We start from the raw sequence: 43,812 nt of genomic DNA, 5'->3' as shown, positions 1-43,812 counted from the left end.
CCCCCCGACCCCGGCCGCCGAAGGAACGCGCCCCCCAGCCTCGGCCCCGCAAGGCGCTCCCCGCCGTCCCCCAGCCCGGCTACGCCGCCCCGGCCCTCCTCCAACAGGCCACCGACCTCCTCACCGGCCTGCGCCGCCACGACCCCCGCCTCCTGCTCTCCGCGACGGACACCGCCCACCTGGCCCCCGGAGTCGCCGCCTGGCTCGAACGCGAGGTCACCCCCACCGCCGTACGCCACGCCCTCACCGACAACCTTCCCGACGAACCCCTCCACCGCCCCGCGGCCCTCCTCGCCCACCGCCTCACCGACGGACTCCCACCCCTGCCCCCGTACCGGCCCCGGCCGACCCCTTGCCCGTGCGCCACGGCCTCCGCAACTGCGACGGCTGCGACCACGCCTTCCGCGCCCCAGAAACCGAAACCCACTGCCCCAACTGCCGTACAACAGGCCCCCATCGCCTCTAACCTCGAATGCGGCCCCTTCCTCACCCACCGCCCTCAGGACCCACGTGCTGCCTTCCTTCACCGCCACGGATTTCCTCCCCCTTGGCCGCTACTCGGTCTCTGCCGCAGAAGCGGAATCCCTGCTGGTCAAGGCACCGGAGTTCGAGAATTCCAAAACCCGGACCAGGCTGTGGACCGGACTGCGCGGCTACCTCGAAGGGTTCCTCGCCCTGGAGGACGCGTACGCGAGCGTCCTCGACGGCCTTCCGCTCATCCACAGGCTGTGGCTCGGTGGCAGCTTCGTCAGCGCGAAGCTCGACCCCCGCAACATCGACGCGACCCTATTGATCGACGTCCGGGCCGAGCGGGCGATACGCGGCAGGCCAGGCTCCAAGTGGCTGACCACGGCGTTCAAAAGCCGGGACAGCATCAGGCGGGAGTTCGGGGTCTCGCCGGTCCGGGTCGGTTACCTACCGGTCAGCCGTGTCTTCCGGCCTGAGCTCATGTCCACCGAGGAACGGACATACTTCATGGAAAGAGGGGTGTGGGACGACTGGTGGCAGCGCTGTCGACTGCCTGATCAGGCGGACCGCTCCCCGTCCGAGGCCAGTGCCGCCCCGGCACGCGGATATCTGGAGGTGCGACTGTGACGACCGGCGACAGCTGGCGCGAACGCAGGCGCGAGCTCCTCAGAAACAACCCGACCGCCGCAGCCGCCGCACGACAGCGGCTGTGGGAGATGGGAACAGAGCACCGGGACGACGACGAGGTCGAGGCCGACCACCGGGCGAGCCGACTCGCCGCGGTACGGGAGTACGAGCCCCACGCCCGCCTCGACGAAGAGCTGCGGCTCCGGCTCACCGGTCCTCACACGGAGCGCGGCGCGTTGCGCTTCCAGTGGGGGGACGCCCTCCTCGATCCGGTGGAGAAGGCCGTGTCCGCCGCCGCGGGCACCCCGGTCCGCCTGGAACTCACCGGCCTCTCGGCGGGCAGCACCGTGATCCACGCACGCCCCGTCGCCACGGCGCACGCGACGGACGCACCGATCGTGGACGGTCTCTCTGCGGCCGGTATCGGTGTGCAGACCTTCTGCCGACTCCTTCACGTCCTGGAGTCCGAGGAGGACGTCCGTGACTGGCCGCGGCTCTTCGACTCCGTCGACGCCGTGGCACGCGCGCTGGACGAGTTCGCTCTGTCCTTGGACGTGGCCTGGTACGACACCTACGGTCACGTCCTCAGGGCCCGCCTCGGTGAACGCGGCCGGCACCACGCCGAACGTCTCCGCCGCACCCGGTCACGGGATCAGGAGATCACCCTCTCCGGCCGCATCACGGAACTGCGGGAGAGCGGCTGGGCCAAGGTCAAGACGGGTACGGCCGGGAACGCCCCCTCCTACGACGTCCACTTCGAGGACCCCGAGGTCCTGCTCCGTATGCGCCCGGGACTCGGGGACAACGTCCACTTCCGGGTCCGGTTCAGACAGCGCCTGGACGCCGTCGGCATCACGCGGGCCACGGAGTACACGTACCTGGGACGAGCTGCGGAGTAGGAGCCGCTGGATCCCTGGTCGGCCGCCCGCCTGTCATACCGGCCGCACCTCGAACTCGGTGACCGGCCGCAGCAGCAAGCCGTTCCCCCGCGTTTCCAGGTTCCCCCTCACCACCACCTGCCAGCGGTGACGCCAGGCACTCATGGCTTGCTCGACGTGTTCCCTGCTGAGCTGCACTCGCACCTGACGCGGGCGGCCCCATCCCTCGTGGGCGAACGAACCGTAGACCGTGGCTTCACGGTGCTGCCCCTTCTCCGCCCGCAGGCGGGTCACCATCCCTACGAGTACGACGCCCAGCTCCCGGTCAAGCCGCTTCCGCAGGTCCTTGGCCCCCTCCTCCAGGACCATGACATGGCGTGGAGTGATCGCCACCGGCGGCGAGGCCTGCGTCACCGGCAGGTCGGGAGCCCAGGCGAAGGACAGGGAGTACCCACGCCGCTCCTCCCCGGCGATCCTGACCAGGGCCTCGCAGAGATTGGCCGAAAGTCCTGCCTCGATGAATCGTGCGAAATCGGCCAGACTGTCCCGTTCGAGAGACTCGTCTGCCGCAACCCTCGCGCAGGTAACACCCGCGAACAGGACCCGGGAGACCTGGCGTGCGTAAGGCTCGGATGCTCGTGCACCCGGCCCACCCGGGAACGGATCGGCATCGAAGAGCGCGGCCTGCCGGACCGCCTCCTGCAGGCGCCGGGCCCGCTGGTGCGGCAGGGGCGTGTGAGCCGCGACGACGTAACTGCCGACCCGGGTCTGGTCCAGCCGGACGGACGCCACATGGTCCTTCACCGCCTGCGGTTTCTGCGCGGGCTGCACAACCTGCGGAGTCAGTGCCGAGGACGCGGCGGCGGTGTGCAGCTCCCTCAGACCGTTGAGTGCCGACACCAGGTCCAGCAGCGGAGCCGTACCGGACGGTCCGGGCGGCGTCAGGCGCAGGAACTGCCAGTCCGACGGCGGCAGGCGCATCTCCCGCAGGATGTCCCCCGGACGACGCGCCTCGACCACGGCGAGGGTCTCCAGGATGTCGGCGATCCGGCCCGGATAGTCCCGGCGCCGCTCGGCCGGCACGAGGACCTCGTACGGCGCGTCGGGCTCGGTCTCGACGTACCGCTCCCACAATTCGGCGCCTGAAAACGCGCGCTCCGTCCGCCAGCCCTTGCCGCTCAGATATCGGCGGAGGGTTTCCGGGGCCAGGGTCTGGGCCTCCTCGAACTCCGCGTCCGTGATCACGTTCACGACACCCCCACCATGGCCCGGAAGTTCGGGGAGAACAGGTCGTGCAGGGTGTCGGCGGTCAGCAGATTGCCCCGCGGGACGTGGACCCTGCGCGTGCCCGTGCCGCCCGCGACGGGCTTCTGGTCGTGCAGACACGCCCAGTAGGCGGCGTTGCGCAGCAGCAGCCGTTCCGGCGTCGCATCGGACCACGAGAAGGGGTCGGCGGGTGCCAGGACGACGAACAGGAAGCGCGGGATGTCGTAGTCGTTGCCGGCCAGTTCGTTGTAGTACCGCGTCTTGAGGTCGAAGGCGATGTGATCGTCGTGCAGTTCCGGTGAGGAGGTGCACTTCACCTGTGCTTCGATGACCGGGTACCGGCGTCCGCCCGACCGGCGGGGGTGACCCAGTTGCCAGTCCACGCCGACCCGGTCGCGGTCGCGCTGGGCCGCGTCGATGTTCGCCGCCGCGGCCAGCATGCGGATGAACTGCTCCCCGAAGTGACCTCGGTGACTGTTGTCGCCGAACCCCGGGGAGAACTCCTCCCACTCGTCAGCACGCAGCGGCACTCCGTAGGACCCTTTCGGTACCTGATGTGGGATCCCACCGGTTCTGCTGTCCGTCATCAGCCCCCCGCGTGCCCTCCGCGCCCCTTACCGCCCGACGGCCGTACGCGCCTCGTACCCTCCGGCGAGCGGAGAGTAACGAGCGTCACATTCGACGCCAAGAACAGTGATCACGTTTCGGCCGGAAGCGGTCGGGGGCCCTGTTTCACGTCACTGCCGGTTGTCAGCGGTCCGGCCTAGTCTGTGCCCGTGACCCAGGAATCCCTCGCCGTCTCCGGCACCGGCCCGGACCCCGCCGACCCGGTGCTCGCCGCGCCCACCCCGCAGCAGCTGCGCGACCGGCTCGCCGAGCTGGTGGTGCGGGACCTGCTGGGACCGGACGGGGACGAGCCCGAGGAACTGACCGGCAACCCGATGGACCACTACATCATCGGGCGGCTGGCGCCCGGGGGCCGCCGCGAGGAGCACGGCGGCGTGCGGCCGGTCGGCAAGGAGATCGTGCCGGACACGCTCGACGAGCCCGGCATGACGCCCGAGCTGGAGCCGGAGGCCGGTGACCCGGAGCCGTCCGCGCCCAACGTGCCCAGCCTGCACCCCTCCACGCTGGGGCTGACCCTGCGCGTGGAGGACGGAGTGCAGGAACTCACCGTCGACTGCTCCTGGGCACAATACGAGCGGGGCGAGTCGAAGATCGAGGGCAATCCCCGCCGGGTGTTCCACCGGGTGCCCTGCTCGGGCCGGGTCACGGTGAAACTGGTGGAGGGGAAGCTGTCGGCACAGCCGGTGCACGCACGCGACTTCCCGCACGTCGTCGTGCGCGGCCGGGCCCGGCGGCACGAGGGCTCGTGGCTGGTGTCCCTCTTCCTCGTCAACGGCCAGGAGGACCGGCCCGGTTCGGCCCACTGGATGTTCCAGGCCTCCATGACGGTCACGGGAGCGTCCGGCACCGCCCCCTTCCTCCCCCGGCGGAACGCGGACCCGGCCGGCGGTGACGAGGACGAGCGGCGTTCGCTCGCCATGACGTACCGGTTCCACCCCGAGTTCGCGGTGGGGCACGGGACGGGCGTGCACGCCGAGGCGGACCCGGACGACCCGCGGCGCGCGGTGCGCGTCTCCACCACGGCTACGCCGACGTACGAGGTGCCCCACACGGACGTGCCCGATCCGCACCGGGACGAGCGCGATCACGACCTGCCGGAGCTCACCGACCTCGTGCTGGACATGCGCGAACTGAGCGAACTGGAGCCGGAGCCGCTGCGTGCCGCGCTCCTTCCGCTGGTCGACGGCTACCGCTCCTGGATCGTGCGGCAGCTCGCGTCGGTGGACGATCCGGCCTCCGGGCTCGACGTCTACCGCTCCGAGGCCGAGGCGAACATGTGGCGGGCCGGGCGGGCGGCCGACCGCATCCAGGCCGGCATCGACCTGCTGCGGGACGACCCCGAGGCGCTCGCGGCGTTCCGGTTCACCAACCGCGCCATGGCACATCAGCGGGTACACACGATCGCGGCGGCCGACCGCCGACGTTCACCGGCGCAGTCGCTTCAGGAGGCGGTCCAGCGGGCCGACCTCCCGGAGAACCGCAGCTGGCGCCCGTTCCAGCTGGCGTTCCTGCTGCTCAACCTGCCCTCGCTCGCCGACCCTACGCACCCGGAGCGGGCGGACGACCAGGGCGCGCTGGCCGACCTGCTGTGGTTCCCCACCGGCGGCGGCAAGACCGAGGCGTACCTGGGCCTGACCGCGTTCACCCTGGCCATCCGGCGCCGCAAGCCCCACCTGGGTGGGCTGGACGCCGAGCACGGGGTGGCCGTGATCATGCGGTACACGCTGCGGCTGCTCACCATCCAGCAGTTCCAGCGCGCCACCGCGCTGATCTGCGCCTGCGAGGTGATCCGCCGTGAGACGCCGGACCGCTGGGGGCGCAACCCGTTCCGCATCGGGCTGTGGGTGGGCGGCCGGGTCACCCCCAACACCACCGACCAGGCGGCGGACTGGGCCAAGGAGCGCAAGCGGGACAAGGGGTTCGGCGGCTTCGGACGGATGGGGTCGCCGCACCAGCTGACCAGCTGCCCCTGGTGCGGATCCAAGATGGAAGCCGGCCGCGACATCGGCGTCGACACCACGCTGCGGCGCACCTTCATCACCTGCCCGGACGCCTACGAGTGCCCCTTCGGCGGAAGCGTCTTCGGACTACCCGCCGACGAGCAGGGGCTGCCCGTCCTCGTGGTCGACGAGGAGATCTACCGCTTCCCGCCCGCACTCGTCATCGCCACGGTCGACAAGTTCGCCCAGCTGCCCTGGAAGGGCGACACCCAGGCCCTGTTCGGGCAGGTGTCCCGGCGGTGCACCCGGCACGGGTACGTCACCCCCTCCGCCGTGGACACGGACTGGGAGTCGTCCAGCCATCCGGCCTCCGGAAACCACCCCTCGGCCTCCACCGTCGACGCCCCGCGGGTACGGCCGCCGGACCTGATCGTCCAGGACGAGCTGCACCTCATCTCGGGCCCGCTCGGCTCCCTCACCGGCCTGTACGAGACGGTGGTGGACCGGCTCTCCACCTGGGAGCCCGAACCCGGCCACAGCGTGCGCCCCAAGGTGATCGCGTCCACGGCCACCGTCCGCCGCGCCGACCGGCAGATCCACGATCTCTTCGCCCGCCGGACGGCCGTCTTCCCCCCGTCCGGGCTGAGCGCGGACGACACCTTCTTCGCCCGGCGCCGCCGCACCGACGAGACACCCGGCCGCCGCTACATGGGCATCTGCGCGCCGGGCGTGCGGACCAAGTCCGTCGCCATCAGGGTGTTCGTCGCCCAGCTCGCCGCCGCGCAGCACCTGTACGAGACATACGGCGCGAGCGAACTCACCGACCCCTACATGACGTCGGTCGGCTACTTCAACAGCCTGCGCGACCTCGGCGGTATGCGGCGGCTGGTGGAGGACGACGTGGCGGCCAGGCTGCTGCGCACCGACGAGCGGGGACTGTCCGTGCGGCGCATCGGGGAGCCGGCCGAGCTGACCAGCCGGATGGCCTCCGAGGCCATCCCCGACATCCTGGAGAAGCTGGACGTCGGATTCGGCCGGCGCGCCAAGGGATCGCCCCGGCCCATCGACGTGCTGCTCGCCACCAACATGATTGCCGTCGGCGTGGACGTCGCACGCCTGGGCGTGATGATCGTCAACAACCAGCCCAAGTCGACCGCCGAGTACATCCAGGCCACCAGCCGCGTCGGCCGCCGGGCCCCCGGCCTGGTCTTCACCCTGCTCAACTGGGCGCGGCCACGGGACCTCTCGCACTACGAGACGTTCGAGTCCTTCCACGCGACGCTCTACCAGCACGTCGAGGCGCTGTCCGTGACCCCCTTCGCCGACCGGGCCGTGGACCGAGGGCTCACCGGGGTCCTGGCGGCACTGGTCCGCAACCTCAAGCCGGACTACAACGCCAACCGCGGGGCCCAGTACGTGGACCGCCGCGGCGAAGTGGTCAGCCACGCCGTCCGCTCGTTGGAGCTGCGGGCCCGGGACGTCACCGCGGACCGGCACGTGGTGGACGAGGTGCGCGCCCGGCTCGACGCACGCCTGGACCACTGGGAGCAGAAGCGGCGGGCACCGGGCGCCGTGCTCGGCTACCGCGCCGCCAGACGCCAGGGCGATGTCGCTCCCCTGCTGATCGAACCCGACAGCGGCCCGTGGCGGCTCATGACCTGCCCGACCTCGCTGCGTGAGGTGGAACCACCGGTCCGTCTGATCTTCTCCGGCGAGACGGTGGACGGGGCGGCCGGAGACGAACCGCCCTACATGCCGCGACAGCAGCCGGCCGACGACGCCACCGACCGCGACCGTGACGAGGACCCCTGGGAGAACTCATGACCAGCCCCGCACCCCAGGCGCTCCGCGTCGGCGAGCTGCGCCCCAGCCAGCTGCTGCACACCTACGGCATCGGGGCCGTCACCGACCTGCCCAACCTGTCCACCATGGTCATGGGACTGGACGACTGGGATCCGGTCCGCGCACGCGTCCTGACCGAGGACCGGCTGCTCGCCGCCGTCCGCCGCCGCCTGGGCAACCAGGTGGCCGCCCTGCGCACCCCTCCGCACCTCCCGGAGAACCCGTCCGACCCCTACGGCGACTGGACCAGGACGGGCGTTCCGGTCAGCCTGTTCCCCCGCTGGCTGCGGTGCTCGCGTGAACGCTGCAACCAGCTCGCCCCCGCCTCCAGCGGCCTCTTCCAGCTCCGGCCCAACCTGTACCGCCCGGAGAAGACCAAGTACGTCCACGCCAACTGCGGTGGTGGCGGCAAGGGGCAGCCGACCGCGCTTCCCGCCCGCTTTCTCGTCGCCTGCCCGGACGGACACATGGACGACTTCCCGTGGGTCTACTTCGTCCACGGCGGAGCCACTCCCTGCGAGGGGGGCACCCTGACCCTGACCGTGGCCGGCACCACCGGTGAGGCCGCCAACGTCTTCGTCCGCTGCACCTGCGACAAGGTCCGCTCCATGGCCGACGCCCTGGGCCATGCCGGCGAGCGGAACCTCCCGGCGTGCCGTGGCCACCACCCGCACCTCGGCACCTTCACCCCGGACTGCGACCAGCACGCCCGCACCATCTCGCTCGGCGCCACCAACAGCTGGTTCGCCTCCCAGCTGCGGGTGTTCAGCATCCCCCGGGCCGAGGAACCGCTCACGCAGGCGGTCAAGGAACACTGGAGCCTGCTGTCCCCGCTCGCCGCGGTTCCGGCCGACGCCGCCAAGATGCTGCTGCCCACCCAGGCCTGCTGGCCGGAGCTGGAGCAGTACGGGGCGGACGCGGTGTGGACCGCGATCACCCGGGAAGCGCAGTCACTCTCCGGTGAACAGAGCGAGGAGGACGACGAGTTCGACCTCACCACCCCCGAGTGGCGGGCCTTCACCCAGCCACGCGACCACACACTGCCCGACTTCACGACCGTACGGGAACGGCGGGTCCCGGCCGGGACCGCGGACTGGCTCGACAGCGTCGTCCTGGTGCACCGGCTGCGCGAGGTGTCGGCCCTGACCGGCTTCACCCGGATCGAGGCTCCGGAATGGCTGCCGGCCGAGGAGACCCAGGCATCGGCCGGAGCCTCGCTCAGCAGGACGGACCCGACGTGGGTCCCCTGTGCCGAACTGCGCGGGGAGGGGGTGTTCCTGGCCCTCAACGAGGCACGTCTGTCCGCCTGGGAACGGCAGGAGACCGTACTCGCCCGCGAGCGGGTGCTCCAGGCGGCCCACCTGGACTGGTGCCTGGCCCGGGGGATGGAGCCGCGCTGGCCGGGCATCCGCTACGTCCTGCTGCATACCCTCGCGCACGTCCTCATCCGCCAGTTCGCCCTGGAGTGCGGCTACGGGGCCTCCGGCATAGCGGAACGCGTCTACGCCCGCTCCGGCCCCGACCCCATGTCCGGCATTTTGCTGTACACCGCCGCGCCGGACAGCGAAGGCACCCTGGGCGGACTGGTCTCCCTCGGCCGCAGCGAGCGACTCGGACCGGCCCTCGACCGGGCCCTGGACGAGGCCAGACTGTGCAGTTCCGACCCGATGTGCGCCGAGCACGATCCGCGGGACCACGGCCGTCTGCACGGCGCCGCCTGCCATGCGTGCCTGTTCGCGGCGGAGACGTCCTGCGAGCGGGGGAACCACTACCTGGACCGGGCCCTGCTCGTTGAGACCCTGGCGGGCGACATGTGCGCGTTCAGGCCGTGAGCGGTCCCCGGGACGCAGGGGGCGGCGGTGATCGGGGTCCCCACGACGCCGCGGGCCGGCCGCAGGCGAGGGTGCCCTCCGCTCGTGACGGCGGTGCGGGGCACCGCCTGCCCCGCCTTCTCGCCGCCCTGTGTGCCCGCCTTCCGGACGATCTCCTCACCGCATGGGAAGAGCTTCTGTCCGGTGCGACGGGTCCCGAAGACCCACGCGTCATGCATTACGCCGCCGGTCAACCCGCGGCGGGCCTGGCCGAGCAACTGAAGGCGATCGTCCAGGTCTGGCGTGCGGAATGTCCCGGCCTGCCCGGCGCGGCGCTCGCCCTGGCAGTCACCGCCGTCAGGTCGTCACCACGGCCGCTGCCCGCCCAGCCCGTGGTGAGCGGGCCCATCAGTGCCGCCATGCCGGGGCGCCTGACCCGCGGAATCGCGCTGGAGGTCATCCACTCGGCCTCCACTTCACTTTTGATCGCCAGTTTCGCGGTCTACGGAGCGGACGATGTCGTCGCGGCGATAGCCGGGGCGGCCCGACGCGGGGTTCAGGTCGACCTGCTCCTGGAGGAGTCCACCCACGCCGCGACGGCCTTCGTCGCTCTCCCCGCCGACGTACGTGTCTGGCACCGGAGCGGCGGAGCAGGAGTGCTGCACGCGAAGCTGCTGGCCGCGGACCGGCACACCGCCCTGCTGGGCAGCGCGAATCTGACCGATCGCGGGCTGTCGGACAACATCGAGGTGGGCGTGGTCCTCCATGACCCGGCGGTGGTGGAACCCCTGGTCGATCACTTCCGTTGGCTCATCAGCCCGGGGGCCGGAGTGATGCGCCGCGCCCGGTAGGTGTCCCCGGACCACAGGGCGGCGGGTGCCCGGCGCATCGCGCCGGGCAGGGCCCGGTTATCGTGGCGATCACGACCGGAAAAGGTCAACTGCCGTGCGGCACAAGGGGAAACGACGTGGACCAGCAGGACTTCGGCATGGACGCTCCGATACCGATCGACACCGCCAAGCCGCATCCCGCGCGGATGTACGACTGGTTCCTCGGCGGCAAGGACAACTACCCGGTGGACGAGGAGCTGGGCAGGCAGCTCGTGGCGTTCGCGCCGCCCATTCCGGTCATGGCGCGGATGAACCGGGCGTTCATGCACCGTGCCACCCGCTGGGTGGCCGGCCAGGGCGTGCGCCAGTTCCTCGACATCGGGACCGGCATCCCGACGGAGCCGAACCTGCACCAGGTGGCCCAGGGGATCGCCGCCGACGCGCGGATCGTGTACTGCGACAACGACCCGATCGTCCTGGTCCACGCCGAGGCGCTGCTGCGGGGCACCCCCGAGGGGGCCGTCGACTACGTGCAGGCGGACGCCCGTGACACCGCCGCGATCGTCGAGCGCGCGCGCAGGACGCTGGACTTCGAGCGGCCGGTCGCGCTCTCCCTGATCGCGCTGCTGCACTTCATCGGCGACGAGGACGGGGCGTACGAGCTGGTGGAACGGCTCAAGGAGGCGCTGGCGCCGGGCAGTTACCTGGTCATGTCCCACCTCACGCCCGACTTCCACCCGGAGGAGGCGTCGAAGAAGGTGATCGACCTGTACCGGGCGGGCGGGCTCACCATGGACATGCGCAGCCGGGACCGGTTCGCCCGGTTCTTCGAAGGGCTGGAGGTCGTCGCCCCCGGCATCGTGGCGGCCGAGGAGTGGCACCCGGAGCTCGGGGAGCCGGTCCCGGGCCAGGAGGGCGTCCACAGCGGGGCGTACGTGGCGGTGGCCCGCAAGGCGTGAGCCCCGCCGGGCGCCGGGAGGGGGACCGCCCCCGGACCGGCCGTGCGCGGCCGGTCCGGGGGCGGTCGGTGGGCGTCCTCAGCCCTTCCGGTGCTTGTGGCTCTTCTTGCAGTCGTCCTTCCGGGCCGCCTCCCTCAGCGTGTCCCGCAGGGCGTAGAAGGCCGGCTTGCGGTCGAAGTCGTCGGTCATGACGTTCGCGAAGCCCTCGCCCTCGAAGAACACCGGCACCCACGAGTACTTGTCGGTGAAGCCCCAGATGGTGAACGAGTCGCAGCCCTCGACGGCCAGGCACGCTTCCAGGGTCCGCCGGTAGTAGTCGGCCTGCTGCCGCTCCTGCGCCTTGGTGGGCGCGCCGCCCTCGGGGACGTCCATGCGGACGTCCAGCTCGGTGACGGCCGTCTCCAGGCCGAGCGCGTCGAACCGGCGCAGGTTGTCCTCCAGGTCGTCCGGGAAGCCGTACCGCGTGCTCAGGTGGCCCTGTACGGAGAAGCCGTGGACGGGGACGCCCTGGGCGAGCAGGTCCTGTATGAGGGCGTAGTAGGCGTCGCTCTTCGCGTTGACGCTCTCGACGTTGTAGTCGTTGAAGAACAGCTTCGCCTTCGGGTCGATCTCGTGGACCCATCGGAAGACGTCCGCGACGATGCCCGGACCCAGCTCACGGATCCAGATGTTGTCCCGGGTGCGCAGGTCGCCCTGGTCGTCGAAGATCTCGTTGGCGACGTCCCACTGCTGGATCTTCCCGGCGTAGCGGCCGACGACGGTGGTGACGTGCTCGCGCAGGATGGTGCGCAGCTCCTCCTTCGAGAAGTCGCCCTCCTCCAGCCACGCGGGGTTCTGGCTGTGCCACAGCAGGGTGTGGCCGCGTACGACCTGCTTGTTGCGCTTGGCGAACTCGACGATCGCGTCGGCCTGGGCGAAGTCGTAGCGGTCCCGCTCGGGGTGGATGTAGTCCCACTTCATCTGGTTCTCGGGGGAGACCGAGCTGAACTGGCGCCCCAGGATCTTCCGGTACTCCCTGTCGTAGGTGAACGGGTCCGGGTAGTCCTGCTCCAGGTGGTGGCCGCCGCCTGCCACGGCGGTCCCCACGACGAAGCCCTCGGGAGCGGCCGAGCGCAGCCGGTCGGGCGCGGCGTGGGAGTGCGGCGCGGCCTTCTCTCCGCCCGCCGGGCCGGCGGTGGCCGTGCCCGTCATGAGCGGCAAGGTCAGGGCGGTGGTGGCGAGGGCCACGGTGGCGAAACGAATGGATCTCATGCGGGGAGTCTCATTCCGTCGTCGTTCGTTCTCGAATGTTTCGAAACCGAAGCCGAAACATTAGGGACGGGCGGACGCTAAGGTCTGGCCGAGCGGCGCGTCAATACCCGTGCGAAGGTCCGCACGCCGACGCGCCTCGCCCCGGTACGAACCGGGACGAGGCGCGGATGAATCGCATGCGCTCTGAACGGCGAACTGTTCGAACGGATCGGTACGCGGCGCGGACCACCGCGCCGGGCGGAGCCCAGTGCCACTTCATGCGCGAGGGCTCCGACACCGGGCACGGCAGCGATGTCACCGGATCGGCCGAGCCGTCTACGACGGGAACCAGGACAGGCCCGTCAGTCCACGGCCCCCGCCTCGCCGGCCGGCGCGAAGATCTCCGCCGCCGACGTCGCGGTGAGGGCCCTCGTGAACCACAGGTCCAGTACGTCAGGGTCACCACACCCGACGATCCGCTCCCGGTCCTCCTCGCCGACCTCGACGCTCCGATGAGCCAGCAGACGCAGAAGAGCCTTCGCCTCACCCTCCGCCCGGAGCTGCTGGGCAGTCTGCGACTGGAAGAACGAGAGGTCGACGGCCATGAGATGCCTCCAGAGATCCGCGGCCTGCGTCGTGCCGAGGCCTTGTTCCATGAGTTCGATGAAGGTGCCTGCGGTGTTCTCGTCGTCGGCCGACAGGCCTTTCAGTGCCTTCGCCAGCGCGTTCAGTATGGCATCGGCTTCCGGCTCGCAGCGGCGCAGCGCCGCCGACAGAATCGTCAGCGGGATGTCACGGGCGGCCTCGTCGGGGCTGTCGATCACCGGCACGTCGTCGGGCCCCAGGACCAGGGGTCGCAGGGTGAGCGAGGGCCACTGGCGCGGGCCGATGTCGAACTGCCGGGCCGCCCAGGCGGCCGTCTTCCGGTCCGGGCACACGACGAGGAGGACCGGCGGGACGCCGTACTTCGCGTACACGTGGGACAAGTAATAGGCCCAGCTGGCCGGCTTGTGCGGGCTGGGCTTGCTCTGCGACTCGACGGCCAGGACGAAACTGCCGTCCTCGGTGTCCATACGCAGCAACGTGTCCACCCGCCGCTCCAGCGGCCGGGTCTCCGTCAGGTCGGTGGAGAGCTCCGAGGCGGACACGAGTGGGGGGAAGGCGACGCCGAGGTTCCTGGCGACGCGTGCGAAGAGGCCCGGTTCTTGCTGGAAGATCCGGTGCAGGGCCTCATGGGATGAGCTGACCATGAGGCGAAGCTATGGGCGGATCGGCATGTGCCGTACGCACATGCACCACCGTTCCCACGATCGAGCGATCGATGCGGCGGCGGAGTTGACGCCCGCACAAGCGAAAGGGCCCGCACGACCGAAGTCGTGCGGGCCCTCTCAGGTGCTCGCGGCAGGAGCTACCAGGTCAGATCAGCAAGCTCACTTGTTGATCTTGGTGACCTGGCCGGCGCCCACGGTCCGGCCACCCTCACGGATGGCGAACTTCAGGCCCTCCTCCATGGCGACGGGCTGGATGAGCTCCACCTTCATCTCGGTGTTGTCACCCGGCATGACCATCTCGGTGCCCTCGGGGAGGGTCACGACGCCGGTCACGTCCGTCGTACGGAAGTAGAACTGCGGGCGGTAGTTGTTGAAGAAGGGGGTGTGACGGCCACCCTCGTCCTTCGACAGGATGTAGGCCTGGGCCTCGAACTCGGTGTGCGGGGTGACCGAACCGGGCTTGATGATGACCTGGCCGCGCTCGACGTCCTCGCGCTTGATGCCGCGGAGCAGCAGACCGACGTTCTCACCGGCCTGGCCCTCGTCGAGCAGCTTGCGGAACATCTCGATGCCGGTGACCGTGGTGGTGGTCTTCTCGGTCTTGATGCCGATGATGTCGACGGTCTCGTTGACCTTGAGGACACCACGCTCGATGCGGCCGGTGACGACCGTACCGCGACCGGTGATGGTGAAGACGTCCTCGATCGGCATCAGGAACGGCTTGTCGACGTCACGCTCGGGCTGCGGGATGGACTCGTCCACGGCCTTCATGAGCTCGAGGACGGAGTTGCCCCACTCCTTGTCGCCCTCGAGGGCCTTCAGGGCGGAGACCTTGACGACCGGAACGTCGTCGCCCGGGAACTCGTACTCGGAGAGCAGCTCACGGACCTCGAGCTCGACGAGCTCCAGGATCTCCTCGTCGTCCACCATGTCGGCCTTGTTCAGGGCGACGACGATGTAGGGGACGCCGACCTGGCGGGCCAGGAGCACGTGCTCCTTGGTCTGCGGCATCGGGCCGTCGGTGGCGGCGACCACGAGGATGGCGCCGTCCATCTGCGCCGCACCCGTGATCATGTTCTTGATGTAGTCCGCGTGACCGGGGCAGTCGACGTGGGCGTAGTGACGCGTCTCGGTCTGGTACTCGACGTGCGCGATGGAGATGGTGATACCGCGCTGGCGCTCTTCGGGAGCCTTGTCGATCTGGTCGAAGGCCGAGGCCTCGTTCAGGTCCGGGTACGCGTCGTGCAGCACCTTGGTAATGGCGGCCGTGAGGGTCGTCTTACCGTGGTCGATGTGACCGATGGTGCCGATGTTGACGTGCGGCTTAGTCCGCTCGAACTTCGCCTTCGCCACGGGGGTCCTCCTGAGAGTGGTTCTGGTACGCCTTACTCATCGGCGCCAGGTGATCTTTGCTGGGAAACCCGGACCCGGGGCATTCCGCCGGGTTGGCGGCGGAATGCCCCTTGCAGGCTCCGGGGTCAAGCCTAAAGCGTGTGAACGGGGTCCGTTAAACGGAGTCCGTTACTCGCCCTTGGCCTTCGCGATGATCTCCTCGGCGACGTTCCGCGGAACCTCGGCGTAGGAGTCGAACTGCATGGAGTAGCTGGCGCGGCCGGACGTCTTGCTGCGCAGGTCGCCGACGTAGCCGAACATCTCCGAGAGGGGCACGAGACCCTTCACGACGCGGGCACCGGCCCGCTCCTCCATGGCCTGGATCTGGCCACGGCGGGAGTTGATGTCGCCGATGACCTCACCCATGTAGTCCTCGGGCGTGGTGACCTCGACGGCCATCATCGGCTCCAGGAGCACGGGCGAAGCCTTGCGCGCGGCCTCCTTGAAGGCCTGCGAACCGGCGATCTTGAACGCGAGTTCGGAGGAGTCGACCTCGTGGTAGCCACCGTCGATGAGCGTGACGCGGACGCCCGTCATCTCGTAGCCGGCCAGGATGCCGAACTGCATGGCCTCCTGCGCACCGGCGTCCACCGAAGGGATGTACTCCTTCGGGATGCGGCCACCGGTGACCTTGTTCACGAACTCGTAACTGGCGTCGCCGCCCTCGATCGGCTCGATCGCGATCTGCACCTTGGCGAACTGACCGGTACCACCGGTCTGCTTCTTGTGGGTGTAGTCCACGCGCTCGACGGCCTTGCGGATCGTCTCGCGGTAGGCGACCTGGGGCTTGCCGACGTTGGCCTCGACCTTGAACTCACGGCGCATACGGTCGACCAGCACCTCGAGGTGCAGCTCGCCCATACCACCGATGATGGTCTGGCCCGTCTCCTCGTCCGAGTGGACCTGGAAGGACGGGTCCTCCTCGGCCAGACGCTGGATCGCGACGCCCAGCTTCTCCTGGTCGCCCTTCGACTTGGGCTCGATGGCGACCTGGATGACCGGCGCCGGGAAGTCCATGGACTCCAGGATGACCGGGTTCTTGTCGTCGGACAGCGTCTCACCGGTGGTGGTCTGCTTCAGGCCCATGACGGCGACGATGTCGCCGGCGCCCACCGACTCGATCTCCTCACGCTTGTTGGCGTGCATGCGGTAGATCTTGCCGATGCGCTCCTTCTTGCCCTTGACGGAGTTCAGCACGGCGGTGCCGGACTCCAGGCGGCCCGAGTAGACCCGGACGAAGGTGAGCTTGCCGAGGTGCGGGTCGCTCATGATCTTGAACGCGAGCGCGGCCAGCGGCTCGTCCTCGGACGGCTTGCGCTTGACGACGGTCTCGGCGTCCTTCGGGTCGTGACCCTCGATGGCCTCGACGTCGAGCGGGGTCGGCAGGTAGCGCACGACCGCGTCGAGCAGGGGCTGGACGCCCTTGTTCTTGAACGCGGTGCCGCAGAACACCGGGGTGACCGTGGTGTCGCTGGACTTGCCGGAGGCGATGGTGATGCGACGGATCGCGGCGTACAGCTGCTCCTCGGTGGGCTCCTGGCCCTCCAGGTACAGCTCCATGATCTCTTCGTCGTTCTCGGCGACGGCCTCGACCAGCTTGCCGCGCCACTCCTCGGCGGCCTCGGTGTGCGTGGCCGGGATGTCGACGACGTCGTACATCTCGCCCTTGGCCGCCTCGGCGGACCACACGAGCGCCTTCATGCGGACCAGGTCCACGACGCCCTGGAAGTCGGCCTCGGCACCGATCGGGAGCTGCATGACGAGCGGCTGGGCGCCCAGACGGTCCGAGATCATGTCCACGCAGCGGTGGAACTCGGCGCCGGTACGGTCCAGCTTGTTGACGAAGCAGATGCGCGGGACGCCGTAACGGTCGGCCTGACGCCACACCGTCTCGGACTGGGGCTCGACACCGGCGACACCGTCGAACACGGTCACGGCACCGTCGAGCACACGCAGGGAACGCTCCACCTCGACGGTGAAGTCGACGTGCCCGGGGGTGTCGATGATGTTGATCGTGTAGTCGTTGTCCTCGAGCGGCCAGTGACAGGTGGTGGCAGCGGACGTGATCGTGATGCCACGCTCCTGCTCCTGCTCCATCCAGTCCATGGTGGCGGCGCCGTCGTGGACCTCACCGATCTTGTACGACACACCGGTGTAGAACAGGATCCGCTCGGTGGTGGTCGTCTTGCCCGCGTCGATGTGGGCCATGATCCCGATGTTGCGGACCTTGGCCAGGTCAAGTGAAGTGGTAGCCATAAGGCTTCAGTCTTCTCTCGGTCTCGATGTGGGTAGCGACTACCAGCGGTAGTGCGCGAAGGCCTTGTTGGACTCGGCCATCTTGTGCGTGTCCTCGCGCTTCTTCACAGCGGCGCCGAGGCCGTTGGAGGCGTCGAGAAGCTCGTTGAGCAGACGCTCGGTCATGGTCTTCTCGCGACGGGCGCGGGAGTAACCGACCAGCCAGCGCAGCGCGAGCGTGTTGGCGCGACCGGGCTTGACCTCGATCGGAACCTGGTACGTCGCACCACCGACACGGCGGGACTTGACCTCGAGGGTCGGCTTGATGTTCTCCAGCGCGCGCTTCAGCGTGATGATCGGGTCGTTGCCCGTCTTCTCACGCAGACCCTCCATGGCGCCGTAGACGATGCGCTCGGCGGTGGAGCGCTTGCCGTTCAGCAGCACCTTGTTGATCAGGGAGGTCACCAGAGGAGAACCGTAGACCGGGTCGATGATGACCGGGCGCTTCGGGGCGGGGCCCTTACGAGGCATTCTTACTTCTCCTTCTTGGCGCCGTAACGGCTGCGAGCCTGCTTGCGGTTCTTGACACCCTGGGTGTCGAGCGAACCGCGGATGATCTTGTAGCGAACACCCGGCAGGTCCTTCACACGGCCGCCGCGCACGAGCACGATGGAGTGCTCCTGCAGGTTGTGTCCCTCACCCGGAATGTAAGCGGTGACCTCGATGCCACTGGTCAGACGCACACGCGCGACCTTACGCAGGGCCGAGTTCGGCTTCTTCGGGGTGGTCGTGAACACACGCGTGCAGACGCCACGACGCTGAGGGGAACCCTCGAGTGCGGGCGTCTTGTTCTTCTCGACCTTGTCCTGCCGGCCCTTGCGGACCAGCTGCTGGATCGTAGGCACTACTTCTCCGGTTTCTGTGTGCCGAATGGTGAAGCTAACCTGGAACGTCACCGACCCACGCGGTCGGGTGTGTCGAATCCCGCGACCTTCCGCCGAACGACGGAAGGAACGTGTGGATTGCGGTGGCCGTTCATCGGCCCCCGGTGCGGTGTGATGGCACGCACGAAGACCAGGGCACACCCCAGGCACAAGGTCTGAGCGTACCTATCGCATTCGCTGCGGTCAAAACAAATGGGCCCGAACCGCGCCGCCGCGCGGAACACGCCGGTCCTCGGTTGTCAACCGGTGGCCAGCGCGAGCGCGAACGACAGGAGCATCAGGACCGTCCACGCCCCGTTCGCCAGCCAGCCGAGCGCCAGACCGGTCAGCGCCATTCCGTCGCCCTCCTCCCCCGTGCGCCTGATCTCGGCCCGCGCCGCGTGCCCCAGGATCACCGCCGGGATGCCGGTGATCCCGAAGGTGACCAGGCAGAGCCCGCCGCAGACGGCGGAGGCGACCGCCTTGCCGTTCACCCGCGCCCGGGGCGCCGGCAGGAACACCGCCGGCACGGCGTGCGCGGCATGCGGTACGGGTCCCTGCGGCAGGTCGGCCACCAGCAGCGCCAGCTCCCCCACCGTACGGGCGGCGTACGCCCGCGCGACCCTCTGGTCGAACTCGGGCTTCTCCAGCCGCCCCTCCCCGTATCCCGCCCTGAGGACGTCCACGGCCCGCTCCCGGTCGGCGTGCGAGGCGCGCATCGACGGGGCGGCCTGACCGCCCCACGGCTGCCCTCCCCACGGCTGCGGCACACCGTGCCCCTGCTGCCAGGGCTGCCCCTGCGAGTACGGCGAATACGACACCGAGCACCATCTCCCCCGTCACACCGGGTCCCTCCATGATGCGCCAGGACGGCCGTTCGGGCACGGGTTCGGCGGCACACGGCCGGTATACGACGCCGAGGGGCGGCCACCCCGTACGGAGTGACCGCCCCTCAGTGCTTCTGACCTACGCCTTACTGGTTGTACGGACCGTAGTCGTAGTCCTCCAGCGGAACGGCCTGGCCGGAGCCCGTGCCGAAGGGCGAGTAGTCGATGTCGTCGTAGCCGACGGCCGAGTACATCGCGGCCTTGGCCTCCTCGGTCGGCTCGACCCGGATGTTGCGGTAGCGGGACAGACCCGTACCGGCCGGGATGAGCTTACCGATGATGACGTTCTCCTTGAGGCCGATGAGGCTGTCGGACTTGGCGTTGATCGCCGCGTCCGTCAGGACTCGGGTCGTCTCCTGGAAGGAGGCGGCCGACAGCCAGGACTCCGTCGCCAGCGAGGCCTTGGTGATACCCATCAGCTGCGGACGACCGGAGGCCGGGTGACCGCCCTCCTGGACCACACGACGGTTCTCGGTCTCGAACTTGGAGCGCTCGACCAGCTCGCCGGGCAGCAGCTCGGCGTCGCCCGACTCGATGATCGTCACGCGGCGCAGCATCTGCCGGATGATGATCTCGATGTGCTTGTCGTGGATCGACACGCCCTGCGAGTTGTAGACCTTCTGGACCTCGCCGACCAGGTGGACCTGGACGGCACGCTGACCCAGGATGCGCAGCACGTCGTGCGGGTTGGTGGCACCCACGGTGAGCTGCTGGCCCACCTCGACGTGCTCGCCCTCGGAGACCAGGACCTTGGCGCGCTTGGAGATCGGGAACGCCGTCTCGTCGCTGCCGTCGTCCGGGGTGACGACGAGCTTCTTGGTCTTCTCGGTCTCCTCGATCCGCACGCGGCCGGAGGCCTCGGAGATCGGGGCGACACCCTTCGGCGTACGGGCCTCGAAGAGCTCGACGACACGCGGCAGACCCTGGGTGATGTCGTCACCGGCCACACCACCGGTGTGGAAGGTACGCATCGTCAGCTGGGTGCCGGGCTCACCGATGGACTGGGCGGCGATGATGCCGACCGCCTCACCGATGTCGACCAGCTTGCCGGTGGCCAGCGAACGGCCGTAGCACATCGCGCAGGTGCCGACGGCGGACTCGCAGGTCAGGACCGAACGGGTCTTGACCTCCTCGACGCCGCGGGAGACGAGCTCCTCGATGAGGACGTCGCCCAGGTCGGTGCCGGCCGGGGCCAGCACCTGTCCGTCGACCACGATGTCCTCGGCGAGGCAGCGCGCGTACACGGACGTCTCGACGTCGCCCTCCTTGCGGAGCACGCCCTCCGCGTCCCGGCTCGCGATCTTCAGACGCAGACCGCGGTCGGTGCCGCAGTCCTCCTCGCGGATGATGACGTCCTGGGAGACGTCGACCAGACGACGGGTGAGGTAACCCGAGTCGGCGGTACGCAGAGCGGTGTCCGCCAGACCCTTACGGGCGCCGTGCGTGGAGATGAAGTACTCCAGCACGGACAGACCCTCACGGAACGAGGCCTTGATGGGCCGCGGGATCGTCTCGTTCTTCGCGTTCGACACCAGACCACGCATACCGGCGATCTGACGCATCTGCATCATGTTGCCTCGTGCGCCCGAGTTCACCATCATGAAGATCGGGTTGGTCTTCGGGAAGTTGTCGTTCATCGCCTCGGCGACCTCGTTGGTCGCCTTGGTCCAGATCGCGATGAGCTCCTGCGTGCGCTCGTCCTTGGTGATCAGACCGCGCTCGTACTGCTTCTGGACCTTCTCGTCCTGCGCCTCGTAGCCGCGGACGATCTCCTTCTTCGCCTCGGGGACGACGACGTCGGAGATGGCCACGGTGACGCCGGAACGGGTGGCCCAGAAGAAGCCGGACGCCTTCAGGTTGTCGAGCGTCGCCGCCACGATGACCTTCGGGTAGCGCTCGGCGAGGTCGTTGACGATCTCGGAGAGCTGCTTCTTGCCGACCTCGTAGTCGACGAACGGGTAGTCCTCGGGCAGCAGCTCGTTGAAGAGCGCGCGGCCCAGGGTGGTGTTCAGCCGGAAGCTGTCACCCTGCTGCCACTCGGGCTCGCCCTCCTCGCGCGCCGGCGGGGTCCAGCCGCGCGGCGGGATGGTGCCGACCGGGAAGCGGACGTCGATCCTCGACTGGAGCGACAGCTCGCCCGCGTCGAAGGCCATGATCGCCTCCGCGACCGAGGCGAAGGAACGGCCCTCGCCCTTGAGGTCGCGCATCTCGCCGTCGGTGGTGAGGAAGAACAGACCGAGGACCATGTCCTGGGTCGGCATCGTCACCGGACGGCCGTCGGCCGGCTTGAGGATGTTGTTCGAGGACAGCATCAGGATGCGGGCCTCGGCCTGCGCCTCCGCGGACAGCGGCAGGTGCACGGCCATCTGGTCACCGTCGAAGTCCGCGTTGAACGCGGTGCACACGAGCGGGTGGATCTGGATGGCCTTGCCCTCGACCAGCTGCGGCTCGAAGGCCTGGATGCCGAGGCGGTGCAGCGTGGGCGCACGGTTCAGCAGAACCGGGTGCTCCGCGATGACCTCTTCCAGCACGTCGTACACGACCGTGCGGCCGCGCTCGACCATGCGCTTGGCGCTCTTGATGTTCTGCGCGTGGTTCAGGTCGACCAGGCGCTTCATCACGAACGGCTTGAAGAGCTCCAGCGCCATCGCCTTCGGCAGACCGCACTGGTGCAGCTTGAGCTGCGGGCCGACGACGATCACGGAACGCGCCGAGTAGTCGACTCGCTTGCCGAGCAGGTTCTGACGGAAGCGGCCCTGCTTGCCCTTGAGCATGTCGGACAGCGACTTCAGCGGACGGTTGCCGGGGCCCGTGACCGGGCGGCCGCGACGGCCGTTGTCGAAGAGCGCGTCGACGGCCTCCTGGAGCATGCGCTTCTCGTTGTTCACGATGATCTCGGGCGCGCCGAGGTCGAGAAGCCGCTTCAGGCGGTTGTTGCGGTTGATGACACGGCGGTACAGGTCGTTCAGGTCGGAGGTCGCGAAGCGGCCACCGTCCAGTTGCACCATCGGACGCAGGTCCGGCGGGATGACCGGCACGCAGTCGAGCACCATGCCCTTGGGGCTGTTGCTGGTCTGCAGGAACGCGGAGACGACCTTGAGGCGCTTGAGCGCACGGGTCTTCTTCTGGCCCTTGCCGGTGCGGATGATCTCGCGGAGACGCTCGGCCTCCTCGTCGAGGTCGAAGGACTCCAGGCGCTTCTGCAGCGCCGCGGCGCCCATCGAGCCGTCGAAGTACGTGCCGAAGCGGTCGCGCAGCTCGCGGTAGAGCAGCTCGTCGCCCTCGAGGTCCTGGACCTTGAGGTTCTTGAACCGGGTCCACACCTCGTCGAGGCGGTCGATCTCGCGCTGCGCGCGGTCGCGCAGCTGCTTCATCTCGCGCTCGGCGCCCTCGCGCACCTTGCGGCGCACGTCGGCCTTGGCGCCCTCGGCCTCCAGCTCGGCCAGGTCGGTCTCGAGCTTCTTGGCGCGGGCCTCGAGGTCGGCGTCGCGGCGGTTCTCGACCTGCTGGCGCTCGACGGAGACGTGGGCCTCCAGCGAGGGCAGGTCGCGGGTGCGGCGCTCCTCGTCGACGTACGTGATCATGTACGCCGCGAAGTAGATGACCTTCTCCAGGTCCTTCGGGGCGAGGTCGAGCAGGTAGCCCAGGCGCGACGGGACGCCCTTGAAGTACCAGATGTGCGTGACGGGCGCGGCCAGCTCGATGTGGCCCATCCGCTCACGGCGCACCTTGGCGCGCGTGACCTCGACGCCACAGCGCTCACAGATGATGCCCTTGAAGCGGACGCGCTTGTACTTGCCGCAGTAGCACTCCCAGTCCCGGGTCGGACCGAAGATCTTCTCGCAGAAGAGTCCGTCCTTTTCGGGCTTGAGCGTGCGGTAGTTGATCGTCTCGGGCTTCTTGACCTCGCCGTGGCTCCACTGACGGATGTCGTCAGCGGTGGCCAGGCCGATCCGGAGCTCGTCGAAGAAGTTGACGTCGAGCACTATGCGTCAATCCCTCTCAGGGTTGTAAGTCTTGGGGTCTGAAACGGGGGTCCTGGGGCGGGCGGCCCGGAGTTCACCGGGCCGCCCCACTCCCGTCAGACCTCTTCGACGCTGCTCGGCTCGCGCCGGGACAGGTCGATGCCGAGCTCCTCCGCAGCGCGGAAGACGTCCTCGTCGGTGTCACGCATCTCGATGGACATGCCGTCGCTGGACAGCACCTCCACGTTCAGGCACAGGGACTGCATCTCCTTGATGAGGACCTTGAAGGACTCGGGGATGCCGGGCTCGGGGATGTTCTCGCCCTTGACGATCGCCTCGTAGACCTTCACGCGGCCGGTGACGTCGTCGGACTTGATGGTCAGCAGCTCCTGGAGCGCGTAGGCGGCGCCGTACGCCTCGAGTGCCCACACCTCCATCTCGCCGAACCGCTGGCCACCGAACTGAGCCTTACCACCCAGCGGCTGCTGGGTGATCATGGAGTACGGACCGGTCGAACGCGCGTGCAGCTTGTCGTCGACCAGGTGGTGCAGCTTCAGGATGTACATGTAGCCGACCGAGATCGGCTCCGGGAACGGCTCGCCCGAGCGGCCGTCGTACAGCCGCGCCTTGCCGGACGGGAGCACCATGCGCTCGCCGTCGCGGTTCGGGATGGTGTGCTGGAGCAGGCCCGCGAGCTCGTCCTCACGCGCACCGTCGAAGACCGGGGTGGCGACGTTGGTGCCGGGCTCGACCTTGTCGGCGCCGATGGCCTGGAGCCGCTCGGCCCACTCCTCCGCGAGGCCGGAGACGTCCCAGCCGCGGCTGGCGAGCCAGCCGAGGTGGATCTCCAGGACCTGTCCCGGGTTCATCCGGGACGGGACGCCCAGCGGGTTGAGGATGATGTCGACCGGCGTGCCGTCCTCCAGGAACGGCATGTCCTCGATCGGGTTGATCTTGGAGATGACGCCCTTGTTGCCGTGGCGGCCGGCGAGCTTGTCACCGTCGGTGATCTTGCGCTTCTGCGCGACGTAGACGCGCACCAGCTGGTTGACGCCGGGGGGAAGCTCGTCGCCCTCCTCGCGGTCGAAGACGCGCACGCCGATGACCTTGCCGGTCTCGCCGTGCGGCACCTTCAGCGAGGTGTCACGGACCTCACGGGCCTTCTCGCCGAAGATCGCGCGGAGCAGGCGCTCCTCGGGGGTCAGCTCGGTCTCGCCCTTGGGCGTGACCTTGCCGACGAGGATGTCGCCGGCGATGACCTCGGCGCCGATGCGGATGATGCCGCGCTCGTCGAGGTCGGCGAGGACCTCCTCGGAGACGTTCGGGATGTCCCGGGTGATCTCCTCGGGGCCCAGCTTGGTGTCACGGGCGTCGACCTCGTGCTCCTCGATGTGGATCGAGGAGAGGACGTCGTCCTGCACGAGGCGCTGCGACAGGATGATCGCGTCCTCGTAGTTGTGGCCCTCCCACGGCATGAACGCGACCAGCAGGTTCTTGCCGAGCGCCATCTCGCCGTTCTCGGTGGCCGGGCCGTCGGCGAGGACCTGGCCGGTGATGATCCGGTCGCCCTCGTTGACGATGACCTTCTGGTTGACCGAGGTGCCCTGGTTGGAGCGCGAGAACTTGGCCAGGCGGTACGTGATGTACGTGCCGTCGTCGTTGGCGGTGGTGATGTAGTCCGCGGAGACCTCCTGGACCACACCGTCCTTCTCGGCCTTGACCACGTCGCCGGCGTCGACGGCGGAGCGGTACTCCATGCCGGTGCCGACGAGCGGGGACTCGCTCTTGATCAGCGGCACGGCCTGGCGCATCATGTTCGCGCCCATGAGGGCACGGTTGGCGTCGTCGTGCTCGAGGAACGGGATCATGGCGGTCGCGACCGACACCATCTGGCGCGGCGAGACGTCCATGTAGTCGACGTCGTCACCGGGGACGTAGTCGACCTCGCCGCCACGACGGCGGACCAGGATCCGGTTCTCGACGAACCGCATCTCGTCGCTCAGCGGGGCGTTGGCCTGCGCGATGACGAAGCGGTCCTCCTCGTCGGCGGTCAGGTAGTCGACCTCGTCGGTGACCTGGCCCTCGACGACCTTGCGGTACGGCGTCTCGATGAAGCCGAACGGGTTGATCCGGCCGTACGAGGCGAGCGAGCCGATCAGACCGATGTTCGGGCCTTCCGGCGTCTCGATCGGGCACATGCGGCCGTAGTGCGACGGGTGCACGTCACGGACCTCGAAGCCGGCCCGCTCACGGGAGAGACCACCCGGGCCGAGGGCGTTCAGACGACGCTTGTGCGTCAGCCCCGACAGCGGGTTGTTCTGGTCCATGAACTGCGACAGCTGGCTGGTGCCGAAGAACTCCTTGATGGAGGCGACGACCGGCCGGATGTTGATCAGGGTCTGCGGCGTGATCGCCTCGACGTCCTGGGTGGTCATGCGCTCGCGCACGACGCGCTCCATACGGGCGAGACCCGTACGGACCTGGTTCTGGATCAGCTCGCCGACGTTGCGGATGCGGCGGTTGCCGAAGTGGTCGATGTCGTCGGTCTCGACCATGATCGAGCGACCGGACTCGCCGACCGTCTCGGTCTCACCGGCGTGCAGCTTCACCAGGTACTTGATGGTGGCGATGATGTCGTCGGTGGTGAGCACGCCGGCGTCCAGCGGCTCGTCCCCGCCGAGCTTCTTGTTCACCTTGTAGCGGCCGACCTTGGCGAGGTCGTAGCGCTTGGGGTTGAAGTAGAGGTTCTCGAGCAGCGTCTGCGCGGCCTCACGCGTGGGGGGCTCGCCCGGACGCAGCTTGCGGTAGATGTCGAGCAGCGCGTCGTCCTGGCCCTGGGTGTGGTCCTTCTCCAGGGTGGCGCGCATGGACTCGTACTCGCCGAACTCCTCGAGAATCTGCTCGGTGGTCCAGCCGAGCGCCTTCAGGAGGACGGTGACGGACTGCTTGCGCTTGCGGTCGATGCGGACACCGACCATGTCGCGCTTGTCGATCTCCATCTCCAGCCAGGCGCCCCGGGAAGGGATGATCTTGGCGGAGAAGATGTCCTTGTCGGACGTCTTGTCGATGGAGGAGTCGAAGTAGACGCCGGGCGAACGGACCAGCTGCGACACCACGACACGCTCGGTGCCGTTGATGACGAACGTGCCCTTGTTCGTCATGAGCGGGAAGTCGCCCATGAAGACGGTCTGGGACTTGATCTCGCCGGTCTCGTTGTTGGTGAACTCGGCGGTGACGAAGAGCGGGGCCGCGTACGTGAAGTCGCGCTCCTTGCACTCGTCGATGGAGTTCTTCGGCGGCTCGAAGCGGTGGTCGCGGAAGGTCAGCGACATCGACCCGGAGAAGTCCTCGATCGGGGAGATCTCTTCGAAGATCTCCTCCAGACCGGACTTGGTGGGGACGTCGTGCCCGTTCTCGAGAGCCTCCTCGACCCGACTCTGCCAGGCGGTGTTCCCGAGCAGCCAGTCGAAGCTCTCGGTCTGCAGCGCGAGCAGGTTCGGAACCTCGAGAGGCTCCTTGATCTTTGCAAAGGAGATGCGCAGCGGGGCGGTGCTGGCACCGTTGTTCGTATTCGCGGTCGAGGCGTTGCGCGAGGCGGCCAAGAGGGGGTCCTTCCGAGGGCTCGGACTCACTACGCGCGTACCGGCCCCCCACCGTGCAGAGAGACGGACATCCCAGGTCGGAGATGATCCAGTCGTCGATGCTCGAGCGAGGGCATGCCCCTGGTGACGGGCAGGGGACAGCTAACAGGCAGCGCAAAGGGTCAGTGTAGCCATTTGCCACACTGATGTCCAATGCCGGTTTACGAACCCGGTGGAGGCCCTCGTTCTTCTCAACTCCTGCGACAAGGCGCTGCCCTCAACGCACGTTGATACTGCCCTCTTTGCCGTCGATCCATGCCTCGGATTCGGATCCTTGCGACGACGCGTCCTGAGAATTGCGCGCCGCGTGCGGTTCGTCAAGGCCCCTCTTGCCGGAGCCGCCTGCCACCAGGCACATCCTCGCGGCCCCCGGGAGGCACGACGAAGATCACCCTACCCCCCGCCGTCCCGGGGGCAAGGCAGCCGCCGCCGGGCCCCTCATACGCCGAGGAGCGACCACCCGGATGGATGATCGCTCCTCAGCGCTTGAGCGTTACACGTCCCGCGGGACGCGCAGCGGGTCCTGACGGGCCCGGAAGGTCTTACTTGACCTCGACGGAGGCGCCGGCGCCCTTGAGGGACTCGGCGGCCTTCTCGGCGGCGTCCTTGGCGACCTTCTCGAGGACGGGCTTCGGGGCGCCGTCCACGAGGTCCTTGGCCTCCTTCAGACCCAGGGAGGTCAGCTCACGCACGACCTTGATGACCTGGATCTTCTTGTCGCCGGCACCGGTGAGGATGACGTCGAACTCGTCCTTCTCCTCGGCGGCCTCGGCCGGGGCGGCCGGACCGGCCGGGCCCGCGACGGCCACGGCGGCGGCGGCGGTGACGTCGAACTTCTCCTCGAAGGCCTTCACGAACTCGGAGAGCTCGATGAGGGTCATCTCCTCGAACTGGGCGAGCAGGTCTTCCTGGCTGAGCTTCGCCATGATGGCGGTCCTTCCACTAAATCGGCAGGTGCCGGATGTACGGGGTGTGGCGGGCGTACGTCGGGCCCGCGTCGACCCTCACCTCGTGCGGTTCACGCGGCGAGGATCGGAAAGCGAGCCGAATTACTCGGCACCGCCCTGCTCGTCCTGCTTGGCACGGAGCGCGTCCACGGTGCGGACGAGCTTCGAGGGGAGCGCCTGGAAGAGCTGAGCAGTCTGCGTCTGCTTGCCCTTGAAGGCGCCCGCCAGCTTGGCGAGCAGAACCTCGCGGGACTCGAGGTCCGCGAGCTTCTTGATCTCGTCGGCGGACATCGCCTTGCCGTCAAGGACACCGCCCTTGATGACGAGATTCGGGTTGTCCTTGGCGAAGTCACGAAGACCCTTCGCCGACTCCACCGGGTCACCGGTGACGAAGGCGACCGCCGTCGGGCCAGCGAAGAGCTGGTCGTCGAGCGTGATCCCGGCCTCGTTGGCCGCAATCTTGGTCAGCGTGTTCTTCACCACGGCGTACTGGGCGTTCTCACCGAGCGAACGACGCAGCGTCTTGAGCTGCGCCACGGTGAGACCGCGGTACTCGGTCAGCACGGCGGCGTTGGAGCTGCGGAACTTGTCCGTCAGCTCGGCAACCGCGGCAGCCTTGTCGGGCCTCGCCATAGAGCCTCGGCCTCCTTCCGGGTGATTCGGACCGCGCGGACCCGAAGGAGGACTGGGGAAAACGAAACGCCCCGGCGCAGGCGCACGGGGCGTAGCTCAACCGGTCGCTCGCGTCCTTACGACGGCGGGCTCCGGGAACTCTTCCACTGACACCTGCGCGGGTCGTCCGCAGTTCAGCGGATCCTTCGGCCACCGTGAACTCTGACGAGCGCACGGCAACGACCAGCGGTCTTTGGCTTCCGTGGAAGAGTACGCGAACGGATCGGCGTCAAGCAAATCGGCCGATCATGGGCATCGGGAGCGCCGGGGCCTCAGGCGCTGAGGCCGGCCCCGGAGTCCGCCCCGAGGCCCTCCAGCTCCTTCAGCATCTCGACGAAGTCGAAGGTGTCCCGTGCCGGCGGCGTCTCGACCTCGGCCCTGGCCCCGTAGTCCGAGTAGTCGCTCGTCAGGTTGATCGTCCCCTGGGGCGTCCTCATCCCGATGACCATCTTGACCGGGTAGTCGTCCTCGTTGACCCAGACCTGGGTGTCGTACCCCTTCATGCCCGACTTCTCGGCGTCGGCGAGCAGCTCCTGGCGCTCCGCCTCGGAGAGCAGGCCGAAGGACTCGTCGGCGTCGGCCATTTCCTCGAAGCTCAGCGTGCCCTCGTAGTGCTGCGTCCGGACGCCGTCGATCTCCTCCGGCCCGACGTGCTTCAGACTCGGCGACTCGAGCAGCAGGGCGATCTGCTGTGCCGGGTCCTGGTTCAGGTTCTCCAGGCCGCCGGCCATCCGCTTCCGCAGTTCCGCGTCGCCGGCCTCCTCGGCCATGGCGGCGAAGTCCATCCTCATCCAGCGCTTGCCGTCCATCTCGGCGGCCTGCTCCGCGCCCGCGTCCATGTAGACGACGTCGTCCACCATGATCATGCGGACCTTCTCGGGAACGTCCGGGTCGTCCGCCATGACGCCGGAGGTCTTCATGGTGACGTCCATGACACCGGGGTCCCAGCCCTGCACGCCGGAGAGCTCCATGCTCCCGCTCCCCGCCATCGTCATGGTCATCCGGACCTTGGCGGACTTGGCCTCCGAGGTGTTCTCGAAGGCGGCCTGGAGGACCTTCGTCATCTCGTTCCGCGTCTGCCGGCCCTCGGCCCCCGCCGGGGCGCCGTCCTGGCAACCCGCGACGCCCACGACGACGGCCGCGGCCGTCAGACAGACACCCGCGCGCCTCCATGCGGTCATGCCCATGAGTCCCACCCCCGGTTGTTTCGCTGCGCTACGCCTGTGAGGTCGAGGGAACGGTAACCCACGCCCCCGACACCGCCGACGGAAAAAAGCCCGTCCCCGCGCCTCGGACGAGGTGCGGGGACGGGCTCTCACGGCGTGCACGGGCCGGTCATCCGGCCCACCCGGCTCAGACGGCGGCCGGGTCCTCCTCGACGAGGAGGTTGCGGGTGCGGTTCGGGTCGAGCGGAATGCCGGGGCCCATCGTGGTGCTGATGGCGGCCTTCTTGATGTAGCGACCCTTGGCGGCGGACGGCTTCAGACGGAGGATCTCCTCCAGCGCGGCGCCGTAGTTCTCCACCAGCTTGGTGTCGTCGAAGGACGACTTGCCGATGATGAAGTGCAGGTTCGAGTGCTTGTCGACGCGGAACTCGATCTTGCCGCCCTTGATGTCGTTGACGGCCTTGGTGACGTCCGGAGTCACGGTGCCGGTCTTCGGGTTCGGCATCAGACCACGGGGACCGAGCACGCGGCCGAGGCGGCCGACCTTGCCCATGAGGTCCGGGGTGGCGACGACGGCGTCGAAGTCCAGACGGCCCTTCGACACCTCGTCGATCAGCTCGTCGGCGCCGACGATGTCGGCGCCCGCGGCACGCGCGGCCTCGGCACGGTCACCGGTCGCGAAGACCAGGACCCGGGCGGTCTTGCCGGTGCCGTGCGGGAGGTTCACGGTGCCACGGACCATCTGGTCGGCCTTGCGCGGGTCGACACCCAGGCGGAAGGCGACCTCGACGGTGCCGTCGAACTTGGTCGTGGACGTCTCCTTGGCGAGACGGACGGCCTCGAGCGGGGCGTACAGCTTCTCCCGGTCGATCTTGGCGTCCGCAGCGCGGAGAGACTTGCTGCGCTTGCTCACTGAAAGCTCCTGTGGAATCTGAGGAGTCGTGGTCCGGGCCGAGCAGGCCCTGCCACTACTGCTTGGCTTACGGGGGTGGAGGTCAGCCCTCGACCGTGACGCCCATGGAACGGGCGGTGCCGGCGATGATCTTCTCGGCGGCGTCCAGGTCGTTGGCGTTGAGGTCGGGCATCTTGGTGGTGGCGATCTCACGGACCTGGTCACGCGTGATCTTCGCGACCTTGGTCTTGTGCGGCTCGCCGGAGCCCTTCTCCACGCCCGCGGCCTTGAGGATCATCTTCGCGGCCGGCGGGGTCTTGGTGATGAAGGTGAAGGAGCGGTCCTCGTAGACCGTGATCTCCACCGGGATGACCCAGCCGCGCTGCGACTCGGTCGCGGCGTTGTAGGCCTTGCAGAACTCCATGATGTTCACGCCGTGCTGACCCAGCGCGGGGCCGACCGGCGGAGCCGGGTTCGCGGCACCGGCCTGGATCTGGAGCTTGATGAGCCCCGTGACCTTCTTCTTCTTGGGAGGCATGGCTCTCCGGGTCCTTTCGATTCGGGTCCTGCCCGCGCCATGGGGACAACCCGGACGCAGGCATACCGCACAACGATAACGGGTATAGATGCGCGGCTGAAAACCGAGCAGGTCAGGCGCGCGTGCGACCGCTCGCCTGACCTGTTCGGACGCTGTGTGCCAGAAGGGCTAGTTCTTCTGGATCTGGTCGAAGGAGAGCTCGACCGGCGTCTCGCGGCCGAAGATCTCCACCAGGCCCTTGACCTTCTTGGAGTCGGGGTTGATCTCGTTGATGGTCGCCTGGAGCGTGGCGAACGGGCCGTCGGTGACGGTGACCGAGTCGCCGACCTCGAAGTCCAGCACCTGGACCTCGACCTTGCGCTGCGGGGCCGGCTTGCCCTCGGCCTCGGCGGCCTCGCGGGCGGCCTTCTCCTCGGCCTCCGGGGCGAGCATCTTGACGATCTCGTCCAGCGTCAGCGGGTACGGGTCGTAGGCGTTGCCCACGAAGCCGGTGACACCGGGGGTGTTGCGGACGACGCCCCAGGACTCGTTCGTCAGGTCCATGCGGACCAGGACGTAACCCGGGAGCTTGTTCTGCTTGATCGTCTTGCGGTCGCCGTTCTTGATCTGGACGACCTCTTCCTGCGGCACCTCGGCCTGGAAGATGTAGTCCTCGACGTTCAGCGAGACGGCGCGCTGCTCCAGGTTGGTCTTCACCCGGTTCTCGTAGCCCGCGTACGTGTGGATGACGTACCACTCGCCGGGCAGCGTCCGCAGTTCCTCGCGGAGCTTCTCGACCGGGTCGCGGTCGTCCTCCTCGGCAGCGGCCTCGGACTCGTCCTCCGGCTCCGCCGCCTCGTCGCCCTCGACGAGCGAGGTCGCGTCGTCCGCGGTCTCACCCGGCTCGGCGACGGCAGTCCCGGCCTCGTCCAGGTCCTCGTCCGCGCCCTCGACGGTGTCGAGTTCGTCGTCGACGGACTCACCGGGCTCGATGGCGTCGTTCAGGTTCTGGTCAGGCACGGTGACTGCTTCTTCTTCCTGGATACAAGGGTTGACCTCACCCTGCCGCCTGAGAGCGGAAGGGTTCCAACCCGATGGGTTGAGGTTCACGGACGCTCGACCGCCGACGCGGCGTCATCCCTCTGGCAAGCCCTGCCACGACGCCCTTACGGGCGCAAAGAGCCTATCACGGAGCACCGCCCCTTCCGGAATGCGCGAAAAGGGCGCCCGGGATCCCGGCGCCCCTGTCGAGAGCTCAGCCGAAGACGTACTTGGCGGCGTGACTGAGACCATAGTCGATCAGGGTGACCAGACCGATCATCACGACGACGAAGACGATCACGGCGGTCGTGTACGACGTCAGCTGGTTGCGGGTGGGCCAGACGACCTTGCGGAGTTCCGCGATGATCTGACGGTAGAAGAGCGCGAGACGCTTCAGCGGCCCCTTCTTGGCCCGCTTGCCGCCCTTGCGGGTCTTCTTGGAGTCCGGCGCCTCGTCCTGGGCATCAGGCATGTCGATGGAGCCCACGGCGTCCGTCACTCGTCCTCACCTGATTCCGGGTCGTGGCCGTGCCGCGCCCGGTCAGAGCCCGCACGGCGGTGCATTGCTGTACGTACATGCGCACACATCCTGGCGAAGGTGTGTGTAGCAGGGCCGGAGGGACTTGAACCCCCAACCGCTGGTTTTGGAGACCAGTGCTCTACCAATTGAGCTACGACCCTTTGTGTGTCCCCCAACGTACCGCATCCGACCGGGTGCTTGGTGTGCACCGGCTGAGCGCGGGCCGCTGAAGGCCAACGAGGTGAGAGTGTACGTGTTCCCGGGCCGGGCGTCGAACGAAAAGCACCCGGGAAGCACCACCCCGGCGGAAGATCGTCCCGCCGTGCCGTCGCGGCGGCGTCGATCCGGACTGGTGTCCAGGGGTTTGCCCGGTGTTGTTCAGTACGTGAAACCCCCGTGCCGCGTGGGTTTCCGGTCTGGAACGATGGGTCCATGAGCGCTGCAACCCCTCCCACCGAGCGCCGGGTCTCCGCCCGAGTCGGCGCGATCTCCGAGTCCGCCACCCTCGCCGTGGACGCCAAGGCCAAGGCCCTCAAGGCCGCCGGGCGTCCGGTGATCGGCTTCGGCGCCGGTGAGCCCGACTTCCCGACGCCGGACTACATCGTCGAGGCCGCGATCGAGGCCTGCAAGAACCCGAAGTACCACCGGTACACGCCGGCCGGCGGTCTGCCGGAGCTGAAGTCCGCGATCGCCGCCAAGACTCTGCGCGACTCCGGCTACGAGGTGGACCCCTCCCAGATCCTGGTCACCAATGGCGGCAAGCAGGCCATCTACGAGGCCTTCGCCGCGATCCTCGACCCGGGCGACGAGGTCATCGTCCCGGCGCCGTACTGGACCACGTACCCGGAGTCGATCCGGCTGGCCGGCGGTGTCCCGGTCGAGGTGGTCACCGACGAGACGACCGGCTACCGCGTGAGCGTGGAACAGCTGGAGGCGGCCCGCACCGAGCGGACGAAGGTCGTCCTCTTCGTCTCCCCGTCGAACCCGACCGGCGCGGTCTACGGCGAGGCCGAGACCGAGGCGATCGGCACGTGGGCCGTCGAGCACGGCCTGTGGGTGCTCACCGACGAGATCTACGAGCACCTGGTCTACGGCGACGCCGTGTCCGTGTCCCTGCCCGCGCTCCTGCCCGAGCTGCGCGACAAGTGCGTCGTGGTCAACGGTGTGGCGAAGACGTACGCGATGACGGGCTGGCGGGTCGGCTGGATCATCGGCCCGAAGGACGTGGTGAAGGCCGCGACCAACCTGCAGTCGCACGCCACGTCGAACGTCTCCAACGTCGCCCAGGCGGCCGCGCTCGCCGCCGTCTCCGGCGACCTGGACGCGGTCGCGACCATGCGCGAGGCCTTCGACCGGCGGCGGAAGACCATCGTCCGGATGCTCAACGAGATCGACGGCGTGGTCTGCCCGGAGCCCGAGGGCGCGTTCTACGTCTACCCCTCGGTGAAGGCGCTGATCGGCAAGGAGATCCGGGGCAGGCGCCCGCAGGACTCGGTCGAGCTCGCGGCGCTCATCCTGGAGGAGGTCGAGGTCGCGGTGGTGCCGGGTGAGGCGTTCGGCACGCCGGGCTACCTGCGGCTGTCGTACGCGCTGGGCGACGAGGACCTCGTCGAGGGCGTGAGCCGGATCCAGAAGCTGCTGGCGGAGGCGCGCGACTGACGTCGTCCTTCCGCCGCAGGGGCGCCCGGGTCTCCTCCCGGGCGCCCCTGTTCTTTTGTGCGGGCAAGACCACGAAAGGGGAAAGCGCTACCGGGACGGACGGGGCGTGCGGCAGGATCGGTGAATGCTGAGCTCTTCAGGGGGGCTCCCCCCGAACCCCCCGCGTGTACGTGATCTCTCCGAACTGCCGAAGGCCCATCTGCACCTGCACTTCACCGGGTCCATGCGGCCCACCACCCTGCTGGAACTGGCCGACAAGTACGGCGTGCGCCTGCCCGAGGCGCTGACCGACGCGCTGACCAGCGGGGAACCGCCGAGACTGCGGGCCACGGACGAGCGCGGCTGGTTCCGCTTCCAGCGGCTGTACGACGCGGCGCGCTCGTGCCTGCGGGAGCCGGAGGACATCCAGCGGCTGGTGCGGGAGGCGGCGGAGGAGGACCTGCGGGACGGCTCGGGCTGGCTGGAGATCCAGGTGGACCCGACGTCGTACGCGCCCCGGCTGGGCGGGCTGATCCCGGCGCTGGAGATCATCCTGGACGCGGTGGACGCGGCGACGCGGGACACCGGGATCGGGATGCGGGTGCTGGTGGCGGCCAACCGGATGAAGCATCCCCTGGACGCGCGCACGCTGGCCCGGCTGGCGGTGCGGTACGCGGACCGGGGGATCGTCGGGTTCGGCCTCTCCAACGACGAGCGGCGCGGGATGGCCCGCGACTTCGACCGGGCGTTCTCGATCGCGCGGGAGGGCGGGCTGCTGTCCGCGCCGCACGGCGGCGAACTGGCGGGGCCGGCCTCGGTCCGGGACTGCCTGGACGACCTGGCGGCGGACCGGATCGGGCACGGGGTGCGGGCGGCGGACGACCCGCGGCTGATGCGGCGGCTGGCGGACCGTCAGGTGACGTGCGAGGTGTGCCCGGCGTCGAACGTGGCGCTGGGCGTGTACGACAAACCGGAGGACGTCCCGCTGCGCACCCTGTTCGAGGCGGGGGTCCCCCTGGCGCTGGGCGCGGACGACCCGTTGCTGTTCGGCTCCCGGCTGACGGCGCAGTACGAGATCGCGCGGGACCACCACGGCTTCACGGACGCGGAGCTGGCGGAGGTGGCCCGGCAGTCGGTGCGGGGCTCGGCGGCCCCGGAGGACGTGAAGGCGAGACTGCTGTCGGGTGTGGACGACTGGCTCACCGCCCCGGTCGCTTGACGTGGGCGCAGGGCGGATACGGCTTGAAACAGACCATGATCTCGTAGGGGTGGCCGCCGCCGGGCCCCTGGACGAGGTGGTCGAGGCTCAGGACGAAGGCCGCCCGCCCCTCCACGACCCCCTTCTCGCGCGGCCCCCGGCCGGCCGCGTACGCCAGGGACACGGCCGTCTCGGCGAAGGCGTCGCGGCCGCCGTGGAGGAAGAGGGTGCGCGCGTGGGTGACGTGCCGCGGTTCGTCCCGGCGGTCCGCCCACCGCGGGCGCCCGCGCAGGGCGGCGGCGTCCCGGTCCGTGCGCGCCTCGTCGGTGCGGACGGCCGGCGGGGCGCCCGGTCCGAGCGAGCGGCGCAACCGCGGCCACGCGCTCGGGCGCAGTCCGTAGGAGTGATGGACCAGGACCAGGTCGACGAGGTCTCCGAGGCCCTCGTCCGGCGGGACGCCGCTGCGCAGCGGCACGTGGACGATCGTGTGGCGCGCGCAGGCGGCGAAGGAGAACAGGCCGGCGAGCCGGTTCAGCCCGTCGTGGTCGCCGAGGAGCAGGCCGATGGGCTCCGGGGCGCGCGGCGAGGTGTGGCGCAGGGGGTGCCGGGGCTGGACGACGCGGTGCTCGCGCGGGCCCGTACGGGGTCGGAACCGGCGCAGTCCCAACTGCATGTGGTCGGCCGCACGGACCCGGGATCGCGGGCCCGTGCGGCCGACGGCAACGGGGATTTCCGCCGCTACAGGCTCACGCCCACCGTGACCGGTTCGTTGACCAGCGTGACGCCGAAGGCCTCGTGCACGCCGGCGACGACCTCGCGGGCGAGTGCCAGCAGGTCCTCGGTGGTCGCCTCGCCGCGGTTGGTGAGGGCGAGGGTGTGCTTGGTGGAGATGCGGGCCGGGCCGGCGCCGTAGCCCTTGGTGAAGCCCGCCTTGTCGATCAGCCAGGCCGCGGAGGTCTTGGTGCGGCCCTCGCCCGCGGGGTACGCGGGGGGCTCGGCGTCGTCGCCGAGCCGCTCCCGTACGCGCGCGCGGAAGGCCGCGAACGCCGCGTCGTCGAGGATCGGGTTGGTGAAGAAGGAACCGGCCGACCAGGTGTCGTGGTCCTCGGGGTCCAGGACCATGCCCTTGCCCGCACGGAGCTTCAGGACCGTCTCGCGGGCCGTGGCCAGGGGGACCCGCTCGCCCGGTGCGACACCGAGGACGCGGGCCGTCTCGGCGTACTTGACGGGGCTGGAGAGGCCGCCCGCGTCCTCCAGCGCGAAGCGCACGCGCAGGACGACGTAACGCTCGGGGTCGGCCTTGAAGCGGCTGTGGCGGTAGGAGAAGGCGCACTCCTCGTTGCCGAGCGTGACGGTCTCGCGGGCCCGGCGGTCGTAGGCGACGACCTCGGTGAGGGTGGAGGAGACCTCCTGCCCGTACGCGCCGACGTTCTGGATCGGGGTGGCGCCCGCCGAGCCGGGGATGCCGGCCAGGCACTCGATGCCGGCCAGGCCCGCGTCGACGGTGCGGGCGACGGCGTCGGTCCACACCTCGCCGGCGGCCAGCTCCAGTCGCGTGCCGTCCAGGGTGAACCCCTTGGTCGCGACGGAGAGGGCGGTGCCGTCGAAGCCCTTGTCGCCGATGACCAGGTTGGAGCCGCCGCCGATGACCAGCAGCGGTGTACCGCTGTCGTCGGCCTCGCGGACGACGGCGATCACCTCGTCGTCGGTCGTCGCGGTGACCAGCCGGGTCGCGGGGCCGCCCAGCCGGAAGGTGGTCAGTGGGGCGAGGGGGGCGTCGTGGAGTTCCTGCACGGGCCCAAGACTACGAGACGGCGCCGACGGCCCCGCTCCCCCGACCCGTTCGGGTCAGCCCAGCCGGACGACCGCACGCGACATGCCCAGGACCTTCTGTCCCGCGCTGGTCGCGGTGAGGTCCACGCGGACCGTGTGGTCGTCGAGCTTGGCGGCGACCTTGCCGCTGACCTCGATGACGGCGCCCTGCCCGTCGTCGGGGACGACGACCGGACGGGTGAAGCGGACGCCGTACTCGACGACCGCGCCCGGGTCGCCCACCCAGTCGGTCACCACGCGGATCGCCTCGGCCATGGTGAACATGCCGTGCGCGATGACGTCGGGCAGGCCGACCTCCCTGGCGAACCTCTCGTTCCAGTGGATGGGGTTGAAGTCACCGGAGGCGCCCGCGTACTGGACGAGGGTGGCGCGGGTCACGGGGAACGTCTGTGCGGGCAGCTCGGTGCCGACCTCGACGTCGGCGTAGGGGATCTTCGCCGTCATGGTGTTCGTCACGCCTCCTCGGCCGCGCGGGCCACCAGCTTGGTCCATGCGGTGACGACGTGCTCGCCGTCCTGGTCGTGCACCTCGCCGCGGATGTCCAGTATGTCGTTGCCGGCCATCGACTTGACCGTCTCGATGGTCGAGGTGACGGTGAGCCGGTCACCGGCGCGCACCGGACGGACGTAGGCGAACCTCTGGTCGCCGTGCACCACCCGGCTGTAGTCGAGGCCGAGCCGGGGGTCGGCGACGACCTGGCCCGCGGCCTTGAAGGTGATCGCGAACACGAAGGTGGGCGGGGCGATCACATCGGGGTGGCCGAGCGCCTTGGCGGCCTCCACGTCCGTGTACGCCGGGTTGGCGTCCCCCACCGCCTCGGCGAACTCGCGGATCTTCTCCCGGCCCACCTCGTAGGGCTCGGTGGGCGGGTAGGTCCGCCCCACGAAGGACTGGTCGAGCGCCATGCGCGCGGCACCTCCTGTGTCGTCTGTCTCTGCCTGCGGTCGGCCGGTCCTGACCGTATCCGGTCGGCGGGAAAAAGATCGTCGGGAAAACGACACGAGGCCGCCCCCCTGGCTGGGGGGACGGCCTCGTGTACGAGCCTGTTTTATCGCGTTTCGCGATGCGCGGTGTGCGCATTGCAACGCGGGCAGTGCTTCTTCATCTCAAGACGGTCCGGGTTGTTACGCCGGTTCTTCTTGGTGATGTAGTTCCGCTCCTTGCACTCCACGCAGGCCAGCGTGATCTTCGGGCGGACGTCGGTGGCAGCCACGTGAGTGCTCCTTGACGAACGGATTGACTGTATTTACGCAAGAAGAGTAGCCGATCGAAGGACCGACCCCGCAATCGGCTACTGTCTGTAGCGGTGACCGGACTTGAACCGGTGACACAGCGATTATGAGCCGCTTGCTCTACCGACTGAGCTACACCGCTTTGATGCGATCGGGCCCCGCCTCGCGGCGGGAACCTCACACACCAGAGCCCCAAAACGGAATCGAACCGTTGACCTTCTCCTTACCATGGAGACGCTCTGCCGACTGAGCTATTGGGGCGAGCGATGAAGACATTACACGGTCCGCCGCCGTTCGCCCAAATCCGTTTCGCCCCCTCCTCCCCGGGGCGGACCACGCCGGTACGACTATTGGGCTCCTCCCGGCGAGGGGCGGGCCCCCGGCCTAGGCTCGACTCACTCTGCGTGATCTTGCCTGCGTGACCTTGCCCCCCGGTGCGCAGCCCGAGCCCCTGGAACGCGATGCCCGACAGCCGGCCGCAGCCGCCGCCCCGTCCGCCCTCGCCCCCGGGTCCGGTCGCGGCCGGTCCGGACCCGCTGCTGCTGTGCGGCGCGCGCCTCACCGACGGCCGGACCGTGGACGTACGGCTGGGCGGCGGACGCATCGAGGCGGTCGGTACGGCCGGCAGCCTGGCGGCGGACGCCACGCGCGCGTGCGACACGCAGGTCGACCTCACCGGCTACCTGCTCCTGCCGGCCCCCGCGGAGCCCCACGTCCACGCGGACACGGCGCTGTCCGCCGACGACGGCGGCCCCGTCTCGTACGACCCCCGGGACGTCCAGCGCCGCGCGACGGAGGCGGCGCTGCTCCAGCTCGGGCACGGCGCGACGGCGCTGCGGGCGCACGTGCGCGTGGGCGACGTGACCGGGCTCGGCGCGCTGACCGCCGTACTGCGGGCGGGGCGCTCGCTGCGCGGACTGGCCGAACTGACGACGGTGGCGGTGCCCCGGGTGCTGACCGGGGTGGCCGGGGCGGACGGGCTCGCGGTACTGCGGGACGCGGTGAAGACGGGCGCGTCCGTGGTGGGCGGCTGCCCCGATCTCGACCCCGATCCCACGGGGTACGTGGAGGCGGTCCTGGAGGTCGCCGCCGAACACGGCCGCCCCGTCGATCTGCACACGGACGCCGCCGACCCCGCCCGTCTGGCCCGGTTCGCGGCCATGGCGGGCGGGCTGCGGCCGGGGGTCGCCCTCGGCCCGTGCGGCGGTCTCGCCCGGCTGCCCGCCGAGCCGGCCGCGCGGACCGCGGACCGGCTCGCGGCGGCCGGGGTGACGGTGGTGTGCCTGCCACAGGGCGGCTGCGGCGCCGTGGACCACCGGGGCACGGCGCCGGTACGGCTGCTGCGGTCGGCGGGGGTGCGGGTGGCCGCCGGGAGCGGCGCCCTGCGGGACGTGTCGAACCCGGTGGGCCGCGGCGATCCGCTGGAGGCGGCGTACCTGCTGGCCTCCCGCCACGGACTGTCCGCCGAGGACGCCTACGACGCGGTGAGCGGGGCGGCGCGGGCGGCCCTGGGGCTGCCCGAGGTGCGGGTGGAGGCGGGTTTCCCGGCCGAGCTGCTGGCGGTCCGCGGGGACGGGCTCCCGGAGGCGCTGTCGCTGGGGTACAGCCGTGTCGTGGTGCACGGGGGGCGTGTGGTGGCGCGGACCAGCACGGTGCGGGAGTACGGCGGTCCTGCGGCGGAGATGGAACCGGGGCTGCCCCGGCAGGGCCGGGGCGACGCGTAGGGGCGGGCGGGCCCCTGGGGCGTTGCGCGGCGAACGCGGCCGCCCCGGCGTACGGTCGGAAACATGCGCATTGTCATCGCTGGTGGTCATGGTCAGATCGCGCTGCGGCTGGAGCGGCTGCTCGCCGCGCGCGGGGACGAGGTGGCGGGCATCATCCGCAACCCCGAACACTCCGACGAGCTGCGGCGGCTGGGCGCCGAACCGGTCGTGCTCGACCTGGAGTCGGCGTCGGTGGAGGAGGTCGCACAGCGGCTGGAGGGCGCGGACGCGGCGGTCTTCGCGGCGGGTGCCGGACCGGGCAGCGGTGTGGGCCGCAAGGAGACGGTGGACAAGGCGGCGGCGGTCCTCTTCGCCGACGCGGCCGTCCGCGCGGGCGTACGGCGTTTCGTGATCGTGTCGTCCATGGGCGCGGACCCGGCCCACGAGGGCGACGAGATCTTCGACGTGTACCTGCGCGCCAAGGGTGAGGCGGACGCCTACGTACGCGGTCTGGACGCCCTGGACTGGACGATCCTGCGCCCCGGTCAGCTCACCAACGACGCCGGCACCGGCCTGATCCGCCTGGAGGCCCGCACGGGCCGCGGCCCGGTCCCGCGCGACGACGTGGCCGCCGTGCTGGCGGAGCTGGTGGACACCCCCGCGACGGCCGGCCTGACCCTGGAGCTGATCAGCGGCCCCGCGCCGGTGTCGGTGGCCGTGAAGTCGGTGGCCGGCAACTAGAAGAGGGGCATCTGCCCCGGGAACTCCGGCACCACGTAGCCGTCCAGCGAGGGCTGTTCCGCACCGAGCGGGGCGTGTCTGCGTGACCCGGGGCACGAGGTCAGTTCCCCGCTCCCCCGGGCGCCGGGCGGATCGTGCCGCGCGTACCGTCCGGCGACGACGGCGATCTCACGACGGCACACGGGGCAGGGGCGGCGACGGGACGACATGGGGCCAGTGTGCCCCTCGTCCCCCGGGGTGCTCCCCCGCGAACATGAAGAGACCCCCTCCGGGCTGCGTTTCCGCAGTCCGGAGGGGGTCTTCCCCAGTGTGGCGGCGCCAGGATTCGAACCTGGGAAGGCTGAGCCGGCAGATTTACAGTCTGCTCCCTTTGGCCGCTCGGGCACACCGCCGGGGTTGCTGCCGTCGAACCGCTTTTCGGCGGTGCTCCGTGGCAACGACGTAAACAATACCCGATGGGCAGGGGTGCTTCGCCACCCGATTGATCGCGACCCGGAGGCCGGGGGGTGACTAGGCTGGTCCGGATGCGGCCGGGGACCGATGCCGGGCTCGGGGGCCGCTTCACGTACGCCGGTACGCATCCGGTGCGCAGCCCGGTACGCACCCCGATTCAAGGAGCCACAGGACATGGCCGACTCCAGTTTCGACATCGTCTCGAAGGTCGAGCGGCAGGAGGTCGACAACGCCCTCAACCAGACCGCCAAGGAGATCTCGCAGCGCTACGACTTCAAGGGCGTGGGCGCCTCGATCTCGTGGTCCGGGGAGAAGATCCTCATGGAGGCGAACTCCGAGGACCGGGTCAAGGCCGTCCTCGACGTCTTCCAGTCCAAGCTGATCAAGCGGGGCATCTCCCTGAAGGCCCTGGACGCGGGTGAGCCGCAGCTCTCGGGCAAGGAGTACAAGATCTTCGCGTCGATCGAGGAGGGCATCTCCCAGGACAACGCGAAGAAGGTCGCGAAGATCATCCGCGATGAGGGCCCGAAGGGCGTGAAGGCCCAGGTGCAGGGCGACGAGCTGCGGGTCAGCTCCAAGAGCCGCGACGACCTGCAGACCGTCATCGCGCTGCTCAAGGGCAAGGACTTCGACTTCGCCCTGCAGTTCGTGAACTACCGGTAGGCCCGGCCGGCCGGAACCGGTGGCGTTCGCACGCCGCACGGGCACGGGGAAGGGTGGGCGCCCGGGCGGCGCCCACCCTTCTCGTCCGTCGGGCGCGGCCGCGGGGCCCGCGGCCGCGCGGTCAGTCGCGTGAGTGGCCGAACAGGATGCGGTAGGCGACCAGGAGGACGAGCGAGCCGCCGATCGCGGCGGCCCAGGTGGCGCCGTCGTAGAAGTCCTTGGTGATCGGGTGGTCGAGCCAGCGGGCCGATATCCAGCCGCCGATGAACGCACCGGCGACGCCGATCAGCGTCGTGCCGACGAGGCCGCCCGGGTCGCGGCCGGGCAGCAGGAACTTCGCCACCGCCCCGGCCAGCAGCCCCAGGATGATCCAACTGATGATCGTCATGCCGCGTACCTGCCCTTTCCTGCCGCCCTTGCACCGTGAAGGACGTCACGCGCGCACCTGCCGGTTGCGTGTGATCAGTAGGGTGCGGCCTCATGACGCACACGTCCGGTCCTGAACTGCGCCGCACGCTCGGTGTCGGTGACGCCGTGGTCATCGGTCTCGGCTCGATGGTGGGAGCCGGGATCTTCGCCGCCCTGGCGCCCGCCGCGCACGCGGCCGGTTCCGGGCTGCTCCTCGGGCTGGCGGTCGCCGCCGTGGTCGCCTACTGCAACGCCACGTCGTCGGCACGCCTCGCCGCCCTCTACCCGGCCTCGGGCGGCACGTACGTGTACGGGCGCGAGCGGCTCGGGGACTTCTGGGGTTACCTCGCGGGCTGGGCGTTCGTGGTCGGGAAGACGGCCTCCTGCGCGGCGATGGCCCTCACCGTGGGCGCCTACGTCTGGCCGGGGCAGGCGCACGCCGTGGCGGTGGCCGCCGTGGCGGCGCTGACCGCGGTGAACTACGGCGGTGTCCAGAAGTCCGCGTGGCTGACGCGGGTGATCGTGGGGGTGGTCCTGGCCGTCCTCGCTTTCGTGGTGGTCGTGTGCCTGACGTCGGGGGAAGCCGATGCCGGCCGGCTGGGCATCGGGGTCCCGGGCGGTGCCGGCGGGGTGTTGCAGGCGGCCGGTCTGCTGTTCTTCGCCTTCGCCGGGTACGCCCGTATCGCGACCCTCGGTGAGGAGGTCCGGGATCCGGCGCGCACCATCCCGCGGGCGATCCCGTTGGCCCTGGGCATCGCGCTGGTCGTGTACGCGGCTGTCGCCGTGGCCGTCCTCTCGGTCCTGGGGCCGAAGGGGCTGGGCGAGGCCGCCGCGCCGCTCGCCGACGCGGTGCGGGCCGCCGGCGCCCCCTGGCTGGCGCCGGTGGTGCGGGTGGGCGCCGCGGTGGCCGCGCTGGGGTCGCTGCTCGCCCTGATCCTGGGGGTCTCACGGACGACGCTGGCCATGGCCCGGGACCGGCGTCTGCCGGGTGTCCTCGCCGTCGTGCATCCGCGGTTCCGGGTGCCGCACCGGGCGGAGCTGGCCGTGGGCGCGGTGGTCGCCGTCCTGGCCGCCACGGTGGATGTGCGGGGCGCGATCGGGTTCTCCTCCTTCGGTGTGCTGGCGTACTACGCGGTGGCCAACGCGTCGGCCTGGACACTCGATCCACGGCCGGCGACGCGGGTGGTGCCGGTGGTGGGGCTCACCGGGTGCCTGGTGCTGGCGTTCTCGCTGCCGTGGGTCTCGGTGGCCGTGGGCGCGGGGGTGCTGGTGGTGGGGGCGGTGGCTTACGGCGTGCGGCGGGGGCCGGGGGCGGGGCGTGGGCGGGAGCCCTGGCGGGGCCCGGGGGCGGGGGCGGGGTGGCCGCGGGGGGGGGGGGGGTTTCCCGGGGGGGTGG

General features: G+C 69.7%; 37 protein-coding genes, 4 tRNA genes and 1 pseudogene. 13 read left to right on the top strand and 29 right to left on the bottom strand.

Going from position 1 to position 43,812, the window contains the following annotated elements; genetic code table 11:
- From ADK41_RS43540 to ADK41_RS29970, 3 genes and pseudogenes are all read left to right on the top strand, one after another.
- A pseudogene (locus tag ADK41_RS43540) lies at window positions 1-466 on the top strand (helix-turn-helix domain-containing protein); the annotation flags it as partial.
- 44 nt (window positions 467-510) lie between these two features.
- Window positions 511-1,095, top strand: a complete 585-nt coding sequence (locus ADK41_RS29975) for a DUF6932 family protein (RefSeq protein WP_030823517.1) — start codon at window positions 511-513, stop codon at window positions 1,093-1,095.
- Window positions 1,092-1,994, top strand: coding sequence for a hypothetical protein (locus ADK41_RS29970; protein WP_030823514.1), 903 nt, complete (start codon window positions 1,092-1,094; stop codon window positions 1,992-1,994). The genes ADK41_RS29975 and ADK41_RS29970 overlap by 4 nt, the downstream gene beginning before the upstream one ends.
- 33 nt (window positions 1,995-2,027) lie before the next feature.
- On the opposite strand, the gene ADK41_RS29965 is transcribed toward ADK41_RS29970, so the two are convergent.
- Both ADK41_RS29965 and ADK41_RS29960 read right to left on the bottom strand, forming a co-directional pair.
- Window positions 2,028-3,224 (bottom strand): hypothetical protein, encoded by a 1,197-nt coding sequence (locus ADK41_RS29965; protein ID WP_053670322.1) that lies wholly within the window; start codon window positions 3,222-3,224, stop codon window positions 2,028-2,030.
- Window positions 3,221-3,769 (bottom strand): DUF4365 domain-containing protein, encoded by a 549-nt coding sequence (locus tag ADK41_RS29960; RefSeq protein WP_051843064.1) that lies wholly within the window; start codon window positions 3,767-3,769, stop codon window positions 3,221-3,223. Before ADK41_RS29960 ends, ADK41_RS29965 begins: the two co-directional genes overlap by 4 nt.
- Before the next feature lie 246 nt (window positions 3,770-4,015).
- On the opposite strand from ADK41_RS29960, the gene drmA reads away from it, so the two are divergent.
- The 4 genes from drmA to ADK41_RS29940 all read left to right on the top strand — a co-directional run bounded on the left by drmA (window position 4,016) and on the right by ADK41_RS29940 (window position 11,248).
- Window positions 4,016-7,630 carry a DISARM system helicase DrmA gene (drmA, locus tag ADK41_RS29955; RefSeq protein WP_158717654.1) on the top strand — a complete coding sequence of 1,205 codons (3,615 nt, stop codon included), beginning with the start codon at window positions 4,016-4,018 and terminating at the stop codon, window positions 7,628-7,630.
- On the top strand, window positions 7,627-9,480 hold the full coding sequence (gene drmB / locus ADK41_RS29950; RefSeq protein ID WP_030823502.1) for a DUF1998 domain-containing protein: 1,854 nt from the start codon (window positions 7,627-7,629) through the stop codon (window positions 9,478-9,480). Before drmA ends, drmB begins: the two co-directional genes overlap by 4 nt.
- On the top strand, window positions 9,462-10,310 hold the full coding sequence (drmC, locus tag ADK41_RS29945; protein ID WP_324604878.1) for a DISARM system phospholipase D-like protein DrmC: 849 nt from the start codon (window positions 9,462-9,464) through the stop codon (window positions 10,308-10,310). The genes drmB and drmC overlap by 19 nt, the downstream gene beginning before the upstream one ends.
- A 116-nt stretch (window positions 10,311-10,426) precedes the next feature.
- Complete coding sequence (locus ADK41_RS29940; protein ID WP_030823498.1) at window positions 10,427-11,248, top strand: SAM-dependent methyltransferase; 822 nt, start codon at window positions 10,427-10,429, stop codon at window positions 11,246-11,248.
- 78 nt (window positions 11,249-11,326) lie between these two features.
- Here ADK41_RS29940 and ADK41_RS29935 read toward each other — a convergent pair whose 3' ends face one another.
- From ADK41_RS29935 to ADK41_RS29855, 17 genes are all read right to left on the bottom strand, one after another.
- Window positions 11,327-12,499, bottom strand: a complete 1,173-nt coding sequence (locus ADK41_RS29935) for an endo-1,4-beta-xylanase (RefSeq protein WP_030823495.1) — start codon at window positions 12,497-12,499, stop codon at window positions 11,327-11,329.
- A 341-nt stretch (window positions 12,500-12,840) separates the two neighbouring features.
- Window positions 12,841-13,728: a hypothetical protein gene (locus ADK41_RS29930; RefSeq protein WP_030823492.1), complete on the bottom strand. Its 888-nt coding sequence runs from the start codon at window positions 13,726-13,728 to the stop codon at window positions 12,841-12,843.
- A gap of 180 nt (window positions 13,729-13,908) precedes the next feature.
- Window positions 13,909-15,102, bottom strand: a complete 1,194-nt coding sequence (gene tuf / locus ADK41_RS29925; RefSeq protein ID WP_030823490.1) for an elongation factor Tu — start codon at window positions 15,100-15,102, stop codon at window positions 13,909-13,911.
- A gap of 168 nt (window positions 15,103-15,270) precedes the next feature.
- The gene (gene fusA, locus ADK41_RS29920; RefSeq protein WP_030823482.1) at window positions 15,271-17,397 is read right to left on the bottom strand and encodes an elongation factor G; all 2,127 of its coding nucleotides are present in this window, start codon (window positions 17,395-17,397) and stop codon (window positions 15,271-15,273) included.
- 39 nt (window positions 17,398-17,436) lie between these two features.
- A complete protein-coding gene (rpsG, locus tag ADK41_RS29915) occupies window positions 17,437-17,907 on the bottom strand; it encodes a 30S ribosomal protein S7 (protein ID WP_003992340.1) in 471 nt (156 codons plus the stop codon).
- Window positions 17,908-17,909: 2 nt separating this feature from the next.
- Window positions 17,910-18,281 carry a 30S ribosomal protein S12 gene (gene rpsL / locus ADK41_RS29910; protein WP_003948652.1) on the bottom strand — a complete coding sequence of 124 codons (372 nt, stop codon included), beginning with the start codon at window positions 18,279-18,281 and terminating at the stop codon, window positions 17,910-17,912.
- Between the two features lie 278 nt (window positions 18,282-18,559).
- Window positions 18,560-19,120: a DUF1707 and DUF4190 domain-containing protein gene (locus ADK41_RS29905; protein WP_078661867.1), complete on the bottom strand. Its 561-nt coding sequence runs from the start codon at window positions 19,118-19,120 to the stop codon at window positions 18,560-18,562.
- Between the two features lie 152 nt (window positions 19,121-19,272).
- Window positions 19,273-23,172, bottom strand: coding sequence for a DNA-directed RNA polymerase subunit beta' (locus tag ADK41_RS29900; RefSeq protein ID WP_030823478.1), 3,900 nt, complete (start codon window positions 23,170-23,172; stop codon window positions 19,273-19,275).
- Window positions 23,173-23,267: 95 nt separating this feature from the next.
- Window positions 23,268-26,753, bottom strand: a complete 3,486-nt coding sequence (rpoB, locus tag ADK41_RS29895) for a DNA-directed RNA polymerase subunit beta (protein WP_030823474.1) — start codon at window positions 26,751-26,753, stop codon at window positions 23,268-23,270.
- A 581-nt stretch (window positions 26,754-27,334) separates the two neighbouring features.
- Window positions 27,335-27,718 (bottom strand): 50S ribosomal protein L7/L12, encoded by a 384-nt coding sequence (gene rplL, locus ADK41_RS29890; RefSeq protein WP_030823471.1) that lies wholly within the window; start codon window positions 27,716-27,718, stop codon window positions 27,335-27,337.
- Between the two features lie 123 nt (window positions 27,719-27,841).
- A complete protein-coding gene (gene rplJ, locus ADK41_RS29885; protein WP_030823469.1) occupies window positions 27,842-28,372 on the bottom strand; it encodes a 50S ribosomal protein L10 in 531 nt (176 codons plus the stop codon).
- A 311-nt stretch (window positions 28,373-28,683) separates the two neighbouring features.
- The gene (locus tag ADK41_RS29880) at window positions 28,684-29,598 is read right to left on the bottom strand and encodes a hypothetical protein (RefSeq protein WP_030823467.1); all 915 of its coding nucleotides are present in this window, start codon (window positions 29,596-29,598) and stop codon (window positions 28,684-28,686) included.
- A 166-nt stretch (window positions 29,599-29,764) separates the two neighbouring features.
- Complete coding sequence (rplA, locus tag ADK41_RS29875; RefSeq protein WP_030823465.1) at window positions 29,765-30,490, bottom strand: 50S ribosomal protein L1; 726 nt, start codon at window positions 30,488-30,490, stop codon at window positions 29,765-29,767.
- Window positions 30,491-30,572: 82 nt separating this feature from the next.
- Window positions 30,573-31,007, bottom strand: coding sequence for a 50S ribosomal protein L11 (gene rplK / locus ADK41_RS29870; protein WP_006130605.1), 435 nt, complete (start codon window positions 31,005-31,007; stop codon window positions 30,573-30,575).
- Between the two features lie 168 nt (window positions 31,008-31,175).
- Window positions 31,176-32,006: a transcription termination/antitermination protein NusG gene (gene nusG, locus ADK41_RS29865; protein WP_030823463.1), complete on the bottom strand. Its 831-nt coding sequence runs from the start codon at window positions 32,004-32,006 to the stop codon at window positions 31,176-31,178.
- A gap of 235 nt (window positions 32,007-32,241) precedes the next feature.
- Window positions 32,242-32,526, bottom strand: coding sequence for a preprotein translocase subunit SecE (secE, locus tag ADK41_RS29860; protein ID WP_030823461.1), 285 nt, complete (start codon window positions 32,524-32,526; stop codon window positions 32,242-32,244).
- Window positions 32,527-32,635: 109 nt separating this feature from the next.
- Window positions 32,636-32,708 (bottom strand) — tRNA-Trp (locus ADK41_RS29855).
- A 271-nt stretch (window positions 32,709-32,979) separates the two neighbouring features.
- On the opposite strand from ADK41_RS29855, the gene ADK41_RS29850 reads away from it, so the two are divergent.
- Together ADK41_RS29850 and ADK41_RS29845 are read left to right on the top strand one after the other, a co-directional pair.
- Window positions 32,980-34,206: a pyridoxal phosphate-dependent aminotransferase gene (locus ADK41_RS29850; protein WP_030823459.1), complete on the top strand. Its 1,227-nt coding sequence runs from the start codon at window positions 32,980-32,982 to the stop codon at window positions 34,204-34,206.
- Between the two features lie 124 nt (window positions 34,207-34,330).
- Window positions 34,331-35,404, top strand: a complete 1,074-nt coding sequence (locus ADK41_RS29845) for an adenosine deaminase (protein WP_051843062.1) — start codon at window positions 34,331-34,333, stop codon at window positions 35,402-35,404.
- Here ADK41_RS29845 and ADK41_RS29840 read toward each other — a convergent pair.
- From ADK41_RS29840 to ADK41_RS29810, 7 genes are all read right to left on the bottom strand, one after another.
- Window positions 35,385-36,056: a hypothetical protein gene (locus ADK41_RS29840; RefSeq protein WP_030823454.1), complete on the bottom strand. Its 672-nt coding sequence runs from the start codon at window positions 36,054-36,056 to the stop codon at window positions 35,385-35,387. The genes ADK41_RS29845 and ADK41_RS29840 overlap by 20 nt on opposite strands.
- A gap of 65 nt (window positions 36,057-36,121) precedes the next feature.
- A complete protein-coding gene (locus ADK41_RS29835; protein WP_030823452.1) occupies window positions 36,122-37,177 on the bottom strand; it encodes a UDP-N-acetylmuramate dehydrogenase in 1,056 nt (351 codons plus the stop codon).
- A gap of 54 nt (window positions 37,178-37,231) precedes the next feature.
- Entirely contained in the window at window positions 37,232-37,660 is a 429-nt protein-coding gene (locus ADK41_RS29830) for a MaoC family dehydratase (RefSeq protein WP_030823451.1), read from the bottom strand.
- Window positions 37,661-37,668: 8 nt separating this feature from the next.
- Window positions 37,669-38,121, bottom strand: coding sequence for a MaoC family dehydratase N-terminal domain-containing protein (locus ADK41_RS29825; RefSeq protein ID WP_030823450.1), 453 nt, complete (start codon window positions 38,119-38,121; stop codon window positions 37,669-37,671).
- A 143-nt stretch (window positions 38,122-38,264) separates the two neighbouring features.
- On the bottom strand, window positions 38,265-38,429 hold the full coding sequence (gene rpmG / locus ADK41_RS29820) for a 50S ribosomal protein L33 (protein ID WP_003948671.1): 165 nt from the start codon (window positions 38,427-38,429) through the stop codon (window positions 38,265-38,267).
- Between the two features lie 88 nt (window positions 38,430-38,517).
- Window positions 38,518-38,590: transfer RNA gene (locus tag ADK41_RS29815), tRNA-Met, on the bottom strand.
- A gap of 46 nt (window positions 38,591-38,636) precedes the next feature.
- A tRNA-Thr gene (locus ADK41_RS29810) sits at window positions 38,637-38,709 on the bottom strand.
- Between the two features lie 200 nt (window positions 38,710-38,909).
- Between ADK41_RS29810 and ADK41_RS29805 the strand changes: the two genes are divergently transcribed.
- Together ADK41_RS29805 and ADK41_RS29800 are read left to right on the top strand one after the other, a co-directional pair.
- Window positions 38,910-40,172: an amidohydrolase family protein gene (locus ADK41_RS29805; RefSeq protein WP_030823449.1), complete on the top strand. Its 1,263-nt coding sequence runs from the start codon at window positions 38,910-38,912 to the stop codon at window positions 40,170-40,172.
- A 63-nt stretch (window positions 40,173-40,235) separates the two neighbouring features.
- Window positions 40,236-40,892, top strand: coding sequence for an NAD(P)H-binding protein (locus ADK41_RS29800; RefSeq protein ID WP_030823448.1), 657 nt, complete (start codon window positions 40,236-40,238; stop codon window positions 40,890-40,892).
- On the opposite strand, the gene ADK41_RS29795 is transcribed toward ADK41_RS29800, so the two are convergent.
- Together ADK41_RS29795 and ADK41_RS29790 are read right to left on the bottom strand one after the other, a co-directional pair.
- On the bottom strand, window positions 40,889-41,101 hold the full coding sequence (locus ADK41_RS29795; RefSeq protein ID WP_030823447.1) for a hypothetical protein: 213 nt from the start codon (window positions 41,099-41,101) through the stop codon (window positions 40,889-40,891). The two genes, ADK41_RS29800 and ADK41_RS29795, sit on opposite strands and share 4 nt — an antisense overlap.
- A 101-nt stretch (window positions 41,102-41,202) precedes the next feature.
- Window positions 41,203-41,284, bottom strand: a tRNA-Tyr gene (locus tag ADK41_RS29790).
- 235 nt (window positions 41,285-41,519) lie between these two features.
- Here ADK41_RS29790 and ADK41_RS29785 point away from each other — a divergent pair.
- Complete coding sequence (locus ADK41_RS29785) at window positions 41,520-42,008, top strand: YajQ family cyclic di-GMP-binding protein (RefSeq protein ID WP_030823445.1); 489 nt, start codon at window positions 41,520-41,522, stop codon at window positions 42,006-42,008.
- A gap of 121 nt (window positions 42,009-42,129) precedes the next feature.
- On the opposite strand, the gene ADK41_RS29780 is transcribed toward ADK41_RS29785, so the two are convergent.
- Window positions 42,130-42,396 carry a GlsB/YeaQ/YmgE family stress response membrane protein gene (locus tag ADK41_RS29780; protein ID WP_030823443.1) on the bottom strand — a complete coding sequence of 89 codons (267 nt, stop codon included), beginning with the start codon at window positions 42,394-42,396 and terminating at the stop codon, window positions 42,130-42,132.
- A gap of 92 nt (window positions 42,397-42,488) precedes the next feature.
- On the opposite strand from ADK41_RS29780, the gene ADK41_RS29775 reads away from it, so the two are divergent.
- Window positions 42,489-43,812, top strand: a 1,324-nt coding sequence (locus ADK41_RS29775; RefSeq protein WP_245174643.1) for an APC family permease, incomplete at its 3' end; no start/stop codon positions are given.

The organism is Streptomyces caelestis (assembly GCF_001279005.1).
Classification (GTDB): Bacteria; Actinomycetota; Actinomycetes; order Streptomycetales; family Streptomycetaceae; genus Streptomyces; species Streptomyces heliomycini.
The sequence above is the reverse complement of the archived record's forward strand: the minus strand, read 5'-3'. Positions and strand labels throughout refer to the sequence as shown.

What these genes read in the sequence shown, in the direction of transcription:
- drmB (WP_030823502.1), top strand. Translation starts at nt 7,627, where the DNA reads ATGACCAGCCCCGCACCCCAGGCGCTCCGCGTCGGCGAGCTGCGCCCC.
- ADK41_RS29935 (WP_030823495.1), bottom strand. Translation starts at nt 12,499, where the DNA reads ATGAGATCCATTCGTTTCGCCACCGTGGCCCTCGCCACCACCGCCCTG.
- ADK41_RS29930 (WP_030823492.1), bottom strand. Translation starts at nt 13,728, where the DNA reads ATGGTCAGCTCATCCCATGAGGCCCTGCACCGGATCTTCCAGCAAGAA.
- fusA (WP_030823482.1), bottom strand. Translation starts at nt 17,397, where the DNA reads ATGGCTACCACTTCACTTGACCTGGCCAAGGTCCGCAACATCGGGATC.
- rpsG (WP_003992340.1), bottom strand. Translation starts at nt 17,907, where the DNA reads ATGCCTCGTAAGGGCCCCGCCCCGAAGCGCCCGGTCATCATCGACCCG.
- rplL (WP_030823471.1), bottom strand. Translation starts at nt 27,718, where the DNA reads ATGGCGAAGCTCAGCCAGGAAGACCTGCTCGCCCAGTTCGAGGAGATG.
- rplJ (WP_030823469.1), bottom strand. Translation starts at nt 28,372, where the DNA reads ATGGCGAGGCCCGACAAGGCTGCCGCGGTTGCCGAGCTGACGGACAAG.
- ADK41_RS29880 (WP_030823467.1), bottom strand. Translation starts at nt 29,598, where the DNA reads ATGGGCATGACCGCATGGAGGCGCGCGGGTGTCTGTCTGACGGCCGCG.
- rplK (WP_006130605.1), bottom strand. Translation starts at nt 31,007, where the DNA reads ATGCCTCCCAAGAAGAAGAAGGTCACGGGGCTCATCAAGCTCCAGATC.
- ADK41_RS29850 (WP_030823459.1), top strand. Translation starts at nt 32,980, where the DNA reads ATGAGCGCTGCAACCCCTCCCACCGAGCGCCGGGTCTCCGCCCGAGTC.
- ADK41_RS29845 (WP_051843062.1), top strand. Translation starts at nt 34,331, where the DNA reads ATGCTGAGCTCTTCAGGGGGGCTCCCCCCGAACCCCCCGCGTGTACGT.
- ADK41_RS29840 (WP_030823454.1), bottom strand. Translation starts at nt 36,056, where the DNA reads ATGCAGTTGGGACTGCGCCGGTTCCGACCCCGTACGGGCCCGCGCGAG.
- ADK41_RS29830 (WP_030823451.1), bottom strand. Translation starts at nt 37,660, where the DNA reads ATGACGGCGAAGATCCCCTACGCCGACGTCGAGGTCGGCACCGAGCTG.
- ADK41_RS29825 (WP_030823450.1), bottom strand. Translation starts at nt 38,121, where the DNA reads ATGGCGCTCGACCAGTCCTTCGTGGGGCGGACCTACCCGCCCACCGAG.
- ADK41_RS29805 (WP_030823449.1), top strand. Translation starts at nt 38,910, where the DNA reads ATGCCCGACAGCCGGCCGCAGCCGCCGCCCCGTCCGCCCTCGCCCCCG.
- ADK41_RS29800 (WP_030823448.1), top strand. Translation starts at nt 40,236, where the DNA reads ATGCGCATTGTCATCGCTGGTGGTCATGGTCAGATCGCGCTGCGGCTG.
- ADK41_RS29795 (WP_030823447.1), bottom strand. Translation starts at nt 41,101, where the DNA reads ATGTCGTCCCGTCGCCGCCCCTGCCCCGTGTGCCGTCGTGAGATCGCC.
- ADK41_RS29785 (WP_030823445.1), top strand. Translation starts at nt 41,520, where the DNA reads ATGGCCGACTCCAGTTTCGACATCGTCTCGAAGGTCGAGCGGCAGGAG.
- ADK41_RS29780 (WP_030823443.1), bottom strand. Translation starts at nt 42,396, where the DNA reads ATGACGATCATCAGTTGGATCATCCTGGGGCTGCTGGCCGGGGCGGTG.